This is a genomic window from Mesorhizobium sp. WSM4310 (assembly GCF_007003935.1).
In the GTDB taxonomy this organism is placed as follows: domain Bacteria; phylum Pseudomonadota; class Alphaproteobacteria; order Rhizobiales; family Rhizobiaceae; genus Mesorhizobium.
In genome coordinates, this window is the sequence record NZ_VFTA01000039.1 from 1 (window position 1) to 47535 (window position 47535).

Annotated in this window: 47 protein-coding genes; 27 read left to right on the top strand and 20 right to left on the bottom strand. The window is 62.3% G+C overall.

Annotated features, from left to right (window positions below; translation table 11 throughout):
• Positions 1 to 58 precede the first annotated feature (58 nt).
• The 3 genes from FJV80_RS29045 to FJV80_RS29055 form a co-directional block, all read right to left on the bottom strand.
• Complete coding sequence (locus FJV80_RS29045) at positions 59 to 667, bottom strand: transglutaminase-like cysteine peptidase (protein WP_142878067.1); 609 nt, start codon at positions 665 to 667, stop codon at positions 59 to 61.
• Between the two features lie 287 nt (positions 668 to 954).
• Positions 955 to 1572 (bottom strand): PilZ domain-containing protein, encoded by a 618-nt coding sequence (locus FJV80_RS29050; protein WP_010909193.1) that lies wholly within the window; start codon positions 1570 to 1572, stop codon positions 955 to 957.
• Positions 1573 to 1691: 119 nt separating this feature from the next.
• A complete protein-coding gene (locus FJV80_RS29055) occupies positions 1692 to 2324 on the bottom strand; it encodes a PAS domain-containing protein (protein WP_095791827.1) in 633 nt (210 codons plus the stop codon).
• Between the two features lie 389 nt (positions 2325 to 2713).
• Here FJV80_RS29055 and FJV80_RS29060 point away from each other — a divergent pair, with 389 nt between their 5' ends.
• On the top strand, positions 2714 to 3472 hold the full coding sequence (locus FJV80_RS29060; protein WP_142878068.1) for a rhomboid family intramembrane serine protease: 759 nt from the start codon (positions 2714 to 2716) through the stop codon (positions 3470 to 3472).
• Positions 3473 to 3560: 88 nt separating this feature from the next.
• Entirely contained in the window at positions 3561 to 3992 is a 432-nt protein-coding gene (locus FJV80_RS29065; protein ID WP_010909196.1) for a CBS domain-containing protein, read from the top strand.
• A gap of 68 nt (positions 3993 to 4060) precedes the next feature.
• On the opposite strand, the gene FJV80_RS29070 is transcribed toward FJV80_RS29065, so the two are convergent.
• Positions 4061 to 4318, bottom strand: a complete 258-nt coding sequence (locus tag FJV80_RS29070) for a YjhX family toxin (protein ID WP_142878069.1) — start codon at positions 4316 to 4318, stop codon at positions 4061 to 4063.
• A 290-nt stretch (positions 4319 to 4608) separates the two neighbouring features.
• Here FJV80_RS29070 and gatB point away from each other — a divergent pair, with 290 nt between their 5' ends.
• From gatB to FJV80_RS29090, 3 genes are all read left to right on the top strand, one after another.
• Positions 4609 to 6108 (top strand): Asp-tRNA(Asn)/Glu-tRNA(Gln) amidotransferase subunit GatB, encoded by a 1500-nt coding sequence (gatB, locus tag FJV80_RS29080; protein ID WP_142878070.1) that lies wholly within the window; start codon positions 4609 to 4611, stop codon positions 6106 to 6108.
• Positions 6109 to 6112: 4 nt separating this feature from the next.
• Positions 6113 to 6604: a GNAT family N-acetyltransferase gene (locus FJV80_RS29085; protein WP_142878071.1), complete on the top strand. Its 492-nt coding sequence runs from the start codon at positions 6113 to 6115 to the stop codon at positions 6602 to 6604.
• A 158-nt stretch (positions 6605 to 6762) separates the two neighbouring features.
• Positions 6763 to 7461, top strand: coding sequence for an AIM24 family protein (locus tag FJV80_RS29090; RefSeq protein ID WP_142878072.1), 699 nt, complete (start codon positions 6763 to 6765; stop codon positions 7459 to 7461).
• 65 nt (positions 7462 to 7526) lie between these two features.
• Here FJV80_RS29090 and panC read toward each other — a convergent pair whose 3' ends face one another.
• Together panC and panB are read right to left on the bottom strand one after the other, a co-directional pair.
• Positions 7527 to 8378, bottom strand: coding sequence for a pantoate--beta-alanine ligase (gene panC, locus FJV80_RS29095; RefSeq protein WP_095770284.1), 852 nt, complete (start codon positions 8376 to 8378; stop codon positions 7527 to 7529).
• Positions 8375 to 9235, bottom strand: coding sequence for a 3-methyl-2-oxobutanoate hydroxymethyltransferase (gene panB, locus FJV80_RS29100; protein ID WP_142878073.1), 861 nt, complete (start codon positions 9233 to 9235; stop codon positions 8375 to 8377). Before panB ends, panC begins: the two co-directional genes overlap by 4 nt.
• A 230-nt stretch (positions 9236 to 9465) precedes the next feature.
• Here panB and FJV80_RS29105 point away from each other — a divergent pair, with 230 nt between their 5' ends.
• From FJV80_RS29105 to FJV80_RS29115, 3 genes are all read left to right on the top strand, one after another.
• Positions 9466 to 9864 carry an NADH:ubiquinone oxidoreductase subunit NDUFA12 gene (locus FJV80_RS29105; protein ID WP_095770282.1) on the top strand — a complete coding sequence of 133 codons (399 nt, stop codon included), beginning with the start codon at positions 9466 to 9468 and terminating at the stop codon, positions 9862 to 9864.
• A 140-nt stretch (positions 9865 to 10004) separates the two neighbouring features.
• Positions 10005 to 10598: a DUF2155 domain-containing protein gene (locus tag FJV80_RS29110; protein WP_095770281.1), complete on the top strand. Its 594-nt coding sequence runs from the start codon at positions 10005 to 10007 to the stop codon at positions 10596 to 10598.
• Positions 10599 to 10673: 75 nt separating this feature from the next.
• Entirely contained in the window at positions 10674 to 11060 is a 387-nt protein-coding gene (locus FJV80_RS29115) for a hypothetical protein (RefSeq protein WP_142878074.1), read from the top strand.
• An 8-nt stretch (positions 11061 to 11068) separates the two neighbouring features.
• Here the strand turns inward: FJV80_RS29115 and aat are convergent, their stop codons facing one another.
• From aat to FJV80_RS29145, 6 genes are all read right to left on the bottom strand, one after another.
• Positions 11069 to 11686 (bottom strand): leucyl/phenylalanyl-tRNA--protein transferase, encoded by a 618-nt coding sequence (gene aat / locus FJV80_RS29120; RefSeq protein ID WP_095791502.1) that lies wholly within the window; start codon positions 11684 to 11686, stop codon positions 11069 to 11071.
• Positions 11687 to 11698: 12 nt separating this feature from the next.
• On the bottom strand, positions 11699 to 13042 hold the full coding sequence (gene accC / locus FJV80_RS29125) for an acetyl-CoA carboxylase biotin carboxylase subunit (protein WP_095791501.1): 1344 nt from the start codon (positions 13040 to 13042) through the stop codon (positions 11699 to 11701).
• A gap of 10 nt (positions 13043 to 13052) precedes the next feature.
• Positions 13053 to 13511 carry an acetyl-CoA carboxylase biotin carboxyl carrier protein gene (gene accB, locus FJV80_RS29130; protein WP_095770859.1) on the bottom strand — a complete coding sequence of 153 codons (459 nt, stop codon included), beginning with the start codon at positions 13509 to 13511 and terminating at the stop codon, positions 13053 to 13055.
• A gap of 26 nt (positions 13512 to 13537) precedes the next feature.
• Entirely contained in the window at positions 13538 to 13972 is a 435-nt protein-coding gene (gene aroQ, locus FJV80_RS29135; protein ID WP_095770278.1) for a type II 3-dehydroquinate dehydratase, read from the bottom strand.
• Positions 13973 to 14117: 145 nt separating this feature from the next.
• Complete coding sequence (locus tag FJV80_RS29140) at positions 14118 to 14918, bottom strand: DsbA family protein (protein ID WP_142878075.1); 801 nt, start codon at positions 14916 to 14918, stop codon at positions 14118 to 14120.
• 64 nt (positions 14919 to 14982) lie between these two features.
• Positions 14983 to 16374, bottom strand: a complete 1392-nt coding sequence (locus FJV80_RS29145) for a M48 family metallopeptidase (RefSeq protein ID WP_142878076.1) — start codon at positions 16372 to 16374, stop codon at positions 14983 to 14985.
• Positions 16375 to 16520: 146 nt separating this feature from the next.
• Here FJV80_RS29145 and FJV80_RS29150 point away from each other — a divergent pair, with 146 nt between their 5' ends.
• Together FJV80_RS29150 and FJV80_RS29155 are read left to right on the top strand one after the other, a co-directional pair.
• Positions 16521 to 17669 carry an aminotransferase class I/II-fold pyridoxal phosphate-dependent enzyme gene (locus FJV80_RS29150; RefSeq protein ID WP_142878077.1) on the top strand — a complete coding sequence of 383 codons (1149 nt, stop codon included), beginning with the start codon at positions 16521 to 16523 and terminating at the stop codon, positions 17667 to 17669.
• Positions 17670 to 17673: 4 nt separating this feature from the next.
• Positions 17674 to 18639 (top strand): glutaminase, encoded by a 966-nt coding sequence (locus tag FJV80_RS29155; protein ID WP_142878078.1) that lies wholly within the window; start codon positions 17674 to 17676, stop codon positions 18637 to 18639.
• A gap of 107 nt (positions 18640 to 18746) precedes the next feature.
• On the opposite strand, the gene FJV80_RS29160 is transcribed toward FJV80_RS29155, so the two are convergent.
• Positions 18747 to 21689, bottom strand: coding sequence for a ribonuclease E/G (locus tag FJV80_RS29160; protein WP_142878079.1), 2943 nt, complete (start codon positions 21687 to 21689; stop codon positions 18747 to 18749).
• Positions 21690 to 22339: 650 nt separating this feature from the next.
• On the opposite strand from FJV80_RS29160, the gene FJV80_RS29165 reads away from it, so the two are divergent.
• From FJV80_RS29165 to FJV80_RS29195, 7 genes are all read left to right on the top strand, one after another.
• Positions 22340 to 23602: an N-acetylmuramoyl-L-alanine amidase gene (locus FJV80_RS29165; RefSeq protein WP_095791495.1), complete on the top strand. Its 1263-nt coding sequence runs from the start codon at positions 22340 to 22342 to the stop codon at positions 23600 to 23602.
• Between the two features lie 214 nt (positions 23603 to 23816).
• Entirely contained in the window at positions 23817 to 26273 is a 2457-nt protein-coding gene (locus FJV80_RS29170; RefSeq protein WP_142878080.1) for a penicillin-binding protein 1A, read from the top strand.
• A 126-nt stretch (positions 26274 to 26399) separates the two neighbouring features.
• A protein-coding gene (gene prfB, locus FJV80_RS29175) for a peptide chain release factor 2 (protein ID WP_140892126.1) occupies positions 26400 to 27531 on the top strand; the annotation gives its coding sequence in 2 pieces (ribosomal slippage) (positions 26400 to 26465 and positions 26467 to 27531; 1131 coding nt in all).
• A gap of 305 nt (positions 27532 to 27836) precedes the next feature.
• Entirely contained in the window at positions 27837 to 28208 is a 372-nt protein-coding gene (locus FJV80_RS29180) for a hypothetical protein (RefSeq protein WP_095788275.1), read from the top strand.
• 104 nt (positions 28209 to 28312) lie between these two features.
• Positions 28313 to 28681 (top strand): GFA family protein, encoded by a 369-nt coding sequence (locus FJV80_RS29185; RefSeq protein WP_032933394.1) that lies wholly within the window; start codon positions 28313 to 28315, stop codon positions 28679 to 28681.
• 127 nt (positions 28682 to 28808) lie between these two features.
• Positions 28809 to 29459, top strand: a complete 651-nt coding sequence (locus FJV80_RS29190; RefSeq protein WP_095204385.1) for an OmpA family protein — start codon at positions 28809 to 28811, stop codon at positions 29457 to 29459.
• Between the two features lie 252 nt (positions 29460 to 29711).
• Entirely contained in the window at positions 29712 to 30320 is a 609-nt protein-coding gene (locus FJV80_RS29195; RefSeq protein WP_142878081.1) for a hypothetical protein, read from the top strand.
• Between the two features lie 229 nt (positions 30321 to 30549).
• Here the strand turns inward: FJV80_RS29195 and FJV80_RS29205 are convergent, their stop codons facing one another.
• Positions 30550 to 31677, bottom strand: coding sequence for a DegT/DnrJ/EryC1/StrS family aminotransferase (locus tag FJV80_RS29205; RefSeq protein WP_142878082.1), 1128 nt, complete (start codon positions 31675 to 31677; stop codon positions 30550 to 30552).
• Positions 31674 to 33347, bottom strand: a complete 1674-nt coding sequence (locus FJV80_RS29210; protein WP_142878083.1) for a radical SAM protein — start codon at positions 33345 to 33347, stop codon at positions 31674 to 31676. The genes FJV80_RS29205 and FJV80_RS29210 overlap by 4 nt, the downstream gene beginning before the upstream one ends.
• 110 nt (positions 33348 to 33457) lie before the next feature.
• On the opposite strand from FJV80_RS29210, the gene FJV80_RS29215 reads away from it, so the two are divergent.
• From FJV80_RS29215 to FJV80_RS29235, 5 genes are read left to right on the top strand one after another with little or no spacing between them, the layout of a single operon-like run.
• Complete coding sequence (locus tag FJV80_RS29215; RefSeq protein ID WP_210251495.1) at positions 33458 to 34090, top strand: class I SAM-dependent methyltransferase; 633 nt, start codon at positions 33458 to 33460, stop codon at positions 34088 to 34090.
• 59 nt (positions 34091 to 34149) lie between these two features.
• Complete coding sequence (locus FJV80_RS29220) at positions 34150 to 34818, top strand: acetyltransferase (RefSeq protein WP_142878084.1); 669 nt, start codon at positions 34150 to 34152, stop codon at positions 34816 to 34818.
• The gene (locus FJV80_RS29225) at positions 34818 to 35768 is read left to right on the top strand and encodes a hypothetical protein (RefSeq protein WP_142878085.1); all 951 of its coding nucleotides are present in this window, start codon (positions 34818 to 34820) and stop codon (positions 35766 to 35768) included. The genes FJV80_RS29220 and FJV80_RS29225 overlap by 1 nt, the downstream gene beginning before the upstream one ends.
• A gap of 10 nt (positions 35769 to 35778) precedes the next feature.
• A complete protein-coding gene (locus FJV80_RS29230; RefSeq protein WP_142878086.1) occupies positions 35779 to 36720 on the top strand; it encodes a hypothetical protein in 942 nt (313 codons plus the stop codon).
• Complete coding sequence (locus tag FJV80_RS29235) at positions 36717 to 37388, top strand: WbqC family protein (RefSeq protein ID WP_142878087.1); 672 nt, start codon at positions 36717 to 36719, stop codon at positions 37386 to 37388. The genes FJV80_RS29230 and FJV80_RS29235 overlap by 4 nt, the downstream gene beginning before the upstream one ends.
• A 42-nt stretch (positions 37389 to 37430) precedes the next feature.
• Here FJV80_RS29235 and FJV80_RS29240 read toward each other — a convergent pair whose 3' ends face one another.
• Both FJV80_RS29240 and FJV80_RS29245 read right to left on the bottom strand, forming a co-directional pair.
• Positions 37431 to 39023, bottom strand: coding sequence for a DEAD/DEAH box helicase (locus FJV80_RS29240; RefSeq protein ID WP_179296303.1), 1593 nt, complete (start codon positions 39021 to 39023; stop codon positions 37431 to 37433).
• A 192-nt stretch (positions 39024 to 39215) separates the two neighbouring features.
• Complete coding sequence (locus FJV80_RS29245; protein WP_095770259.1) at positions 39216 to 39989, bottom strand: NAD kinase; 774 nt, start codon at positions 39987 to 39989, stop codon at positions 39216 to 39218.
• Positions 39990 to 40341: 352 nt separating this feature from the next.
• Here FJV80_RS29245 and FJV80_RS29250 point away from each other — a divergent pair, with 352 nt between their 5' ends.
• From FJV80_RS29250 to FJV80_RS29270, 5 genes are all read left to right on the top strand, one after another.
• Positions 40342 to 40506, top strand: coding sequence for a hypothetical protein (locus FJV80_RS29250; protein WP_245317932.1), 165 nt, complete (start codon positions 40342 to 40344; stop codon positions 40504 to 40506).
• A gap of 236 nt (positions 40507 to 40742) precedes the next feature.
• Positions 40743 to 41714, top strand: coding sequence for an NAD-dependent epimerase/dehydratase family protein (locus FJV80_RS29255; RefSeq protein ID WP_142878088.1), 972 nt, complete (start codon positions 40743 to 40745; stop codon positions 41712 to 41714).
• 331 nt (positions 41715 to 42045) lie between these two features.
• Positions 42046 to 43080: an extracellular solute-binding protein gene (locus FJV80_RS29260; protein WP_142878089.1), complete on the top strand. Its 1035-nt coding sequence runs from the start codon at positions 42046 to 42048 to the stop codon at positions 43078 to 43080.
• A 97-nt stretch (positions 43081 to 43177) separates the two neighbouring features.
• Complete coding sequence (locus FJV80_RS29265; protein ID WP_142878090.1) at positions 43178 to 44605, top strand: amidase; 1428 nt, start codon at positions 43178 to 43180, stop codon at positions 44603 to 44605.
• 64 nt (positions 44606 to 44669) lie between these two features.
• Positions 44670 to 45395 (top strand): TetR/AcrR family transcriptional regulator, encoded by a 726-nt coding sequence (locus FJV80_RS29270; RefSeq protein WP_245437688.1) that lies wholly within the window; start codon positions 44670 to 44672, stop codon positions 45393 to 45395.
• A 6-nt stretch (positions 45396 to 45401) separates the two neighbouring features.
• Here the strand turns inward: FJV80_RS29270 and FJV80_RS29275 are convergent, their stop codons facing one another.
• The 3 genes from FJV80_RS29275 to FJV80_RS29285 all read right to left on the bottom strand — a co-directional run.
• A complete protein-coding gene (locus FJV80_RS29275; RefSeq protein WP_142878091.1) occupies positions 45402 to 46163 on the bottom strand; it encodes an MBL fold metallo-hydrolase in 762 nt (253 codons plus the stop codon).
• 1 nt (position 46164) lies between these two features.
• Positions 46165 to 47229, bottom strand: coding sequence for an ABC transporter ATP-binding protein (locus tag FJV80_RS29280; RefSeq protein WP_095770253.1), 1065 nt, complete (start codon positions 47227 to 47229; stop codon positions 46165 to 46167).
• Positions 47226 to 47535, bottom strand: a 310-nt coding sequence (locus FJV80_RS29285; protein WP_142878092.1) for an ABC transporter permease subunit, incomplete at its 5' end; no start/stop codon positions are given. The genes FJV80_RS29285 and FJV80_RS29280, both read right to left, overlap by 4 nt.

Here is a 47535-nt window from a genome sequence, read left to right on the forward strand (position 1 = left end):
TTGACCCGGGCGTGGGGGAGGGGGAGGGTGGGGACTCGACCGGGTTTCTCGTTACGTCCTAGCGGACGCTGGCGACCGCGTCGGAGCGGCCGTCATTGATCGTCACCCAAACGCCGGAATTCTCCGCCGATTGACGTTTGAGATAGGTGTAGTCGGTGTCCGTCCAGGACAGCACCCTGGTTTCCAGATTGTCGAGGATGAACTCGCCGAGGCTGGTGCGCACGGTCAGCACGGCGTGGCCGTCGCCATTGGGCTGGCGCGCGACCGTCATCAGGAGATCGCCAGCCGGCACGCCCGCCTCCATCAGTTCGCGGCGCTTCTCCAGCGCATAGTCCTCGCAATCGCCATAGCCATTGTCGGGATAGGCCCAGTACTCCTCGACACCGTCGTTTTCCATGTCGGTGCGCGGCTTGATGCGGGTGTTGACCGAATTGTTGATGCTGACGATCGTCGCCCAGAGCTTGCGGCTCAGGTCGACCGGCGCGCCCTTGGGCGTCTTCTCGTTGCATTCGCCAGGGATGCGCTGGCAGAATTCATAGTGGCCAACAGGCTGTGTGGTACGGCCGCCAGTGTGCATATAGGCCGGTCCCGCGGCATATGCTGATCCCCAAGCGGAAAGCTGCATCGCCATTGCCATAAGCAACAGCTTGCCCCTCGTTTTTTTCATTTTCTAGTCTCCCCGTTCGAAGGAGACATTGCCACGGCTGGATTTATTTGACGCAAAAGCGCGAAGCAGACTTTAAGTAAAACGCCAATAGAATAAACATAAAATTTGAATCATTTGAGTATTGAATTGTTTGGATTGCCCGGGCGGGCATCGGAGCGCATGCCCCGAAAGGCAGCCTGCCTGCTGGAAGCCAGCCCGGCCACTCGCGAAGGGACAAATCGCCGCCGGCCGGAAACAAAAAACCGGCCACGCAGGGCCGGTTAGCTTGCGACGTCCGTTTGATCCGGTCAGGCGCGTGGCGTGTTGAATTCGGAATCGAGCGTCTCGGGGCGCTGGATGACGGCGAATTCGATGGCGACGCCATCCTCGAAATGACGAACGATCTGGCCGCGCATGGTGCCGAGCATGACCTGGACACCGATCGCCGGCTTGACGTCGATCTCGATCGCGGCGCCCGACAGCGACAGGTCGATGATCCGGCACTGGTATTGGCGGCCGTCGGTGAGCTGCAGCACGCTGGTCGGGTTGCGCGGCGCGACGCGCTCGTGGCGGCGGTCTTCCGGCAGGTCGAGTTCGTGCTTGTTGGCGAGCCAGGTCAGTTGCGCCGCCAGCTTGTCCTTCTTGCGGTCGGACGCAATCACCGTCATGGCGAAGCCATCCTGCAGCGTGCGCGTGACGACGCCTTCGATGCGGCCGATATGGTCGATATAGGCGATCACCTTTTCGCCGGGCATGCCGATGCGATCGGTGCGGAACGCGACATTGCCAGGCGACATGTCGACAACCTGGCAAGGGTGCTCGGTGCGGTCTTCCAGCATGAATCGCCCGTATATCTTGACCCGGACGCGCTGAAAGTTACGCCTTTCAGCTTGGGACGGTGCGTAGTCGACCGCCGCTGACCTCATGACTGCCTAGACCCCGTTTGGCATTCCCGCGCGTCAATGCGAGGAACTTCATCACAGAAGTACAACAAAGCGGGTTAACAAAGGGGAAAAACGAGCCTGCGAGACCGTACGATCATCAACTATTCGTCGCGTCCACCGTCGAAGACGACGAGATGGCGGATGCGGCGCGCCCGGCCAAGCGCCGAGATCGTATCGGGCGCCTCGAGTTCGGCTGGAACAAGCGAGGGAACGTCGATCGCCGGACGGTTGTTGAGCATCTCTTTCTCCGGATCGATGACACGGATCGAATCGATCATTGCGTCCGTGATCGGGTCGGCCCCCAGCCAGAACGGCTTCTCCGCGGCACTGATCACGCCAAGGCAGCGCGGGTTCTCGATGCCGCCGTCGAGCGGCAAGGCAAGCAATTCGAACTTGTTGGAGCGGCCATTGCGGCTGAAGCCCTCGAAATTGATCAGCACCACGGATTTCTGGTCGAAAACCCCGTGAATCAGCCGTGAGACCAGACGCTGATCCTTCTCGCGCCACAGCGACGGGAAGGAGAACCCCTTGAGTTCGCGGCCATAACAGGCGCAGAGCCTGGTGCCGGCGAGGCGGAAGACCGGTTGGCCGCGCGTGTCTCTTTCCAGGATGAACGTGTCGGCCAAAAGCGACTTGATATCGGCTGGCTCGACTTCCGATCGCTTCGGAGCAGGGCGTCCGTCACGCAGGCGGTTCCAATAATGGAACAGCGTGATCGATCCGTTTTGGTTCATGGTATGCTGCTCCGCGCATTCTGTCGTCTGATGTCCCATCGGTGAACAGAAGGGCGCCCTCCGATGACCTACATGCGTTGCGGAGCAGGAAGCGTGCCAGCGTCGTTAACACTTGTTCACGGGTCGGGGACGTTAAGGTTAACAACTGGTTTACGTTGCCCCCGAGCAGGCCCTGTGGCACACCAAAACCACTCCAGAAGCGGTCGTTTCGCGACGATCGGCAGCACTTCAGTCAAGAGTTTTAGGGGAGCAGGGGGCTCGACCGGCCGTTCAAGGGAAACCTTGGACGGCTTCTTTTTTGATTCGCACTGGGGCGATTCGCCGTTTGCGGTTCCAATGGCCGTGATCTAGATGCTCGCCAGGTCGAACAGCACCGAGTGCGATTGCAGATGAGCGAACAGCAAAATCCAACCGAGGCCGAGCCGGCCGAAAGCCTGCCGCCGCCTGTGCGCGAACCGGTGTTCAACCTGCCGCCGATCGTGCTGGCGGTGATCGGCATTTGCGCGGCCGTCTTCCTGTTGCAGCAATATGTGCTGAACGACGCGCAGCAGATGACGCTGCTCTACGATGGAGCCTTCATTCCCGTCCTCTATACCGGGCAATACGGCTTCGACTGGTTTCTGTTCACGCGCCCCTTCACCTATGCGTTCATGCACGGCGGTTTTGCCCATATCGCCGTCAACATGGTCTGGCTCGCCGCTTTTGGTTCGCCGCTGGCCAATCGCCTCGGCGGGATCTGGTTTGCTATGTTCTTCGCCATTACCGGGCTGGCCGCCGTGGCCCTCTTCTGGGCCATGCACCCCTATGGCGAGGCACCGCTGGTCGGCGCCTCCGGCGCCATATCGGGCATGATGGGTGCGGCGGCGCGTTTCGGTTTCCGCACCGACCGCTCTGCAGGCAAGGCGGCCTTCGCCGGCCCTGTGCTGCCGATCGCGCTTGTCTTGCGTTCGCGCGGTGTCGTGATCTTCCTTGCCGTGTGGATGATCATCAACCTCGCCACCGGCCTGCTCGGATTTGCGCCTGGAGTAGATGGTCAGATCGCCTGGGAGGCTCATATTGGCGGCTTCGTCGCCGGCTTTTTCGGCCTGCGCTGGTTTGATCGGCGACGGCAGCCGCCGGATTGGGAGACCACCGACCCCCGCACTTGAAATGCAGCCGATCACGGCGCACGATGTTCACTCTTACGTGAAAGCCGGTCTGGGCAGGGAACCGGCAGGCGAAGCAGAGGAGGACGCCATGACGGTCAAGGCAATTCTGGAAAAAAAGGGCCACGACGTGTTGACGCTCGGGCCGAATGAAAAGCTCAGCGAAGCCATCCGCATCCTGGCCGAACACAAGATCGGCGCGCTGGTCATCACCAATGGCGATCACAAGATTGTCGGCATCCTGTCGGAGCGCGACATCGTGCGGGTTGTCGCCAAGGAAGGTGCCGCCGCGCTCGATATCGCCGTGCGTTCGGCAATGACGCCGAAGGTTAAGATCTGCAACGAGAACCACACCGTCAACGAGGTGATGGAGATCATGACGAGGGGCCGTTTCCGCCATCTGCCGGTGGAAAAGGACGGCCTGCTCGATGGCATCGTCTCCATCGGCGACGTGGTCAAGCGCCGCATCGAGGATGTCGAGCGCGAGGCGGATGAGATCAGGGCCTACATCGCCACCGCCTGAGCGGTGAAAGGAACCGCCCGGCCGGCACCCCGCCCGCGGGCCGGAAACCCGGCCGCCGGAACGGTAGTCTATCGGTTGTCGAGTTCGGAGCGGACGAGTTCGAGCCCGCGCCTGGTGATGCGGTAAAGACCGCCGCCCGACGACGAAACCGCCTTTTTGCGTTTCAGCTTTCGAAACAGCTTGAGATCGACGCCCGGATAGTGCCAGCCATCGCGGGTCAGGCATTTGACGGAGGCGATCCGTTTCTTCTGGTTCTTTTCGATTTCAATGCGTCCGCCCTGCGCAAGCAGATGCAGGATGCGCTGTTCAGTGCGCGAAATATCCATGTGGAGCATTCCGGGAAAACAAAAAATGCCGCCGCCGCGAAGCTTCGCGGCACGGGGTTTCAGGTTTTCTGCCCTGCCTCGCTATGAGGTGAGGGCCTTACCGGGACTGAGCGTAAGTGGACATCCACTCTCCATTGGAATGGGAGTCCTATAGGCGAAAGCGGCTGAAAAGGCCAGCCGGCGGCTTTGCGCTTGTCTCTTCTGGCGGTTTGCACTAGCGAATGACTTTCACTTCAGACGTGAAAGTCACGTTCAAACGTGAGTTCACTCATCGTAATTTGCAGGCCGCCATGACCCTCATCGATACCCGCACGCCCGATGCAAAACGCTTGATCCCCGGCGCCACCGGTGACTGGGAAATCATCATCGGTCTCGAGGTGCACGCGCAGGTCATCTCGGAAGCAAAATTGTTTTCCGGCGCTTCGACCGCCTTCGGTGCGGCCCCCAACGCCAATGTCAGCCTGGTCGATGCGGCAATGCCGGGCATGCTGCCTGTCATCAACGAGGAGTGCGTCAAACAGGCGATCCGCACCGGTCTCGGGCTGAAGGCGCAGATCAACCACAAGTCGGTTTTCGACCGGAAGAACTACTTTTATCCCGACCTGCCGCAGGGCTACCAGATTTCGCAGTTCAAGCAGCCGATCGTCGGCGAGGGCACGGTAATCGTTTCGGTCGGACCGGACCGGCAGGGCGAGTTCGAGGACATCGAGGTCGGCATCGAGAGGCTGCATCTGGAACAGGACGCCGGCAAGTCGATGCACGACCAGCATCCGACCATGTCCTATGTCGACCTCAACCGTTCCGGCGTGGCGCTGATGGAAATCGTCTCCAAGCCTGACCTGCGTTCCGGCGATGAGGCCAAGGCCTATGTCACCAAGCTGCGCACCATCATGCGCTATCTCGGCACCTGCGACGGCAACATGGATGAAGGCTCGCTGCGCGCCGACGTCAACGTCTCGGTACGCCGGCCTGGTGGTGAGTTCGGCACCCGCTGCGAGATCAAGAACATGAACTCGATCCGCTTCATCGGCCAGGCCATCGACTTCGAGGCACGCCGCCAGATCGCCATTATCGAGGACGGCGGCAAGATCGATCAGGAAACGCGGCTGTATGATGCGGTCAAGGGCGAGACGCGCTCGATGCGCTCGAAGGAAGAAGCGCACGATTACCGCTATTTCCCCGATCCCGACCTGCTGCCGCTGGAATTCGATCAGGCCTATGTCGATGCTTTGGCCAAAGAGCTGCCGGAATTGCCCGACGACAAGAAGGCGCGGCTCATCTCCTCGCTGGGTCTCTCGACTTACGACGCTTCGATCCTGGTGTCGGAAAAGCCGGTCGCCGATTATTTCGAGAAGGTGGCCGCCGGCCGCGACGGCAAGCTCGCCGCCAACTGGGTCATCAACGATCTGCTCGGCCAGTTGAACAAGGTGGGCAAGGACATTGAAAATGCGCCGGTTTCGCCCGACCAGCTCGGCGCGGTCATCGACCTGATCAAGGACGGCACCATCTCCGGCAAGATCGCCAAGGACCTGTTCGAGATCGTCTGGAACGAAGGCGGCGATCCGCGTGCGCTGGTCGAAAGCCGTGGCATGAAACAGGTCACGGACACCGGCGCCATCGAGAAGGCGGTCGACGAGGTGATCGCGGCCAATCCCGACAAGGTCGAACAGGCGCGCGCCAAGCCGACCATGGCCGGCTGGTTCGTCGGCCAGGTGATGAAGGCGACCGGCGGCAAGGCCAATCCGCAGGCGGTCAACGACCTCGTCAAGGCCAAGCTCGGCATCGAGTAAGGCCATGTTCGTCCGCACCGCCGGCGAACGCGATCTCGCTGCCATCCGCGCGCTGCTGGTTGAAACCTGGCACGCCACCTACGACGCGATCTATGGCGCCGGGCGGGTTACCGAAATCACCGACGAATGGCACTCGATTGCGTCTCTGAAAACGAGACTGACCAAGCCGAACAGCGAGTTCCTCGTCGCCGATGACGGCAAGCGCATTGGCGGCGCGGCTTTTGCCGAGGGCATTGGTGGCGGAGAAGAGGTTGTCCTGAAACAGCTCTACGTGCTTCCGGGCCTGCAGGGCAGGGGCATCGGCGGCATGCTGCTCGACGAGATCATCGAGAGTTTTCCGGAAGCCCGCGGCATCCGCCTGGAAGTGGGGGCGCGGAACACCCGCGCCATCGCCTTCTATGAAGCGAACGGCTTCGTGCGATCCGGCGATGTCGGCGGGCACGCGGGTGCCCCGGGCGAGCCGACACTGGTCTACCGCCGGTCTCTTGCCGGCTGATTCCTTCGAAGTGAACCTCGCTTGATCACCTTCGCGCGAGCGGCGCTGGATGCGCCCGTTTTCGTTTGACGGCCTGAGGGCTCCGCACCAAAGCTGCCGGTGCTGACCGCGCGGAAGCCGGAATGGACCGGCACGCCGGGTAGCGCTGGGGGGGAACCATGCCAAGCCTGCCGGAACTGATGCCGACACAGGTGTCGGACGAGACCTTTGGTGGCGTCACCTATCACATAGCCGGCGAACTGGTGCCCGTGCTTTCGGTCGATGTGACGCGGATGCCTGTCTATTTCGAGCACCACATCCTGTTGTGGAAGAACTCGACCATCACAATCGGTTTGAAATCGCTGAAGGGCGCGCTGAAGCGCATGATGGCCGGCATGCAGATCTTCGTCACCGAGGCGTCGGGAGCGGGCATCATCGCCTTCAGCCGCGATGGACCAGGCCACATCGTGCCGATCCATCTCAGGCGTGGCGAGGAGATCCAGGTGCGCGAACACCAGTTTCTCGCCGCAACCGGCAATGTCGAATACACATTCGAGCGTGTGCGCGGCCTGGCGACGATGCTGTTCGGCCAGAGCGGCTTCTTCATCGACCGTTTTCGCGGCGATAGCGGCGACGGCATAGTCTGGCTGCACGGCTACGGCAACGTCTTTGAAAAGACGCTTGCCGCCGGCGAGACCATCGACATCGAGCCGGGCGGCTGGCTGTTCAAGGATGCCTCCGTCAGGATGGAAACCAAGATCGATCGCCTGTCGAGCGGCTTCTTCGGCGCCAATATGAATTTCATCGTCAACCGCTTCACCGGTCCGGGCCGTGTCGGCATCCAGTCGATGTATCTGCATATGCCGACGGAAGAGTGAGCGCGTGCCGGAAATTTCGGACGGGTGACATGCCAGGGCACAAGGCGTGGCGTAGCCCGATCCGATCAGGCAACGGGAACTTCCACATTGTCGATCAGCCGCGTCTTGCCCAGCCAGGCCGCGGCAAGCAGGCGCCCAGCTCGGTCGCGGCGCCAGGGCGCAAGCGTCAGGCTTTCGCGGGCCTCGACATAGTCGACCTTCTGGAAGCCGGCGGCAATGAGCGCGCGGCTGGCTTCCCCAGTTGCGTCATCTCCGAGCGCGCCTGCCGCCAGTGCGGCAGCCGTCTTGTGCAGGATGACGTTGAGCTGGCGGGCGACAGCGAGTTCGGTCTCGTCGAGATAGGCGTTGCGTGACGACATGGCCAGGCCATGCCCGTCGCGTATGGTCGGGGCGCCGATAATCTCGACAGGCAGGTCGAGGTCGCGGCAGAGCTGCCTGACGACGCAAAGCTGCTGGTAATCCTTCTCGCCAAAGACCGCACAGTCAGGTGTCGCCTGCAGAAAAAGCTTGGCGACAATGGTGGCGACGCCCTCGAAAAAAGTGGGGCGGAAGTCCGATTCGAGCCCGGCGGACGGGCCGCCGACCGAGATCCTGGTGGCAAAGCCGGCGGGATACATCGCGCCGACCGTCGGCGTGAAGGCAAGATCGGCGTTGACCGTCGCCAACAGGTCGAGGTCGCGGGCCAGATGGCGCGGGTACTTGTCGAGATCCTCGCTCGGCGCGAACTGCGTCGGATTGACGAAGATCGACACCACGCAGCGCTCGGCCTTTTCCCTGGCGATCCTGATCAGGGAGAGGTGCCCCTCATGCAACGCGCCCATGGTCGGCACCATGGCGACGCGCAGGCCATCGCGCCGCCAGTCACTGACCTGCGCGCGAAGTGCGGCGACGCTGTCGACGACCTCGGGACAGCTCATGTTTCATCTCCGCCGCTTTTGCCCGAAAAGGCTTTTGAACTTGAAAAGACATGGGCAGCACCGGGGAAAGTCCGGCCTCGCACCTCTGCTGCGTAGCGCTCGGCGGCGTGCGCGATTACGCGGCGCAGATCGGCATATTCCTTGACGAATTTCGGCACGCGGTCGACGGTCAGCCCGACCATGTCGTCGATGACTAGGATTTGGCCATCGCAGTCGCTGCTGGCGCCGATGCCGATGGTTGGAATCGCAATGCGGCGTGTGATGTCGGCGGCGACCGCCTCGATGGTGCCTTCGATGACCACGGAGAACGCGCCGGCCTTTTCGACAGCGAAGGCGTCGGCTATCAGCGCCGCGACAGTCTCGTCCGTGCGGCCCTTGATCTTGTAGCCGCCGTCCTTCTCCACCGATTGCGGCAGCAGGCCGATATGACCCATGACCGGAATGCCGGCGGCGACGATTGCCGCGATCTGCCCGGCCATGTCGACGCCGCCTTCAAGCTTCACCGCCTGGCAGCCGGTCTCGTCAACGATGCGCCGCGCCGAGGCCACGGCCTGCTCCGTCGTATCCTCGTAGCTGCGGGCTGGCATGTCGACGACCACGCAGGCCCTGGCCGAGCCGCGCATCACGGCTTGCCCATGCGCGATCATCATCTCCAGCGAGGCGCCGAGCGTTGTCTCGTGGCCATGCAGGACCATGGCGACGCTGTCGCCGACCAGAAGCAGGTCGACATGCGGGTCGAGCAGGCGGGCGACAGGATAGGTGTAGGCGGTCAGGCAGACCAACGGGATGCCGCCCTTGCAGCGGCGAATCAGCTCTGCGCCGATGCGAATGTCGGTGGTCGGCAGTTTCGTGGCCAATCGTCACCTCCTTCGGCCCATGGCCGGATTGGATATCCGCATGGGCGCGCTGAGCTTTAGAAAGAGCGGAAAGGCTTGGCAAGCGTGCATCCTGCCGCCTCTTGGGGGCACAGGCATGTGTCGGCACCCCAGCGCGCCATTTGCGCGCTCTCCATGGCAAAACCCTTGCCTTCCCGAAGGCCTGACGCCATAAGCAGGAAACAGGCGCCGCCAGCGCAAAGGGCTCTGAGATGAAGACTTTCCTGACGCAGTTTTTCACTTGGTGGAACAGCCAGACGCTGGGAACACGCTTGCACACCTGGCGGTACGGCAAGAGGGTCGGCCAGGACGAGGTCGGCAATGTCTACTACGAAGGCGGCATCGATTCGGAAGGCCGCACCCGCCGTTGGGTCATCTACCGCAACTATTCGGAAGCTTCGGCCATTCCGCCCGGCTGGCATGGCTGGATCCACCACCGCGTCGATCTCGCTCCGGCCAGCGAAGACTATAAGCCGCGCGATTGGCAGAAGCCGCACAAACCCAATCTGACCGGCACGCCAGCGGCCTACCGCCCGAAGGGCTCGGTGCTGACCAATCAGCATCGCCCGCAGGTTACGGGTGACTATGACGCCTGGACGCCAGGGTCGTAACGGCCCCGGCTTGTACGGCACAAAGTGCGGGCCGGTCCTTTATCGCCACAATTGGTGTTTAGCTGCTTGCTGATCAGAAAACGGCGACTAGCCTTGGCGATCGACGGAATCACCCGGGCGCGAACCACCGGTACCCCTATATGAGCTTTTTCAATCGGATATCGACGGGCGGTTTGACGCTAGCCGCCGGCCTCGCCGTCAGCGCCGCGGCCTTTGCAGCGTCGCCCGCACCGGCACCGGCGGCCCCCGCGCCGGCACCGCCAGCGGGATCGGATCGCATCGCCAACCCGGTTGCCGAGTTCGCCGGCATCGACAAGATCACTGGCCGCATCATCACCTTCGATGTCTATATCGACGAGACGGTGCAGTTCGGCGCTTTGCAGGTGACGCCCCGCGTCTGTTATTCCCGGCCGCAGAACGAGGAGCCGAAGACCGATTCCTTCGTCGAGGTCGACGAGATCACGCTCGACCGCAAGATCCGCCGCATCTTCACCGGCTGGATGTTCGCCGAAAGCCCTGGTCTCAACGCCGTCGAGCATGCCGTCTATGATGTCTGGCTGAAGGAATGCAAACAGAAGTCCGATGTGCCGGCGCCAGATGCCACCAAGGCCGACGCCACCAAGGCTGACGCTTCGAAGCCGGCCGCGACCAAACCAGCCGCCGCCAAGCCTGCGGCCAGCCCGGACGCGGAACAGTCCGATCCCACGCAACCGGACACATCAGACGCCAACTGATCCCTGGGAACCGTCGTGGCCACCATGCGTTGGATCACGGACGACCGCGCATCGACGCGCCCGGAGGATATTTCGATGTCGGACACCAAGCAAATCACCGCCAGCAAGAAAGAACTGCTGGAACTCGAAAAAGGCTTCTGGACCGGCGATGCGGCCTATTACGCGGCCAATGCCGACACGGAATGCCTGGTGGCCTTTCCGCGAATGGCAAAGGCGATGGACAATGCCGATCTTGCCAAGACCGCGACCAAGCCTAATCGCTGGCGCGATCTCGATATCGAGCTCAAGGGAATAATCGAGCCGGGCAGCGACATCGTCATGCTGACCTACGAGGCGCATGCGACGCGCGAGAACGGCGAACCTTACGCCGCGCTGGTCAGCACCGGCTATGTCCATCGCGTCAACGGCTGGAAGATGATGTTCCACTCGCAGACGCCGATCGAGGCAGCGGCCGCGAAGTAGCCCAATCGCTACGGAAAAAAGATCGCCTCGCCCTTCAGCGCGTCAGCCAGCATCTTCTCATACTTGCCGCGCGGGACGTCGACCGCGCCGAAGCGCTTGAGATGCTCGGTGGTGAATTGCGTATCGAGCAGCGCGAAGCCGCGTGCCTTCAAGCGCTCGACGAGATGCACGAGGCAGATTTTCGACGCATCCGTTTCCTTGGAAAACATGCTTTCGCCGAAGAACACTCGTCCGAGCGACACGCCATAGAGGCCGCCGACCAACTTGTCCTCATGCCACGCCTCGACCGAATGGCAGTGGCCCATGCGATGCAACTGCACATAGGCCTCGCGGATCGGCGCGTTGATCCAGGTCGAGCGCCTTTCCTCCCGCTTTTCCGCGCAGCCGTCGATCGTCGCCTCGAAATCGAAATCGAAACGGATGTCGAACGGGTTTTTGCGGATCGTCTTCCTCAGGCTTTTGGGCGTGTGGAACCCTTCGAGCGGGATGATGCCGCGTGTCTCCGGCCGCACCCAGAACACCTCTGGGTCGCTGGCGCTTTCGGCCATCGGGAAGACGCCCGAAGCGTAGGCCTTGAGAAGAAGGTCGGTGGGGATGCGATAGCCGGGCGCGTAAGGACGGGTCATCGCGTCCCCGAACTACTCTTCCTTGGCCAGGTATTTTTCCAGCCAGTGGATGTCATAGTCGCCATTGGCGATGTCGGCATTGCCGACCAGATCGCGAAACAGCGGCAACGTCGTCTTGATACCGTCGACGACGAATTCATCCAGCGCCCGCCGCAGCCGCATCATGCATTCGACGCGGTTGCGCCCATGCACGATCAGCTTGCCGATCAGGCTATCGTAGTAGGGCGGGATCTTGTAGCCGGAATAGACGCCGGAATCGACGCGGATGCCGAGACCGCCTGGCGTGTGGAAATGCGTGATGGTACCAGGCGAGGGGGTGAAGGTGCGCGGATCCTCGGCATTGATGCGGCATTCGATGGCGTGGCCATTGAACTTGATGTCTTCCTGCCTGACGGAAAGCCCGCCGCCGGAAGCGACACGGATCTGCTCATGCACGAGATCGATGCCGGTGATTGCTTCCGTCACCGGATGCTCGACCTGCAGGCGTGTGTTCATCTCGATGAAATAGAACTCGCCATTCTCGTAGAGGAACTCGATCGTGCCGGCGCCGGAATAGCCGAGGTCGGCAATGGCCTTGGCGCAGATGCCGCCGATGCGGGCCCGTTCCTCGGCGTTGAGCGCCGGCGAATTGGCCTCTTCCCAGACTTTCTGGTGGCGCCGTTGCAGCGAACAGTCGCGCTCGCCGAAATGCACGCCGCGGCCAAAGCCGTCGCCGAACACCTGCACTTCGATATGGCGCGGCTTCTGCAGATACTTCTCGATGTAGACAGCATCGTCGCCGAAAGCGGCGCCTGCTTCCGAGCGCGCCGTCTGCAGAGCGACCTCGAGGTCGGCCTCGGTGTGCGCGACCTTCATGCCGCGTCCGCCGCCGCCGGCGGAGGCCTTGATGATCACAGGATAGCCGATTTCGGCGGCAATGCGCTTGGCTTCCTTCTCCTCGGTCACCGCGCCGTCGGACCCGGGCACCACCGGGATGCCGAGGCGCTTGGCGGTGCGCTTGGCCTCGATCTTGTCGCCCATGACGCGGATATGATCGCCGGTCGGGCCGATAAAGGTGATGTTGTGCGCGGCCAGTATGTCGGCGAACTTGGCGTTCTCGGACAGGAAGCCATAACCCGGATGCACCGCATCGGCGCCGGTGATCTCGCAGGCCGCGACGATCTGATGGATGTTGAGATAGCTGTCGCGCGATGGCGGCGGGCCAATGCAGACGCTCTCGTCGGCAAGCCGCACATGCATGGCGTCGGCGTCGGCGGTCGAATGCACCACCACCGTCTGGATGCCGAGTTCCTTGCAGGCACGAAGCACCCGAAGCGCGATTTCGCCGCGATTGGCGATGAGGATCTTCTGGAACATCCGGCCCGCTCTACTCGATCACGACGAGCGGCATGCCGTATTCGACCGGCGTCGCATCCTCGAACAGGATCGCCGTTACGGTGCCGGCGCGCGGCGAGGGGATCTGGTTCATCGTCTTCATCGCCTCGATGATCAGCAGCGTCTGGCCTTCCTTGACCGTCTGGCCGACCTCGATGAACGGCTTGGCATCGGGCGACGGCGCCAGATAGGCGGTGCCGACCATTGGCGAGGCCACCGCGTTCTTCGACACGTCGACCGTGGCCGGGGCGGCAGCGACCGCGGGCTGGGCTGCTGCCGGCGCATAGTTGGGCTGGGGTGCCGCGATCGCATGGACGGCAGGGGCCTGCCGCGACACGCGCACCTTCAGGTCGCCCAGTTCGACCTCGATCTCGGTCAGGTTGGTGTCGTTCAGTATGCCCGCCAGATCGCGGATCAGTTGCTGGTCAACACCGGTCTTCTTTATCGACATTTTCGAGCCTTCTGTTTGTTGGCCGGTCATAGGCGTGCGGCCAGCGCCTGTAGCGCCAGCGTATAGCCGAGCGGCCCAAAGCCACAGATCATGCCGACGGCGACCGGCGCGACCATGGAGACGTGGCGGAATGATTCCCGCGCATGGATGTTGGAAAGGTGAACTTCGGCGACCGGCAGCGGTGCGACCGAACGGATGGCGTCATGGATGGCGATCGAGGTGTGGCTGTAGGCGCCTGGATTGATGACGATGCCGGCAGCCTTGTCGCCGGCTTCCTGGATCCAGTCGACAAGGTCACCCTCGTGGTTCGACTGGCGGAAATCGATCTCGAGCCCGAGCGCCGTGCCCAACTGCTTGCAGTCGTCGGCGATCGCGGCAAGCGTCTTGCCGCCATAGATGCCCGGCTCGCGCTTGCCGAGCGCGTTGAGATTGGGACCGTTCAGGACGAAAACCGTTTTCAAAAAAACCGACCTTTTCCGGCGCCGGTATCAAACCGGCGCGCTGGGCCTCTATACCGGGCATAGTCGTCCGCGAAAAGAGCGCAAGTGCGTTCTTTCACTGTCCACAACAGGCCGAAATGCGCCCGTGAAGAAAACTCCGGGCTGATCAAAGTGCGGCTTTCACCGCCTTGATCTTTTCCGCCAACACCTCCTGGCCGAGAGCCCCGAACACGACCTCGTTGCCGACGACGTAGGACGGCGTTCCGGTGATCGCCAGCTTGTTGGCAAGATCGTAGGTCTTGGAGAAGGCCTCGGGGATCGAAGCATCCTTCATCTTCTCGCGCAGCGTCGCCTCGTCGGCGCCGAGCGAAAGCGCGATCTTGATCGCGGCCGCCTCGGTGGCGCGCCCCTGGCCGCCGAGCAGCGCATTGTGGAACTCGCCGTACTTTTCCGGCATCATCAAGTGGAACGCCATCGAAACGACGCTGGCTTTCTGCGAATCCGGACCGAGGATCGGGAACTCCTTGAGCACGAAGCGCAGATCCGGATCTGATTTGGTCAGCGCCCGCATGTCCTCGATGGCGCGTTTGCAGAAGCCGCAATTGTAGTCGTAGAACTCGACGATCGTCACCTTGCCGTTCGGATTGCCGACGACGCCATCGAAGGCGGAGTTGAAGATCTGGTCCTTGGCGTCCTTGATGACGCCGAGCGCGGCGATGCGCTGCTCTTCCTTCTGCTTGGCTTCGAGCGCGTCCTGCACTTCGAGCAGCACTTCCGGGTTCTTCAGGAGATAGTCGCGGATGATCCCTTCGACCTCGGCGCGGTCGATCTTGGTATCGGCCGCCGTCTGGACGGGCTGTGCCGTACCGGCCTTGGCGATCTGTGGGCTGCCGGCCACGAAACCGAAAGCCAGCATGGCAAGGACTACAGCGACCCCCGTGGTGCCCAGCAGTAGTGCCTTTTTCATCGTTCTCGTTCCTTTTGCCTGTTTCCTGGTCCGGCTGTGTTGCAGTGCGTGACCGGAAGGTTCACTAGATCTTGTTTGACGATTTGTAGTTTATGATGTCCTGGGCGCGTATCCAGCGCGGCTCGCCGCGCTTCATCTGCTGCTGCGCCCGCATGGCGAAGATCTTCGCATCCTTGTAGTTACCGGAATAGAAATGACCTTCTGCCGTGGCAAGCTCGGCGCCCGGTATGTCACCCAGCTCGCCGTAAGCCTGCGCCAGGTAGCGATAGCCTTCGGAATTTTCCTTGTCGCGTCCCAGGCCATTGTTGATCTGCACGACGGCCTTCTTCAGCGAGTCAGGCGTGCCGACCGCCATCAGCGCCTGGCCGAGCGAGACAGGCAGCAAGCCCGACCGCGCCGGATCGAGGCTGACCGCCTTGGCGTAGGCTTCCGCCGCGTCCTTGGGCTTGTTGGCTTTCATCAGGATGTCGCCGCGCAACTCCTGGAAATAGGCATTCTTCGGCTGCGCCTTGATCAGGGCATTGGTCTTGGCGAGCGCGCCGGCGATGTCGCCGTAAAGGTAGGTCGATTGGGCGTCGCCATACTGCCCGGCGAGGCTGCCTCTCATTTTTTGCATCAGCCGCGCTGCGGTGGCCTGGCCTTCCATGTAGACGGCGATCTTAACCCGCATCATGTCATGGCGCTGCTGCAGCGCCGGCGGGTCGACCTTGTCGACATTGGGGCTCTGCTTCACCAGCACTTCGAGATTGGCGATGCGCTCCTGCGGCATCGGGTGGCTGATCCGATAGGGGTCGACTTGCGCACCCGAAAGCGACAGCGCGGTCTGGAAGCGGCGGAACGTCTTCAGCATGCCCATGCCGGACTGGCCGGTGGCGTTGAGATAGGTGATGGCGGAGCGGTCGGCCGTTATCTCCTCCGTGCGCTGGTAGGCGAGGATGCTGCGCTGTGCCATCTCGCCGCCGCCGGCGGCCACGCCCATGCCGGCGCCGGCAAGGCCGCGGCTGTTGGTGGTCGCGCCCGCGACCATCGCACCCGCGCCAAGCAAGGTCGCAATGATGGCCATCGTCTTGGCGCGCTCGAGCTGGTCACGCAGTTTCTGCTGGTGGCCGCCGGCGATATGGCCGGCCTCGTGCGCGATGACGCCGATGATCTCGTTGGGCGTTTCAGCCGTCATCAGCGCGCCGGTGTTGATGAACAGCCGTCGCCCGGTGACGAAAGCGTTGAAGCTGGAATCATTGACCAGGACGATGTCGATGCCGTCATTCGCCAGCCCTGCCGCCTTGAAGATCGGCCGCGCATAGTCGCGCACCAAAGCCTCGATCTCGGCATCGCGGACCACCGGAACGCTCTGGGCGAAGGCGGTGACCGAACTTGCCACGCCAACGGCAAGGCCAAGCGAAAGCGTCGTGAAAACACGCGCAATCCTGGCAATCGTCGATCTGGGTCGGCTCAACATGACGTGTCCACTGGTAGACGAGCGGGCGAAAGATGAAAAGTCGGCACCGGAAACTTCCTCAACTTGTGATCCTCACATCAATCGGGCATTTGTGCGGCGCATGTATTCGGGGGCGCGGCGCGCCAAACCGTCGGGATAGGGATAAAATGGTCGTTTCGCTCTCACGTCGCGGCAATGTCGAGCCATTCCACGCCATGGATGTGCTGGCCGAAGCGAACCGGCTGAAGGCGCAAGGAGTGCCGGTGATCTCCATGGCGGTCGGCCAGCCGTCCGACCCGGCGCCCGCGCGGGTTCGCGCCGCCGCGGCCAAGGTCTTGCAGGTCGGCCGCATCGGCTACACCGACACACTGGGGCTGGCTGGCCTGCGCGAGGCGATCGCCGCGCATTACGCGGATCACTATAGGCTCGAAGTCGAGCCCGCGCGGATCGCGGTGACCACGGGTTCGTCGGCGGCCTTCAATCTCGCCTTCCTGGCGATGTTCGATCCGGGCGATCGCGTTGCCGTCGCGGCACCCGGCTATCCCGCCTATCGCAACATCATGGCGGCACTCGGCATCGATGTGGTCGAGATTGAGCTTGGCGACGCAGCCTATCTGCATGCCGGTCACCTGGAGGCCGCGCATCGCGAGAAGCCGTTGAAGGGTGTGCTTTTCGCGAGTCCCGCCAACCCGACCGGAGCCGTCATACCGGCCGACGAACTGTCGGCGCTGGTCGAGACGGCGGAGGCACTGGGCATCGCCGTCATTTCCGACGAGATCTACCACCGGTTGGCCTATGGTGCGCCCGACACCACCGCACTTGCCTTCGGCAATAGCGTCACGGTGATCAATTCCTTCTCGAAATACTATTGCATGACCGGCTGGCGCATCGGCTGGATGGTGTTGCCGGAAGCGCTGGTGCGGCCGGTCGAACGCATCGCCCAGAGCCTCTACATTTCGCCACCGGAACTGTCGCAGATCGCCGCGATCGAAGCCTTTGCCGCGACCGAAGAGCTGGAAGCGGTCAAGGGCCGCTATGCCTGGAACCGTGAACTGCTGATGAAACGCCTGCCGGAACTCGGCTTCCCGCTGGCCGCGCCCATGGACGGCGCCTTCTATGCGTTCTGCGATGTCACCCGCCACACCAATGACAGCATGGCCTTCGCGCGCAAGATGCTGGCCGATGCGCATGTGGCGGCGACGCCCGGCCGCGACTTCGACACCCAGGCCGGACATCGCACGATGCGGTTTTCCTATGCCGGCAGCCACGATGACATGGTCGAGGCGATGGCGCGCATCGAACGCTGGTTGAGGTAGCGCCATGCCGGAACTCGAACAGGCCACCAAACTCGAACAGGCCCCCAAACTTGATCAGGCATTGGCTGAGGTCGCCGCCGAAATGGCCGAACGCACCGATCGTGGCGATGTCGCCACCTACATTCCGCAATTGGGCAAGGTCGATCCAAGGAAATTCGGCATTGCCGCCGTCACCAATGACGGCCGCGTGCTGATGGCGGGCGATGCCGACCAGGCATTTTCGATCCAGAGCATCTCCAAGGTGTTCACCTTGACGCTGGCGCTCGGCAATGTCGGCGACGCGCTGTGGAAGCGGGTAGGGCGCGAGCCTTCGGGCAACCCGTTCAACTCGATCGTCCAGCTCGAGCACGAGAACGGCATTCCGCGCAATCCGTTCATCAATGCCGGCGCCATCGTCATTTCCGACATACTGCTTGCCGGTCACCAGCCGCGCGAGGCGATCGGCGAGATCCTGCGCTTCATCCAGTTTCTTGCCGACGACGAGAGCATCATCATCGACCACGAGGTCGCGGCGTCCGAACGTGCCACCGGCTATCGCAACTTCGCGCTCGCCAACTACATGAAATCCTTCGGCAATCTTCATCATGCGCCGGAACTGGCGTTGGGCGTCTATTTCCACCATTGCGCCATAGCCATGAGTTGCCGGCAGCTGGCGATGGCCGGCCGCTTCCTCGCCAATGGCGGCAGGAACCCGGCGACCGGCCATTCCGTGGTGTCGGCCGAACGGGCGCGCCGGATCGGCGCCATGATGCTGACCTGCGGCCACTATGACGGCTCCGGCGATTTCGCCTTCCGTGTCGGCATTCCGGGAAAAAGCGGCGTCGGCGGCGGCATATTGGGCATTGTGCCGGGTGTGGCATCGCTTGCGGTGTGGTCGCCCGGTCTCAACGCCAACGGCAATTCCAAGCTGGGTTCGATCGCGCTGGAAAAGCTGGCCAGGATGATGAACTGGTCGATCTTCGCGCCTTAGCCAGCGTTTCGCCAACGGTTGGAACGCCCGATGTGAAAAATCCCGCGCCGTCTTTCGATCGGCGCGGGATTTTCTTATTAAAAAGCCACTTCAACCAGTTGAAAGGCCTAGAAAAAGCCCTTCCGCTGCCACCAGCCGGCGCGCTTCGGCTTTTCTTCGGTCTTGGCTTCCGGCTCATCGGCGACGGTCGAGGACACCACCGGCACCACCGGTGCATCGATTGCCGCGGGCTTGCGCCTGGACGGACGGGCCTTGGAAGGCTCTTCCGCAACGGGTGCAACCGCTGTCTCTTCAACAACCGCCACCGGTGTTTCGACCGGCGTTTCCGCGGCCGCTTCGGCGACGGTCGTTTCGGCCACGGCTTCGGCGGCTGCCTTCTTCGGCTTGGCTGCACGACGCGGCTTCTTGGGCTTCTCGGTGCTCGCCACCTCTTCGCTCACCGCGGCCACCGGCTCTTCCGTCGCGGCAGCAACAGCCACCGGCTCGATCGAGGCAGGCTCGCTTTCGGAAGCATCGGCTTCGGAAGCCTCGGTCGCCTCATTGGCGCTTGCCTCGGTCTCGCCTTCACCGTCTTCGCGACGGTTGCGCTTGCCGCCGCGCTTGCCGCGCCGGCGCTTCTTGCCCTGGCTGTCATCGGCGGCCTGCACCGCCTCGTCGGACGCGCTGGCAACGATCGGGGCGTCGTCGTCCTGTTCGCCGTCGTCATCGCCTGCCACGTCTGCCGCGCCGGCGAAATCGCCGGCCGGAGTGGAGGTGGATGCCCCGTCCGTCGGGGCGCCATGCTCGCGGTCGCGATCTCGCCCACCGCGCCGTCTGCGGCGCTTGCGACGCTTGCGGTCGCGGCCTTCGCCATCTTCGCTGCCGGCAGGCCGCGGCTGCTGCTGCGGCTGCTGGCGCGGCTGCTCGGCCTGGACCACGACCTCATCGTCTTCCTCGACGACGGCAATATCGTCCTCGGGCTCTTCCGGCTCGACATAGGCCGGCAGGCTGCGCACCTCGACGAAGCCCTCGGGCTTCTCGGCCAGCGCGCCGCGGAAGATCGCGTAATGCTGCGCGCCAACCGTATCGTCGGCCTCGATGGTGATGGTCAGGCCGAAACGGCTTTCGAGTTCCACCAGCGTGCCGCGCTTGTGGTTGAGCACGTAGAGCGCGGTCGCCGCCGGCGTGCGCACGGTGATGTGGCTGCGCGAATCCTTAAGCAGGAATTCCTCGATCGCCCGCACCACCATCAGCGCGACGGACGAATCGGACCTGACATGGCCGGTGCCGCCGCAATGCGGGCAGGGCTTCATGGTCGATTCCAGCACGCTGGCGCGGATGCGCTGGCGTGACATCTCCATCAGACCGAAATGCGAGATTCGGCCGACCTGGATGCGGGCCCGGTCGTTCTTGAGGTGATCCTTCAACCGCTTCTCGACGGAGCGGTTGTTGCGGTTCTCCTCCATGTCGATGAAGTCGATGACGATCAGGCCGGCAAGATCGCGCAGCCTGAGCTGGCGGGCGACTTCCTCGGCCGCTTCCAGATTGGTGTGGAGGGCGGTGTCCTCGATCGAGTGCTCCTTGGTGGAGCGGCCCGAATTGACGTCGATGGCAACCAGGGCCTCGGTCTGGTTGATGATGATGTAGCCGCCGCTCTTCAACGTCACCTGCGGCTGCAGCATGCGGTCGAGCTGCGCCTCGATGCCGTTGCGCACGAAAATCGGCGTCGTATCGCGGAACGGCTGAACCACCTTGGCGTGGCTCGGCATCAGCATGCGCATGAAGTCCTTGGCTTCGCGGTAGCCTTCCTCGCCGGAGACAAGGATCTCGTCGATATCCTTGTTGTAGAGGTCGCGCACCGAGCGCTTGATCAGGCTGCCTTCCTCATAGACCAGGGCAGGGGCCGTCGATTGTAAGGTGAGGCTGCGGACGTTTTCCCAAAGCCGCATCAGATATTCGTAGTCGCGCTTGATCTCGGCCTTGGTGCGGCTCTCGCCGGCGGTGCGCAGGATGACGCCCATGCCTTGCGGCACTTCGAGATCGGCAACGACCTCCTTCAGGCGCTTGCGGTCGACCGCACTGGTGATCTTGCGCGAAATGCCGCCGCCGCGCGCCGTGTTCGGCATCAGCACCGAATAGCGGCCGGCAAGCGACAGATAGGTGGTGAGTGCGGCGCCCTTGTTGCCGCGCTCTTCCTTGACGACCTGAACCAGCAGGATCTGCCGGCGCTTGATCACTTCCTGGATCTTGTACTGGCGGCGCACCGGCTTGCGACGGTTGCGCACTTCTTCCAGAGCATCCTCGGCGCCGACCGATTCGACCTCGTGATCGTCGGGATGCGAGGACTGTACTTCCTCCAGCATGCCGCGATCATTGTCGCTGGATGTGGTTTCAGAGGCCTGTTCCGTCTGCGAGACAGGTTCGGAAATCACATCGCCTTCGACCGCGGCGGCGATCGATGTCGGACCACCCTCGCGGGTTTCGGTTTCGTCCTGCTCGGCGGAACCTTCATCATGGCCTGATGTATCGGCATGCCCCGAGGGATCTGAATGTTCCGATGTATCGGCTGCGTGTTCGATGATCTCGGGTGAAATCTCCTCGACAGCGATGTCGCCGATGTCGTTGCCTTCGCTTGGCTCGCCGGAGCCTTCGCCTGCCTCGCCGGTATCGCGCTTGTGCTCACCGCGCTCGCGGCTCTTGCCGCCGCGCCGGCGTCCGCGCCGTCCGCGATCGCGGCTCTGGCGGTCATCGCCGTCACCATCCTCGTCCTCTTCGTCCTCGGCTTCCTGCGCTTCGGCGCGCAGCAATGCCTGACGGTCGGCGACCGGGATCTGGTAGTAGTCGGGGTGTATTTCACTGAAGGCGAGAAAACCGTGACGGTTGCCGCCATATTCGACAAAGGCTGCCTGAAGGGAGGGTTCGACGCGCGTTACGCGGGCGAGGTAGATATTTCCTTTGAGCTGCTTCTTGTCCTGGGATTCAAAGTCGAATTCTTCGATACGGCTACCGCGTACGACGACAACGCGTGTTTCCTCCGGGTGGGAGGCGTCTATCAGCATTTTGTTGGGCATTATTTCGTTTCCCCCCGGCAGCCGTCAGCCGCAGCTGGCGGGGCAAAGCCCGCTGCTGTGTGTCTGGAGAGTGGGTGCCGGATAATTGAATGTCCGCCGGACGGTGCCCGCGTGTCATGGCGGTGCCGCCCGCTGCCATACTGGCGCGGTTTGATGCGGACCTTTCCATGATTGCGCTTGAAGCCATCGTCACCAGCGGAACCTTTTGAACCAAAGCCCGGAAACCGGACCAGCTTGTTTGCTCATACAGAGCCGGCACGGGAACAAACCCGGCCGTTTTCCTCACGCAGGTGATTCCCCCGCCACGGGAGCACACCTGCGAAATTCGTCGCAATCACCTGAAGCCTTTTCGCGTGAAGCGAAAGGAGCCGCCTTTCATCTGACCCTGTAGCAGGAAGCTGCGGAGGAGGGCGGTTCCAGGATTGCAGTGATCCACTATCGCTTTTATGATTTGGCGGGGTGGAAGGCAACCCCGATTTCCGATGCCGGCAAAAAGCAGTTCCGTAACGTAAGCTTGGGTCCGAACCCTGCGTGAAAAGGCTTGGTTAACCTTCTCTGGATACCAATCGTTAATCGAGTTCGCGGCCTAACCGGCACTTCGACGAAACGAGCGGGCGCCTGGCGCCAAACCGGGAGCGACTGGAAGAGAGATGGGACTGGCAGACTTCACAGACAAGGGATGTCGTGTTGGCAGCCGGATTCTTGCCGCTCTATGCCTGTCGCTGCTGGTGGTGATTTCCCAAGCCTTTTTCTCCGTTGCCGACGCCGCCGATGCGCCGCTGGTGGCAAAAGGCTACAAGATGGCGGGCGATGCCACCAAGATGCGCATCGTCATGGATTTCGATCGCGAGCCTGATATCAAATGGTTTCTGCTGCGCGGACCCAATCGTCTGGTCATCGATCTGGCGAACACCAGGCTGGCCATCGACGCCAAGGATTTGAAGCCGCGGGGCCTGGTCAAGGGTGTGCGGCTGGGCGCGCTCGGCGAGGGCGTTTCCCGGCTGATCGTCACCGGCAAGGGGCCGTTCGCCGTCGACAAGCTGGATGTGCTCAAGAATGAGGACGGAACCGGCTACCGCATTGCCATCGACATGTCGGCCGCCTCCGAACGGGAGTTCGACGCCGCCCTTGCCAACCAGGCGCTGACCACCGGCTCGACGGTTTCGACCGACAAGGGCGGGCGGGTTGGCACCGGACCGGTCTCCAATCCCGGCCACCGCTTCACCGTCGTCATCGATCCCGGCCATGGTGGCGTCGACGGCGGCGCCGAGGGTCTGAACGGCACCATCGAGAAGAACGTCACGCTGGCCTTCGCCACGGAGCTGCGCGACAAGCTCGCGGCCATCGGCAAATACGATGTCTTCATGACCCGTGACACCGATGAATATCTGCGTCTGGACGACCGCGTGCGCATCGCCCGCCAGCATGAGGCCGACCTGCTGATTTCGATCCATGCCGATACGATCAGCGTCAAGGGCATCCGCGGCGCCACCGTCTACACCGTCTCCGACAAGGCGTCGGATCCCGAGGCGCAGGCGCTCGCCGACCGCGAAAATCTCTCCGATCAGTTCGCCGGCATGGTCATCAAGGACGACAATAAGGAAGTGACCGATATCCTGATCGACCTGATCCGCCGTGAGACGCACACCTTCTCGATGAGTTTCGCCCACACGCTGGTCGGCCAGCTGTCGACCAGCGTCGGTCTCATCAACAATCCGCAGCGTTCCGCGGGCTTCAAGGTGCTGAAGGCGCCGGACGTGCCATCGGTTCTGGTCGAACTCGGCTATCTCTCGAATGCCAAGGACGAGGCGCAGCTGCTTAACGCGGAATGGCGCGGCAAGGCGGCACAAAGCATCACCAATGCCGTTGCACTGTTCGCATCCGCCAGGGCCGGGGTCGGAACCGGAGGTTGACATGTCTTGCGGCGCCTGCAACCAGAGGCGGCGTTGCTGTATGACAACACCCGGTGCCTTTATTTTGCGGCGGGCGGTCACGAAGTCGGGCCTTGCCGTATTTTGTCCACATGGTGGCGACATGGGTTTTCGAATACGGATTGGGACCGGCTCGAAAGCTTGCGTGGAAGGCGGCTTCGTTTAGGAAATTCCCGAACCAAGGACTGGAGCGGGTATGATTCGTCTCATTGGCTATTTTTTCGGCATCGGCACGACGCTGGCCCTTCTGGTCGCGGCGGGCGTTGCGATTTACATCAGCCATCTGTCGAAGGATCTGCCCGACTACGAGGTGCTGGCCAAATACGAGCCGCCGGTGACCACGCGCATCCATGCCTCGGATGGATCGCTGATGGCCGAATATGCGCGCGAGCGGCGCCTGTATCTGCCGATCCAGGCTATCCCGGATCGCGTCAAGGCGGCCTTCCTGTCTGCGGAAGACAAGAACTTCTACAACCACCCCGGCATCGACGTGACCGGCCTTGGCCGCGCCATCATCGTCAACCTGCAGAATTTCGGCTCGGGCAGGCGCCAGGTCGGCGCCTCGACGATCACCCAGCAGGTGGCCAAGAACTTCCTGTTGACCGCGGACCAGACCTACGAGCGCAAGATCAAGGAAATGATCCTGGCCTTCCGCATCGAGCAGGCCTATCCCAAGGATCGTATCCTCGAGCTCTACCTCAACGAAATCTTCTTCGGTTTCGGCGCCTACGGTGTCGCCGGCGCGGCGCTCACCTACTTCGACAAGTCGGTGAACGAGCTGACCGTGGCCGAGGCCGCCTACCTGGCGTCGCTGCCGAAAGGTCCCAACAACTACCATCCTTTCAAGCATGCCGATCGCGCGATCGAGCGCCGCAACTGGGTCATCGACCAGATGGTCGAGAATGGCTACGTCACGCGCGAGGAAGGCATCAAGGCCAAGGCCGAGCCGCTCGGCGTGACGCCGCGCCGGACCGGCACCTATCTGTTCGCCGGTGAATACTTCACCGAGGAGGTGCGTCGCCAGATCATCGGCCGCTACGGCGAGAACGCGCTCTACGAAGGCGGCTTGTCCGTTCGCACCACGCTTGATCCGAAAGTTCAGCTCATCGCCCGCAAGGCGATGCAGAACGGCTTGATCAAATACGATACGCTGCGCGGCTATCGCGGCCCGGTGACGTCAATCGACGTGTCCGGCGACTGGGGCGTCCCGCTGGGCGCCGTGAAGGGATTGGAGGACGTCCCTGAATGGTCGCTCGCCGTCGTGCTCGACTCCTCGGCATCAGGCCTCTCGATAGGCCTGCAGCCCGCGCGCCAGGCATCGGGCGACATCGTCAAGGAACGGGTCGAAGGCACCGTCAGCAAGGACGACATGGGCTTTGCCATGCGCCATATGGTCGACGGCAAGACGGTCAAGGCCAAGTCGCCGGCCGATGTGCTGAAACCCGGCGACGTCATCTTCGTGCAGAAGAACGAAGGCTCCGACAATGCCTACAGCCTGCGCCAGGTTCCCGAGGTGGAAGGCGGCCTGATCGCCATGGATCCGCACACCGGGCGCGTGCTGGCCATGGTTGGCGGTTTCTCCTACGCGCAGTCCGAATTCAACCGCGCCACCCAGGCGATGCGTCAGCCGGGCTCCTCGTTCAAGCCGATCGTCTATTCGGCGGCGCTCGACAATGGCTATACGCCCGCCTCGGTGATCATGGACGGACCGATCACCATACAGAGCGGCAACACGACCTGGACGCCGAAGAACTATGACGGCACCGTCGCCGGGCCGGCAACCCTGCGCTCCGGCATCGAGAAGTCGCGAAACCTGATGACGGTGCGGCTTGCCAACGACATGGGCATGAAGCTGGTCGTCGAATATGCCGAGCGCTTCGGCGTCTATGACCATCTGGCGCCGTATCTGCCGATGGCGCTGGGCTCCGGCGAGACGACCGTCATGCGCATGGTTTCGGCCTATTCGATCATGGCCAATGGCGGCAAGTCGATCAAACCGTCGCTGATCGACCGCATCCAGGACCGCTACGGCAAGACCGTGTTCAAGCAGGATGAGCGTGGCTGCGAAGGCTGCAACGCGCCTGAATGGAAGAACCAGCCGGAGCCGGAACTGGTCGACAATTCCGAGCAGGTGCTCGATCCGATGACCGCCTATCAGATCACCTCGATGATGGAAGGCGTGGTCCAGCGCGGCACCGGCGCCACCATCGGCGAACTCGGCCGCCACATTGCCGGCAAGACCGGCACCACCAACGACGAAAAGGACGCCTGGTTCATCGGTTTCACGCCGAACCTCGTGGTCGGCCTCTACATGGGCTACGACACGCCGCGCGGCCTTGGTCATGGCGCCACCGGTGGCGGTCTCGCCGCTCCGATCTTCAAGGATTTCATGCGCGTGGCGCTGGACGGCACGCCCAATGTCGACTTCAAGGTTCCGGACGGCATGAACCTGATCGCCATCAATCGCAAGACGGGTATGCGTGCCGCGTCGGGCGATCCGGGCACCATCATCGAGGCCTTCAAGCCGGGCACCGGTCCCGCCGACAGCTATTGGGTGATCGGCATGGGCGCCGACGGCTCCAACGCGTCGGGCGGCGCACTGTCGCCGCAGGCCAACCAGGCCATCCAGGACGGCAGCGGTGGGCTTTACTGACGGGTCGGATGCGGATCGCTGGGCTGGCCTTGGGGCCGGCCCATTTCGCTTTACACATGGCGGCGCCGTCCCTATGTATCCCGCCGACCGAGGCGTCACTTCAGCAACAGGACAAAATACCAGGCCATGCGCGCGGAAACGCAGAATATTGTCGACGAGATCAGGCAGGCGATAACCCTGCTGAGGAGGCATCTTTGACTGGGATCAGGCCATAAAGCGGCTTGAATACCTGAATGTGCGGGCCGAGGACGCCAGCCTCTGGAACGAACCGCTGGAAGCCCAGAAGCTGATGCGCGAGCGCCAGGGCCTCGAGGAGGGCATCGCGGCGGTCAAGGGCCTGACCCAGGCGCTGGAAGACAATATCGGCCTGATCGAGCTCGGCGAGGAAGAGGGCGACGAGGGCGTCATCGCCGAGGCCGAGGCGGCAATCCGTTCGATGCAGGGCGAGGCCAAGGCCCGACAGGTCGAAACGCTGCTGTCGGGTGAAGCCGACGCCAACGACACCTATCTCGAAATCCATGCCGGCGCCGGCGGCACCGAAAGCCAGGACTGGGCCTCGATGCTTTTGCGCATGTACACGCGCTGGGCCGAACGCCGCCGCTTCAAGGTCGAGGTGCTGGAAGTGCATGACGGTGAAGAAGCCGGCATCAAGTCCGCGACGCTGATGATCAAGGGCCACAATGCCTATGGCTGGCTGAAGACCGAATCCGGCGTCCACCGCCTGGTCCGCATTTCGCCCTATGACAGCAATGCTCGCCGGCACACCTCCTTCGCCAGCGTCTGGGTCTATCCCGTCATCGATGACACGATCGAGATCGATGTTTCCGAATCGGACGTGCGCATCGACACGTATCGCTCGTCGGGTTCGGGCGGCCAGCACGTCAACACCACCGATTCGGCCGTGCGCATCACCCATATCGCCACCGGCATCGCGGTCGCCTGCCAGGCCGAGCGTTCGCAGCACAAGAACCGGGCGAAGGCCTGGGAGATGTTGCGCTCGCGCCTCTACGAGGAAGAGCTGAAGAAGCGTGAGGCCATCGCCAACGCCACCGAAGCCTCGAAGAGCGACATCGGCTGGGGCCACCAGATCCGTTCCTACGTGCTGCAGCCCTACCAGTTGGTCAAGGATCTGCGCACCGGCGTCGAAAGCACCAGCCCGTCGAGCGTGCTCGATGGCGACCTGGACGATTTCATGGAAGCCTCGCTGTCGCAACGCATCGAAGGCGGCGCGGGCGAGGCCGTGGCGGATCTGGACTAGCACCGTCCGCCACTAGGCCACAGCACCCGCTCTCACTTTCGTGGACCAAGCGGGTCCATCACTCCTGACGACTTGGCGTGGTCATGAAGGGCACGTTTGCGGCCTTGGGCGGCCGCCAACGGGCGCAGCCTCCACGCAGCAATTTCTTGCGCCGACTCACTTTTCGGCTCACCATTTGCGGCAGGAGGAGACAAAAGCATTTATGGCCGGTCGCGGCATATCTGCTGACCATTGGCCGCTGGGAAGACACGTTCCGGGAACGGGCAAGCGAAACGCTTGAAACCTCGTTTAAAAGGAGCGTTGCCATGTTTGCTGCCAGTTCCAGATCGGCCATCGCCGTTCCGTCGGTTGGCCAGCTTGTCCTTCCCTTTTGCGCGGTGGTCGCGCTCCTGTCGGCGCCGGCGATGGCGCACGACGCCAAGCCGACCGCGGCCAAGCCGCAAGGCTGGAGTTATCCGTTCGCCTGCTGCGCGAATTACGACTGCCGCGAGGTGTCGCAGACCTCGATCAGCGAGCGTCCGGAAGGCTATGTCATCAAGGACACCGGGGAGGTGCTGGCCTACAGCGACAGGCGCATCAAGGATTCGCCGGACGGCGAATACCATTGGTGCGCGCATGAGGCCGGGTTGGATGCCGGCAAGACCATCTGCCTGTTCGTGCCGCCCCCGTCCTACTGAGTTCGCTGCCTGCTGTTCAGGGGCGGAGCCTGCAGGCAGTTGTCAGGATCGCTTCTTTATGGTGCCCTGCCGCGTGGGCGGCCGACAATGGAGAGGTGATGTTGATGACCATCAAGGGAAGCTGCCACTGCAAGGCGACGACATTCGAGGTTTCAGAGGCACCGGAAACGGTGACGCAATGCACCTGCTCGTTCTGCTCGAAACGCGGCTCGCTCTGGGCCTATTATACTCCGTCGCAGTTCAAGCTCATCACGCCACTGAAAAACGTCTCCTTCTATGAGTGGGGCTCGAAAACCGTGAAACATGGGTTTTGCGCCAACTGCGGCTGCGGCACGTTCACCGAGACGCCGGATTGGTCGACCGGCGAGCCGGATTTCGACAATCCGAAGATCAGCGTCAACTCGCGGCTGTTCGACGACTTCAATCTCGACAAGGTGGAAGTGGTGGTCATTGACGGCAAGAATCTCTGGTAACTGATCCTGGGAAAAGCCGTCGCGGGCGCTTTTCCCATTCCGTTTTTCGCCGCAATTCATGGTACAAGTCGCGGCAAGGGCTGATTTGGCGCCGTCGAAAAAGGCGCGACTTGGAGAGGGACCATCTATGAAGAAGACTGTGCTCGTCGTCGTGGCGACGGCTTTGCTGGTGAGCGCCTGCACCACTACCGATCCGTATACCGGCGACCAGAAGATTTCCAACACGGCCGCGGGTGCCGGTCTCGGTGCCCTTGCAGGTGCCAGCCTTGGTCTGCTTGCCGGGGGCAATGACCGCCGCAACGCGCTGATCGGCGCCGGCATCGGTGCGCTGGCCGGCGGCGCCATCGGCGCCACCATGGATCAGAACGAAGCTGAACTGCGCCGGCAGCTCGAGGGCACCGGTGTCAGCGTCACCCGCAGCGGCGACCAGATCATCCTCAACATGCCGTCGGACATCACCTTCAATGTCGATCAGGATGCGGTGAAGCCCGGCTTCTATCCGGTGCTGAACTCGGTTGCGCTGGTGCTGAAGAAATTCAAGCAGACCACGGTCGATGTTTTCGGTCACACCGATTCGACCGGCGGCGACCAGCACAATTTCGACCTGTCGCAGCGCCGCGCACTCGCGGTTGCCAACTATCTGTCCGGTCAGGGCGTCGATCAGCGCCGCTTCGCCGTCACCGGTTTCGGCAAGACGCGGCCGATCGCTTCCAATGCGACCGCCGCCGGCCGCGAGCAGAACCGTCGCGTCGAGATCCAATTGTCGCCGCTCACCTGACGATCTGTTCGGCAAGCGAATGCGAAACGGCCCCCACGTGGGGGCCGTTTCTGTTTAAGCGGAAGTCCTGCGCTCTTTCGGATTGGCTCGCTGGCGTATTAGTTAGTTCTAAATAACAAGTTCCCCGCAGCCGTGGAAAGGAATAGTATTGTCGCTGTTCCGGAGGGGATGAGGCGGTACTACTGGCCGGGCGATCAGCATTTTTTCCCGCCTCGGTCTTGCACGGCCAGATCAGAAATCTGGGAGGAATGCATGACAAGAACAGCCAGCCTTGGGCGCTGCGGCGTCCTCGCTTTGACAGGTCTCCTTGGCGCATGGTTGGGCGTCACTACGGCTTGGGCCGAGGACGCCAACAAGGCCGACATCGAAGCCTTGAAGAAATCTTTGGCCAAGTATGAAGACTACACCGCAGCTGTCCGCGACCTCTATCTGTCGACGGTCGGCTGCGTCTTCTACAGTGGCGAAAAGATACCGGGCTCGATGGATTACCCAAAAGGCGCCATGGGCGTCCATTTCGTCAACGTCCCAAGCGTCGGCCAGAAGCTCGACCCGATGAAGCCCAACGTGCTGATCTACGAGCCGACCAAGAAAGGCCTGAAGTTGGTCGGCGTGGAATGGCTGGTGCCGTTGACACCGGACACCAAGGAGGCTCCCACACTGTTTGGCCAGAAATTCATGGGCCCGATGGAGGGACACTACCCGCTCATCCCGAGGGAGTTCGTCCACTACGATCTTCACGCCTGGCTGTTCAGGGACAATCCGAACGGCATGTTCAGTCCGACGAATCCGAACGTGAAATGCAACAAGGCCGATTTTCCGATGCTGGAGAAGCCGACCAAGATGATGCCTGGGCCGATGTAGCGGCCGGCCAGGCCAATGCATGTCGGCGCTGAATTCGGTTGCGGTTGGTCCTGAAGAAGTTCCGCCAGACGACCGTCGACGTGTTCGGCCATACCGATTCGACGGCGGCGACCAGCACAATTTCAATCGGTCGCAGGGCCGGGTGCTTGCGGTCGCCAACTGTCTGTCCGGCCACAAAACGGCCCTTCGCGTGGGCCGTTTTTGTTGTAAGCCCACTTAAGATATTGCGTCAGCCCGCTGTCAGCGCGTCGATGAGAATGGAGCAGATACGCGAGATTGCTTCATCCGGAAGATCTGTCCAGCAAGGCAGGCCCAGTTGAGTCGCAACAAGCGCCTCGGTGACCGGCAGTGGTACTCTGGGAAAATGTTCGAAGGCTGTGTGCCGATGCAGGCCGCCGCCCCACCATCGACGGACACCGATACCGGCTTGCGTCAGCACCATGAGCGCCCTTTCCATCGAACCCGACGGCAGGCCAACGGTAACGGTGGAGGATATCCAGCGTTCGCCGAATCCATCCTGCACGTTCAACCCGGAAGCCGAATCGAACGAGCGGCAATAGCCTCTGGCAACACGCTGGTAGGCGGCACGCGTAAGTGCCCAACCGTCCAGTGCGGCGAGGCCGACGGCCGCGCTGTACTCATTGAGCTTGCCATTCAACCCCGGCGATGCCGCCTCGCGCGAATTTGCAAAACCAAAATTGGCCCTCTTCACAATTTCGTCGATCAGAGCGCCGTCATCGGACGCGATGAAGCAACCTTCGCCAACGCCGAGTGCCTTGGTGGCATGCAGGCTGACGACTGCCGGAACCCGCGATGGCGTCAGTGAATCGAAGGCCGCGGCCGCGTCGATTGCCACGGCAAGACCGGTATCGCTCTTGAACCGATCCCACTTCGCGGCATCCATCGGGCCACCGAATGGCATGACCGGCATGACGGCACCGACCTTGCCAGGAGCCTGACTGAGGAGTTGCATCGCCGCCTCTGGCAACAATTGCTGGGTGTCGAGGTCGACGTCGACAAGCCAGGGAACGAGCCCTGCGAGGACCGCCGCATGCGCGCTGGCGGCGAAGGTCCAGGACGGCATCATGCAGAGACTGCCGTTCGCCGGTTTCTGCGCCATCAGCGCCAGCGCCAACCCCAGCGTTGCGTTTGCCAGGCACACGACATGACCCACGGCGATCCGTGCCCTGAGAGCTTCCTGGAAGCGCTGATTTAGCGGACCGTTGTTGCTGTACCAGCGGTTCGCGTCGATCTCGCGCAGATAGGGCAGGATGTCGTCCGTCGTTGGCAGGCGCGGGCGCGCGACCGGGACATCAGGCGCTGGATCGGGATCGGCATCCCATAGTCTGCCCGTCATGAAGCTTTGCGACCGTCGGCAATCTTGGGCAGGTAAAGATCTTCATTGGCGGGCAATGGCCGCATCGTTTCGGGCCGGCTGCTGCCGATCTGGAACCAGATGCTGGTCTGCGAGATAACGTAGCAATGCCAATGTTCGATGCAAAGAAACACGAAGCTGCCGAATGGTATCGCCTCGCGGCCACATAGGCGACGATTGCGGCGCCAATGCCTGACATAGGCGCTGCCAAGCGATATGGCCTGTCGCTTGGCAATCAGGGTTCCAAGAAGACGGGTGGCCGTCAGAGCGGCCGCAGCCAGTTCTGCGAGCCGGCCCAAGCCGGAACGCTCTCTTCCAACCAACATCGCCTGGGCGGCCCGGCTGCGACGGAAGCCCGGCGATCCGGCATACCCGTCCACCAGGCGATCGAAATAGGCATCCGGCTCATACAGACGCCGCACCAACTTGTCGTAGCCGGCCTTGAGGACTTCGCGCGTCATGTTCTTGGGATGAAAACTGACATGAGGGTCACTGAGATCCAGCCGGCCTTCGGTCCTCAGCCGGTCGTAAAGTGGAGTCGTCGGGATCGGGCACAGGATGCTTACGGTAACCGGTGCGATGCCGCTTTGCTGAATGAACGCGAACTGCTCGTCGAAGATCGCTTCGTCATCGGCATCGAATCCAACGATGAAGCCGGCCTGAATCACCAGTCCCGCGCCGCGAATGCGTTGCAACTTCTCGATCATGGAGTCGCCGCGGACGTTTTGAACCTTCCTGGTTTCTGCCAATGACGAGGCGCGGGGCGATTCGATCCCGACAAAGACCTGGCGGAAGTTGGCCAGCCGCATCAGATCGAGCATTTCCTCATCGTCGGCCAGATTGATGCTGGCCTCGGTGGAGAAGACCAGCGGATAGTTGTTTGCCTGCTGCCAATCGATCAGGACGCGCAGCAACTCCTTGGCCTTGGCCTTGTTGCCGATAAAATTGTCGTCGACCAGGAAGCAGGTGCTGAATCCGGCTTTCACGATCGCCTCGCATTCGAGGATCATTTGCGCGGGCAACTTGAGGCGTGGGCGGCGACCGAAGATGGTTATGATGTCGCAGAATTCGCACAGGAAGGGACACCCTCGCGAGAACTGCAGCGATGCCACCATGTAGCGTCCGGATTTCAGCAGGTCGTATCGCGGCGTCGGCATGGTCTCCATGTTCGTTTTCGCGTCTTGCTCGTAACGCCGATGCACTGACTCGCCCAGGGCGAAAGCCGTCAGGAAGCGTGGCCATGTCTCCTCGGCTTCGCCGACGAAGCGCACGTCACAACGATCGACAAATTCCGGTTCCGATACCGAGACATAGGGACCGCCCACCACTGCGGTAACCGGAAGATCGCGGAGCCGATCGAGGATTTCGAACATGCGGTCACGCTGCACGATCATGCCGGTCACGCCAACGATGTCGAAGTCGCCGAGGTGCTCGAAATCGATGTCCTCGACGTTCTCGTCGACCAGGACGACATCGCAATGCTCTGGAGCAAGGGCCGCCAGTGCCGGCAAGGAGCCCGTCACGATCCAACTGCGCTTGCCGCCGGGTAGAATGGCGAGAACCTCATCGCGGGTCCAGATGGAGGGATGGAAGCGCGGATTGATGAGACAAATCCGAAGCCGGCGCGGCGAAGGGAGGTGCGAACTGCGCATCGTGTTGAGCCGATCTGACCGGAGTTACTGGGGGCAGCGTTTCACGTCGTTGATGGCGTGGTATACAGGGCCATGTCGAACGTATACGGCAATTCCATGAGATATTACAATTGACTGATATTGGTCCGTACAGCGCGCTTGTTGCGCACTATGAGGCGTGTTTGGCGCGGCACGGAGACACATGTAAAGGAGTCGACTGGCCCGATGCCGAAGGGGCGGCGACGCGTTATCGCGTCATGGCAGAGGCGGTGCGCGAGCGCGACCCGATCGACCTGCTCGACTTCGGCTGCGGCGCTGGTCATTTCCTCGACTATTTGCGCCAGACTGATCGCAAGGTGCACTACCGGGGGCTCGATCTGTCGGCGCGGTTCGTTGACCTGTGCCGGCGCAAGTATCCCGGCGTGGCCTTTGATTGCCTGGACGTGATGCAGGACGGAGCGTCTGTGCCCGAGGCCGACTACATCATCATGAACGGTGTCTTCACCGAGCGTTGCGGCATCGCCTACGAGACGATGTTCGATGCCATGACTGGATTGCTGGCAAAAATGTTCCCGCATGCTCGCAAGGGAATGGCCTTCAACCTGATGTCGAAACACGTCGACTGGGAGCGCGAGGATCTCTTTCACGTGCCCTATGACCGGATTGGCCGCTTCATCGTCAGTCAATTGTCGCGCCATCACCTTATCCGCGCCGACTACGGACTCTACGAATACACTGTTTACGTCTACAAAGCTGCCGAATAGCCGGACATCCACGGTGATGACGAGTAGACCAGGGATGCAAGGTAGGGCGCGGGGGCGGCATGGCGGACGTGGTGATTTTTGGGGCAGGGCAGCTCGCCGAAGTTGCCAAGGCCTATCTCGACAGATTCGGCGAGGATCGTGTCGTTGGGTTCACCGTCGACGAAGCCTTCCTCACGCAAGCCGAGTTCAAGGGCCTTCCCGTGGTCGCCTGGGAAAGGCTTGAGGAGCGCTTCCCGCCTGATGCCGTCAAGCTGCTCGGTCCGCTCAGCTACCAGAATCTCAACGAGTTCCGCAAGAACAGGCACAGGGAGGGCAGGGCGCGCGGATACGCCTTTGCGCGGTTTATCCATCCCTCGACCCACAATATGGCGGAGACGGTTGGCGACAACTGCTTCATTCTGGAAAACTGCACGCTGCAGCCGTTTGTTCGCCTCGGCGAGGGCATCATCATCTGGAGCGGCAGCCATGTGGGTCATCACTCCATCATCGAAGACTTCTGCTTCGTGTCGTCGCTGGTGGGATTAGCGAGTGGTGTCCGCATCGGTACGTGCAGCCTGATCGGTGGCCAGGTCGGCGTCGACAACGGCATCACGATCGGCGCGGGAAGCTACATCGAGTCCCGTTGCATGATCCGGCGCGATGTGCCGCCCAACAGTGTGGTTCGTCATCCCGCGGATCTGCCGAAGCCTTATTCCAGCGCCCGTATCAAGTCGATGAAGTTCCGCTGATGCCCGACCATCAGAGGAAATGGACCCGGCGGGGATTGCTGTCGGTAAAGGCGGGACAAGGGTGGTGGGCCAGTCACGCACAGTCCCCAACGGTCCTTGCCCTTTCGCCCCGGCTTTGGCGCATCTATTTCGCAGGACGCAACAGCGACAACCGGTCATCCATTCTGGCCGTCGATGTCGACCCGGAAGACGGCATGGGTGTGTTGGACGAGCATCTCGAACCACTCCTGGAGTGGGGACCCCCAGGGAGTTTCGACTGCACCGGGCTGGGGCCGTCTTGTGCGCTGATGATCGGCGGGCGCGTGCATCTCTACTATTCCGGTATCTATCCCCGTCTCGACGTCCGCTCCCAGACAGCGATCGGGCTCGCTGTCAGTGATGATGGGCTGAGTTTCGAGAGAGCATTTGCCGGGCCGATCCGTAGCATCAGCCCGGCTGATCCCTATTTCGTTTCGACGCCCTTTGTCAGTGCGGTCGAGGGCGGCTATCGCATGTGGTACACCAGCGGTGTCGGCTGGACCGAGACCAAGGGTATGCTGGAGCCGGACTACGTCCTTCGCACCTGTTTTTCACCAGATGGCATGCTGTGGGAAACGGGCTCGAGCGTCGTCCTGTGCGACGATCTTGATGACGGTATCAGCCAGACGCGTCCCTGGATCACACATGAGGCTGATGGCATGCGCCTGTGGTACAGCAGGCGCGGGCGGGACTTTCGCGCCAGCGGCAAAGAAGCTTACCGACTGTTTTCCCGTGGCATGGACGCCCGGAACGGAACCGTCGGTGGAGCCGAGCCTGTGATCTTCAGCAATCCGCCGGCCGCCGGCGAATTCGACAGCTCGATGCAGGCCTATTGCTGCATCATGCAGCGCCCCTCCGGCGACGTGATGTTCTACAATGGCGACAGGTTTGGCGAGGCCGGAATCGGCTGGGCAACCCGCGATTTGACCTGAGCAGGCCCGAATGACTTTCGAATTTCGAATCCCGATCCTGCCCGAACAGGAGTTTTTTTCGAACGTCAAGCTGGCCGCCTTGTCGCTAGCCAGTCTCGGCGGCGCCTATGCCGCCGCTCCCATTGTGGTCTCCGTCGGGGGGCATGCCGACTTCAGCGAAATCAGTGCCGTCAATCGATGGTCATCGACCTACCCGGTGACGTGGCGTCCCGTGCCTCACGCTGTCAGCGATCGGGGCTTTTCCTCGGGCTTCGACCGTTATGCCGAACCGCCACGCGGCGACGTCATCATCCTTGTGGACGCTGACGCCTGCCTGATGCGGCCTATCGACGGCCTTCTGCAAAGCATGCGCGACGCCGACCGTCCTAGCGTGGCCGGGCTGCCGGCGCATTTCTCGCCATTCTCGAGAAATGGCGCGGAAAATGACGCGGCGTGGCGCCGACTTCTCGGGGCATTCGGCTTCGCAGACACGCCCCTGACCTTCCGATATTCCCAGTCGCCGGATGAAGCGTTCGGTGGCTGCCCGCCGTATTTCAACTATGGTTTCGTCGTCTTCAACAAGATGGCATTCACCGCAATTCAGCCGTTGATCCGCCCGCTGACGGCGCGTGTATTGGACTATTTGAAGGATACACCCTCCATCTTCTTTTCTGCCCAGATCGCGCTGTCATTGGCGATCCTGACGGTTGGAGCCGATCCTTTGCCGCTTGGGCCGGAGTACAACTGCCCGAACTCGGACGAGATGCTGGCGCACGGGCTGCATGACGCGGCTGACATCAGGGTGCTGCATTATCTTCGCCGTGAGCAGTTCGACCGTCACAGCTTCCTGTGCGACCGCGCTGAATTCGACGCCTTCTGCAACACGTCATTCGCATCTCCGGTTCTGCAAGCCTTCCAGCGGCACGTTCGAAGCCTGCCTCATCTCTTCTATGGCGAAGGGGAAACACAGTGACGGACAAGCTCACCATTGCTGTCATGCAGCCATACTTCTTCCCCTATGCGGGTTATTTCCGCCTGATGGCCACGAGCGACATCTTCGTTGTTTTCGACGATGTCCAGTTTGCGCGCCGGGGAAGGGTGCACCGCTGCGAAATGACGCCGGGACACTGGCTGACATTGCCGGTTGCGCCGATGCCTTTCGACGCGCTGATAAAGGACCTGCGCTGGGCGAACGATGCCCGAACCACCTTGGACAAGCGGCTGGCTTTCTTCGGCCTGCCATGCCAAGCGCGGACGCTAGCGGCAGAGCAGATCAACGGCCACCTGACCGGGTCCCTTGGTGACGTGACAGATTTTCTCGAGGAAGGTCTTCGGCTAACGGCCGATGCGCTTCAGTTCAGACCGGACGTCGTACGCAGCTCCCGCCTCGGCATCGATCCTGCCTTGCGTGCACAAGCCCGCGTGATCGCCATCGTTCAGGCACTTGGCGGCCAGCGCTACATCAATGCTCCGGGCGGACGCAGCCTCTATTCACGCGATGCCTTTCAGCAAGCAGGTATAGATCTTCGATTTCTCGTGCCCTATGCAGGAAGGTTCCCGCACATCTTGCCTGCCTTGCTAGGCAACGGCCTTGCCGACCTTCGCGATGATATCCGAAAGACGTGCCAATTTGCCAAGTGATCGTTTGCCGATCGCTTGGCGGCTATTTCAGGCTTGGCCCAGTCAGACCTTGGCGACGATGCGCATGAAGGCAGGCATGTCGTCGCCGAAGCCAACGGTGGTGTCGTTGTCTTCCTGGTGGCGATGGCGGGCAGGACGGCTGTTGTCTCGCTGCGGCCTGGTGTCACCGCGTTCCGGTGCGCGCTGTTCGTTGCGATCGGAGGATTTGCGTTCGGTGTTTTCCGAACGGATCGCGTCCTTGCGTGCGCGCCGCTCGCTGATATCGGCGACGCCCGTCCCAGTCACATCGGGCTGTTCTTGCTGTGCGACCACGGTCGAGGCGTCTTCCTCGCTGTGTCTGGCACGGCGTTCGCCGCCCTTCTTGCGCTCGCCTCTGTCCTTGCGATCGTCGTCCTTGCGGCCGGCGCGGCGCGGCGCGCCTTTGCCACGGCGCGGAGCGTCGTCCTCACCGCCTTCGCTGGCCACAACCGTCGACAGGTCACCGTCATGCCATTCGATCTTGTTGCCGATCAGCCGTTCGATGGCGTCGATATATTTGGTGTCGGACTTCGTCGCGATGGTGAAGGACTTGCCGGAGCGACCGGCGCGGCCGGTACGGCCGATGCGGTGGACATAGTCCTCGGCATGGATCGGCACATCGTAATTGAAGACATGGCTGACATCGGGGATGTCGAGGCCGCGCGCGGCGACGTCCGATGCCACGAGGTAGCGCAGCTTGCCGTCACGGAAATTGGCCAGCATCTGCATGCGCGCGCGCTGGTCCATGTCGCCATGCAGGGCGCCGGCATCGAAATCATGCTTCAGCAGCGAGCGGAACAGCTCCGACACTTCGACCTTGCGGTTGCAGAAGATGATGGCGTTCTTCAACTCAGCGTCTTCGGCCTTGATGAGGTTGCGCAACGTCTCGCGCTTGTCCCAGGGCTTCGAGCCTGATTTGACCAGCCGCTGGGTGATGTTGGTGGCGGCCGACGCGGCCTTCGAAACTTCGACACGCACCGGCGCGTGCAGAAACTTTTCCGTCAGCTTGGTGATTTCCGGCGGCATGGTCGCCGAGAAGAACAGCGTCTGCCGGGTGAACGGGATCATCTCGCAGATGCGTTCGATATCGGGAATGAAGCCCATGTCGAGCATCCGGTCGGCCTCGTCGATGACGAGGATCTCGACGCCGTTGAGCAGAAGCTTGCCGCGTTCGCGATGGTCGAGCAGACGGCCAGGCGTCGCGATCAGCACGTCGGCGCCGCGCTCCAGCTTCTTGTCCTGCTCGTCGAACGACACGCCGCCGATCAGAAGCGCGATGTTGAGCTTGTGATTCTTGCCGTATTTGACGAAGTTTTCCTCGACCTGCGCGGCAAGCTCGCGCGTCGGTTCGAGAATCAGCGTGCGCGGCATACGGGCGCGGGCGCGGCCCTTTTCCAGCCGGGTCAGCATCGGCAGCACGAAGGAGGCCGTCTTGCCGGTGCCGGTCTGGGCTATGCCCAGCACGTCCTTGCCGAGCAAGGCGTGCGGGATGGCACCGGCCTGGATCGGTGTCGGCTGCGTGTAGCCGGCATCGGTAACTGCGGAAAGCACCTTCGGCGACAGGCCGAGGTCTGAAAAGGTCAACGCTTCTTGAGCGATCGTGGTGTCTGAGGACAAGTGTTGTTGTCTTTGGCTGGTTCGGGGAGGCGCAACGTTATTCGTCGCGGCAAGCGCCACGCGCTTGCAAGATTGGCATTGCGATTAGGCGCAAGTCCGCGATTTGTCAACAGAAACGGGCGGGATTGGCGCGATTGTGAAGCTGTAACCTTAATCGCGATGCTTAATCCGGCCGCTTGTCTCTGTGTCGGCTCAGTAACGGAACTGCTCGGCAAGGATGCGCTCGTTCCAGGAGTGATTGGGGTCGAACAGCAAGGTTGCGGTCGCCGCCGGCGACTCCCGCACCGTTACCGAGGTCACCGCCTTGACCTCCGTGTGGTCCGCCGCTGCGTTTACCGGCCGCTTTTCCGGCTCCAGAATATCGAAGCGCACGGTCGCCTTGTTGGAGAGCAATGCGCCCCGCCAGCGGCGCGGGCGAAACGGGCTGACCGGCGTCAGTGCCAGGAGCGGCGCGTCGAGCGGCAGGATCGGGCCATGCGCTGAAAGATTGTAGGCGGTGGATCCCGCCGGCGTCGCGATCATGACGCCATCGCAGCTGAGTTCCTCGAGCCGTATCTGGTCATCGACGCTGATGCGGATCTTGGCCGTCTGGTAGGATTGGCGCCACAGCGCAACCTCGTTGATCGCCAGCGCCGAGACGGTTTCGCCTTCCGAGGTGACGGCCAGCATTTCCAGCGGCCGGATGGTTTCGGCGACCGCGGCCGCGATACGCTCGGTGAGCCCTCCGGAACGGTACTCATTCATCAGGAACCCGATGGTGCCACGGTTCATGCCGTAGACCTTCTTTCCCGTTCCCATCGTGTCGCGCAAGGTCTGCAGCAGGAAGCCGTCGCCGCCCAGGGCCACCACGACCGCGGCCTCGGCGACCGGACACTGGCCATAGCGTGCCGACAGACTTTCCAGCGCCGCCTTGGCGTCTGCTGTGTCGGACGAGACGAAGGCGATGCTGTTGGCGGCTGTGCTCATGGCTCCCCGATCGCGACCGATTGGCGCCGGCAGGTCTGGCCGCGCCCGGGCCGGGGTAGCACGGGGCGGGCAGGTCTGCAAAGAGAGCCGTTGCGCCGGCACGCTAGGCATGCCGCGCGAGCATCGACCGAACCTGCGGATCGCGCTTCATGACAGGGCGCGAGCGATTGTGATGGTTAAGGCGGGGCTTAAAGTCTCGTAAAGGCGGAACGATCATGTTAGCCGGCATGAATGGCGTGGGGGCGCCCGCAGCACCGCTCTATCCTTCGGATGCCAAAAGGACGCTGCGGCAGTTTTGATTTGTGCGCATGCCTCCTCCGGGGACACGCACCAGCCAGACGAGGCCGACATATTGCCGGTAGCACGCCTGATCATCGTCTTTCTCATGCTGGGTAGCTTCGCGCTGGTCTTCGCCGAGCTTGTGCGCCAGTCGGAAAATATGAGCATGAGACCGCTGCCGACAGCGTCGCGCTGCGGCGATGCTGCCGGAATGCCTTGCCCGCAACGGGCACTGTAGGTCGCCGGAATACGCCACTCGTCCGTAGATGCCGCCGACGCTCGGCCCATCCCTAGCGACAGTTTCATGCCTGGGCGACCGGAGCCCTGGCTGGCGCAAGTTTGATCGTTGCAATTGCGGCATCGACGAAAGCACTGGTAGAAGACGTGTCGTATCCGGATAGGACCCTGTTCCCGTCGTTCTGGAAAACAAGCGTTGCGGGGGTTGACGGGCCGTGTTTCTGAAGGGGAGCGCGCATGCCGCGCAGCGTGTTGGTTTCTGGTGGCTGCGGCTTTCTTGGCTCCCATCTTGTCGATCGTCTGCTGCGGCGTGAGGATGTGGAAACGCTTGTCGTCGTCGACAATCTGTGGACCGGATCGCGCGACAACATTGCCCATGTCTCGGACCCGCGGCTCAGCCTGCGGATTGCCGATGCCGAAAGCTTCACGACCAGCCAGCATTTCGATGAGATCATCCATCTGGCGTCACCGGCTTCACCCGTATGGTACATGCGCGAGCCGGCGCGCACGATCAAAGCCAATATAGGCGGCGCGCTCAATCTTCTGTCGCTGCTCAGGCTCGGCGGTCGCTTCTGCTTCGCCTCGACCTCGGAGGTCTATGGCGATCCCCTGATGTCGCCGCAACCGGAGAGCTACCGGGGATCCGTGGACTGCACCGGGCCAAGGTCCTCCTATGACGAGAGCAAGCGCTGCACGGAGGCGCTGCTTTTCGAGGAGCAACGTGTCAGCGGGCTCGATGTGCGCGTCGTCAGGCTGTTCAACACCTATGGGCCGCGAACGCGCATCGATGACGGCCGCGCGGTTTCGAATTTTGTCTGCCAGGCCCTGACCACGGGAATCCTGACTGTCCATGGCGACGGCTCCCAATCGCGCAGTTGGGGGTATGTGGACGATATCGTCGACGGCCTGGAGCGTTTCTTTTGGCGCGACAGCATCACATACCGGGGACCCCTGAACATCGGCAACAATCGCGAGGTCTCGGTTCTCGGTATCGCGAAATTCGTCTGCTCGCTTGTTCCGGGCAGCCGCATCGAACACCATGCGCCAATTCCGCAGGATCCGACAAACCGCTGCCCGGACTTGACCCTGGCAAGGCAGGTTCTTCCTGGATGGGAGGCGACGACCAGCTACGAGGAAGGGATCCGGCGCACCTTCGAGTGGTACCGGCGACGGATTGTGACTGGGGACAGATCGGCGGCAAGCGCCTGAAAAGCCGAAGTTCCGGGTGCCCGTACCGAGCGCGAAAGAGATACCCATGCCGCCTGCCATCGGCTCGCAGCTTGCTGCGTTATCAGGACAACTGGGACAGCCGCGGCGATCTCTGCGAAAAGATATTGACTGTATAGTTAGTTATAATTAATCCTGACGCAGACCACCAAGTCGGCCAGCTGGCATCCGCCGGTGAATGGCCGCGAAAAAAGGGGAATATTTTGACAGCCAGCCAGCCCGCCTTGGGCCGAAGGGCACAGCCAGGCTTGTTCATCAGCAGGAGACGGACCGAGGCGTCGACGCAGCCGGTCCCAAAAATGGGAGCACTAGCATGAACTGGAAACTGACCGCGGCGGCCGTCGGGCTTTCGCTGCTCGCCGCAGCCGGCGTTGCCCGCGCCGATGGCGAACTCAACATCTACAATTGGGGCAACTACACCAGCCCGGACCTGATCAAGAAGTTCGAGGAGACCTACAAGGTCAAGGTCACCGTCACCGACTATGATTCCAACGACACCGCATTGGCAAAGGTCCGCCAGGGCGCGTCCGGCTATGACATCGTCGTGCCGTCGGCCAGCGTCGTGCCGGTCTGGATCAGCGAAGGTCTGCTCCTGGAGACCGACCCCAACAAGATGGAGAATTTCAAGAATGTCGATCCGCGATGGGTCGATGTTCCCTTCGATCCGGGCCGCAAATACACTGTTCCGTGGCAGTGGGGCACGACAGGCATTTCGGTGAACAAGTCGGTCTATTCCGGCGATCCGAACACCTCGGCGATCTTCCTCGACCCGCCGCCGGAGCTTGTCGGCAAGATCAATGTCGTGCCCGAAATGGGGGACATCTTGTTCCTCGCCATCGCCTATGAGGGCGGCAAATATTGCACCAACGACATGCAGGTGCTGAAGAAGGTGCACGACAAGCTGGTCGAGGCGAAGGCGAAATGGCTTTCGCTCGACTACGCGGCCGTCGACGGCCTGGGCCGGGGCGACATCGCCGCAGGCGTCAACTGGAACGGCATATCGCTGCGCGAACGACTGCAGAACGACAAGATCGTTTACGGCTATCCCAAGGAAGGTTTTCCGATCTGGATGGACAATGTCGCCGTCCTCAAGGACGCCAAGAATGTCGAGAACGCCAAGCTGTTCCAGAATTTCATCATGGATCCCAAGAACGCCGCGATGATCTCGGCTTTCGCCCGCTACGCCAACGCCATCAAGGGCTCCGAGGCTTTCATGCCGGACGACATGAAGACGGCGCCGGAAGTGGACGTTCCGGCTGAATTTGCCGCCAAGGGCCAGTTCATGCCGGCCTGTCCATCGGATGTGCAGGCGCTCTACACGAAGATCTGGACCGACCTTCAGAAATAGCGTCGCCGGACCAACCCAACCACAGTCACCGGGCCGCAGCGTGCGGTCCGGCAACCCTCCACGCCAGATGCGGTCTCGCGATCGCGGGAGATTTCCGATGTCCGATCTCGACCTCTGCTACATGCCGGCCCACGAGGCGCTGCGGCTGTTCAAGGCAAAGAAACTCTCGCCCGTCGAACTGATGCAGGCTACCATTCGCCGCGCCGAAGCCACCAGATCGGCGATCAACTGCTTCACCTTCACGCATTTCGAGGAAGCGATGAAGCTGGCCGCCCGGGCCGAGGCGAAATACGCCAGGGGCGCCAGGACCGGCGCGCTGGAAGGCCTGCCGATCGGCATCAAGGATGAGAGCTACATCAAGGGCAAGCCGACCTCGCATGGCTCGCTGCTGTCCAGGGACGCCATAGGCGGCCACACCTCGACGATGAACGAGCGCATCATGAAGGCCGGCGGCATCCTGCATGCGCGCACGGCGACGCCGGAATTCAGTTGTGCCGGATACACCTGGTCGAAGCGGTGGGGGGTGACTCGCAATCCGTGGAATCGCGATTTCACGCCGGGCGGCTCTTCGGGCGGCGCTGCGGCAACGCTCGCTTCCGGAACATCATCGATCGCCACCGGTTCGGACATTGCCGGATCGATCCGCATTCCGGCCTCGGCCTGCGGTCTCGTCGGCTACAAGCCGCCTTACGGCCGCAATCCCGACGAGCCGCCCTTCAACCTCGATTTCTACTGCCACACCGGGCCGCTGGCGCGAAACGTCAGGGATGCCATTCTGCTGCAGAACGTCATGGCCGGACCGAGCCCGCTCGACATCGCCACGCTGCGCCCCAAGCTGCGCCTGCCGCTCGACTACAAGCCGATCAAAGGCTGGAGAATAGCCTTTTCCATGGATCTCGGTTCCTTCGAGGTCGACCCCGACGTGCGCAAGAATACGCTCGCCGCCTGCGATGTGTTCCGTTCGCTCGGCGCGACGGTCGAGGAAGTCGATCTTGGCTGGGACGACGGGGTGCTCAAGGCCGGGATGGCCTATCTCGAGCACCTGTTCGGCGCGTCGCTGTCGCAACTGCTTGCCGAGCACGCCAGCGACATGACCAGCTATGCCCGGCGGTTTGCCGAGGACGGGCAAAAGTCCAAGGCCACCGACTTCGTCGCGACGCTGGACGTGGCGGCCAGGATGTACCAGACGCTCGGCCCGCTGCTGGAGACCCACGATGTGCTGATCTGCCCGACAAACGCGCTGCCCGCGGTGCCGGCGGAGTTCGACCAGACCAGGGACACGGTCGAAATCAACGGCAGGGAGGTGAACCCCTCGCTGGGCTGGGTGATGACGACGCCGTTCAACATGCTGAGCCGTTGCCCTGTTCTGTCCATACCGTCGGGCCACGCCGCAAGCGGCGTGCCGACAGGCATCCAGATCGTCGGCCGCACCTATAGCGATGCCGATGTCTTCCGGGCCGGACTGGCCTATGAAACGGCCCGGGGGCAATGGTATGGGAGCACCGGGACGCGCCCATCGCTCTGAGCGATTTCGCGATGAGCCGGCGTGCCATATGGCAAGGCAGTCTATGTGGCGGGATATCTCCGCCATGGGTCCGAAAGGCCTGACGAAAATGGCGCAACGCAAGGCAACCGCAAAGCCGGAGAAACGCAAGCTCGCGACGACCAAGGGCGCGGCAAACGATGCCGCGCCGCCCAAGGACCGCCGGCGCGAGCGCGGCGAAGCGAGCGTGCAGCGCATCATCGACGCCACCATCGAGCTCATCGCGGAGGAGGGCCTTGCGAGCCTCACCATGCAGCGCATCGCCGAACATGTCGGCTCGTCCAATGCGCTGGTCGTCTTTCATTTTCGCAGCAAGGAAAACCTGTTCCGGGCCGTGCTTCAGTATCTCAGCGACCAGTATGATGCGCTGTGGATCAGCCTGGTGCGGGCGCCCGGCCTGTCGCCGGTCGAAAGGCTGCTGGGCGCCGTCGATTGTGCGCAGCGTTTCGCCCGGCAGCATCCGAAATGGGTCTCGGTCTTTGTCGTGTTCTCAAGCGACCGCAAGAGCATGCAGATCTACAATGAGATCGGCCTGCCGAGCGATCTCGCCTACACCGCCGAAGCGCGCGAGCTGCTCATCGAGATTTCGCGCAGCGGCGGCTACACTGGCGTCGACATCGACACCTTGTCGGAGAGCCTGAATTATCTGGTTCACGGCGCATGGTACTGGGATCATCTGAACCCTTCGAGCCGCGACACCAATGTGCTGCGCAAGACCATGCTGCTCCTGTTGCATCAGGCATTTCCGCGGCATTTCGAATTGATGCCATAGCTGTTCTCAGGGCCGCGGCCGCAGATGGCAGCCGGCTTGGCGTTTCTGCGCCAGATACTCGTCGATCAGCTGGCGGTAGCGCACCTTGCCGAAGCTCGGGAAATGGCCGCCATGCACGACCGAGACGTCGAGCTCGCGCATGGCGAGCAGCGTCGCCATGTAGTCTGGAATATCCGAGTGATAGACGTCGTCGATCAGCGGGCCGTCATAGATGATGTCACCAGACAGCAGTATGCCGGTCTTCTTCTCGTAGAGCGCGATGCCTCCGGGTGAATGGCCCGGTGTGTGGATCACCTCGAAGGCGCGGTCGCCGAGATCGACGATGTCGCCATGTTCGAGCAGACGGTCGGCCGGGGCAGGCTGGATCCGGTAGCGGGACGACTCCCAGCCCTGCGGCAATCCATCGAACATATCGTCGGTCGCATAGCGGTCAGCCACCGTCCATTCGTTGCGTGGATCGGCGAGGATTTTTGCTTCGGCCCGGTGCACACAGCGGTCGGTAAATTCGTGATGGCAGCCAATATGATCGAAATGCGTATGGCTGGCGACGCAGGTCAGCTTGCGTTCCGTGACCAGCGGCACATGTGTGCGCAGGCTGAAATGGCCGAGGCCGGTGTCGAACAGAAGGTCACGGTCACGGCCGCGCACATGCCAGATGTTGCAGCGGAAGAACGGCTTGATCCATGGCTCGTGGATCAGCGTGACGCCGTCGGCCATGCGGATGGTCTCGTACCAGTCTGGTGCGTCGATGACCGGAAGAGATCCCATTTCAGTCCGCCAAGACGATGATCTGGTCGGTGTCGCACGAAACGGCAACCGTGTCGCCGGATTGGACGGTGGCGGTCGCCGGCAGCTTGGCGATGAATTGCAGCGAGGGGTCTTCGACGGAGGCGGCAAGCACGCGCTTGAAACTGCCCTGGAAGACGACATCGCTCACTTTCGCCATGCCGAGGCTTGCGGTGCCGGCGGCTCCGCCGAGCATGAGATGCTCCGGCCGGATGGCCAATGCAACGGCTGAGCCCACGGGCAAGGCGCTGCGCACCAAAACCGGGCCGGCCGGCGTCGAGACGGTGCTTGTCCTGTCCCCGGCTTCCGTGACCTTGCCGGCAAGGATCGTGCTTTCGCCCATGAAGGTCGCCGAAAAACGCGTCGCCGGCCTGGCATAGACGCGCTCGGGCGGCCCTTCGTCCTCGATGCGGCCGTCATTCATTACCACGCAATGGTCGGCCAGTGCCATCGCTTCTTCCTGGTCGTGCGTGACATGGATGAAGGCGGTGCCGACGCGCTTCTGGATCGCCTTCAACTCGTCCTGCATCTGCCGGCGCAATTTCAGATCAAGCGCGCCGAGCGGCTCGTCGAGCAGCAGCACCGCCGGCTCGATGACCAGCGCCCGCGCCAGCGCCACGCGCTGCCGCTGGCCGCCGGAGAGCTGGTGCGGCTTCTTGTCGAAGGCGGAGGCCAGTCCAACCAGCGCCAGCGCCTCGCGCGCCTTTGCGGCCCGCGTCGTGCCGTCGACGCCCTGCATGCGCAGCCCAAAGCCGACATTGCCGCCGACGCTCATATGCGGGAACAGCGCATAGTCCTGGAACACGGTCGTCGTCGGGCGCCTGGCCGGCGGCACCGCGGTGCAATCCTCGCCGCGAATGAACACCTTGCCTTCGCTGGGCATGACGAAGCCGCCCAGAATGGACAACAGCGTCGTCTTGCCCGAGCCCGATGGCCCAAGCAGGATGGTGTAGCTGCCGGGCTCGATCCGCAGCGACACGTTCTTCAGCACGGCCAGCTGCCCGAAACGGTGCGAGACGGCGCGGATGTCGACCAGAGGCGCGGTCATGCTTTTCTCCGGCGCAGCAATGTCAGTTCGAACAGCACGACCAGCACGATGGAAACGGCGAAGACCAGCGACCCGACGGCGTTGGTTTTCGGGTTGAGGCCCGAGCGCAACAGGTTCCAGATTTCCACCGGCAGCGTGGTGTCGAAGCGGGTCAGCAGGAAGGAGATCACGAATTCGTCCCAGGAGAAGGTCATCGACAGGAAGAAGCCGGCGAAGATGGCCGGGGCCATCACCGGCACGGTAATGAGCAGCAGCACCTTCCATTCCGGCGCGCCGAGATCGCGCGCTGCCCGCTCGGTGTTGATC

Coding starts and splice junctions, on each gene's coding strand:
- FJV80_RS29155 (WP_142878078.1), top strand. CDS start 17,674: ATGCCGGAACTCGAACAGGCCACCAAACTCGAACAGGCCCCCAAACTT.
- FJV80_RS29195 (WP_142878081.1), top strand. CDS start 29,712: ATGACAAGAACAGCCAGCCTTGGGCGCTGCGGCGTCCTCGCTTTGACA.
- FJV80_RS29055 (WP_095791827.1), bottom strand. CDS start 2,324: ATGAACCAAAACGGATCGATCACGCTGTTCCATTATTGGAACCGCCTG.
- FJV80_RS29140 (WP_142878075.1), bottom strand. CDS start 14,918: ATGAAAAAGGCACTACTGCTGGGCACCACGGGGGTCGCTGTAGTCCTT.
- FJV80_RS29165 (WP_095791495.1), top strand. CDS start 22,340: ATGGGACTGGCAGACTTCACAGACAAGGGATGTCGTGTTGGCAGCCGG.
- FJV80_RS29060 (WP_142878068.1), top strand. CDS start 2,714: ATGAGCGAACAGCAAAATCCAACCGAGGCCGAGCCGGCCGAAAGCCTG.
- FJV80_RS29050 (WP_010909193.1), bottom strand. CDS start 1,572: ATGAGGTCAGCGGCGGTCGACTACGCACCGTCCCAAGCTGAAAGGCGT.
- FJV80_RS29090 (WP_142878072.1), top strand. CDS start 6,763: ATGCCAAGCCTGCCGGAACTGATGCCGACACAGGTGTCGGACGAGACC.
- FJV80_RS29270 (WP_245437688.1), top strand. CDS start 44,670: ATGGGTCCGAAAGGCCTGACGAAAATGGCGCAACGCAAGGCAACCGCA.
- FJV80_RS29150 (WP_142878077.1), top strand. CDS start 16,521: ATGGTCGTTTCGCTCTCACGTCGCGGCAATGTCGAGCCATTCCACGCC.
- FJV80_RS29145 (WP_142878076.1), bottom strand. CDS start 16,374: ATGTTGAGCCGACCCAGATCGACGATTGCCAGGATTGCGCGTGTTTTC.
- FJV80_RS29190 (WP_095204385.1), top strand. CDS start 28,809: ATGAAGAAGACTGTGCTCGTCGTCGTGGCGACGGCTTTGCTGGTGAGC.
- FJV80_RS29225 (WP_142878085.1), top strand. CDS start 34,818: ATGCCCGACCATCAGAGGAAATGGACCCGGCGGGGATTGCTGTCGGTA.
- FJV80_RS29275 (WP_142878091.1), bottom strand. CDS start 46,163: ATGGGATCTCTTCCGGTCATCGACGCACCAGACTGGTACGAGACCATC.
- FJV80_RS29085 (WP_142878071.1), top strand. CDS start 6,113: ATGTTCGTCCGCACCGCCGGCGAACGCGATCTCGCTGCCATCCGCGCG.
- FJV80_RS29230 (WP_142878086.1), top strand. CDS start 35,779: ATGACTTTCGAATTTCGAATCCCGATCCTGCCCGAACAGGAGTTTTTT.
- FJV80_RS29210 (WP_142878083.1), bottom strand. CDS start 33,347: ATGCGCAGTTCGCACCTCCCTTCGCCGCGCCGGCTTCGGATTTGTCTC.
- FJV80_RS29205 (WP_142878082.1), bottom strand. CDS start 31,677: ATGACGGGCAGACTATGGGATGCCGATCCCGATCCAGCGCCTGATGTC.
- FJV80_RS29070 (WP_142878069.1), bottom strand. CDS start 4,318: ATGGATATTTCGCGCACTGAACAGCGCATCCTGCATCTGCTTGCGCAG.
- FJV80_RS29110 (WP_095770281.1), top strand. CDS start 10,005: ATGAGCTTTTTCAATCGGATATCGACGGGCGGTTTGACGCTAGCCGCC.
- FJV80_RS29045 (WP_142878067.1), bottom strand. CDS start 667: ATGAAAAAAACGAGGGGCAAGCTGTTGCTTATGGCAATGGCGATGCAG.
- FJV80_RS29160 (WP_142878079.1), bottom strand. CDS start 21,689: ATGCCCAACAAAATGCTGATAGACGCCTCCCACCCGGAGGAAACACGC.
- panC (WP_095770284.1), bottom strand. CDS start 8,378: ATGAGCTGTCCCGAGGTCGTCGACAGCGTCGCCGCACTTCGCGCGCAG.
- accB (WP_095770859.1), bottom strand. CDS start 13,511: ATGTCGATAAAGAAGACCGGTGTTGACCAGCAACTGATCCGCGATCTG.
- accC (WP_095791501.1), bottom strand. CDS start 13,042: ATGTTCCAGAAGATCCTCATCGCCAATCGCGGCGAAATCGCGCTTCGG.
- FJV80_RS29105 (WP_095770282.1), top strand. CDS start 9,466: ATGAAGACTTTCCTGACGCAGTTTTTCACTTGGTGGAACAGCCAGACG.
- FJV80_RS29265 (WP_142878090.1), top strand. CDS start 43,178: ATGTCCGATCTCGACCTCTGCTACATGCCGGCCCACGAGGCGCTGCGG.
- FJV80_RS29260 (WP_142878089.1), top strand. CDS start 42,046: ATGAACTGGAAACTGACCGCGGCGGCCGTCGGGCTTTCGCTGCTCGCC.
- FJV80_RS29220 (WP_142878084.1), top strand. CDS start 34,150: ATGGCGGACGTGGTGATTTTTGGGGCAGGGCAGCTCGCCGAAGTTGCC.
- FJV80_RS29280 (WP_095770253.1), bottom strand. CDS start 47,229: ATGACCGCGCCTCTGGTCGACATCCGCGCCGTCTCGCACCGTTTCGGG.
- FJV80_RS29255 (WP_142878088.1), top strand. CDS start 40,743: ATGCCGCGCAGCGTGTTGGTTTCTGGTGGCTGCGGCTTTCTTGGCTCC.
- FJV80_RS29115 (WP_142878074.1), top strand. CDS start 10,674: ATGTCGGACACCAAGCAAATCACCGCCAGCAAGAAAGAACTGCTGGAA.
- FJV80_RS29065 (WP_010909196.1), top strand. CDS start 3,561: ATGACGGTCAAGGCAATTCTGGAAAAAAAGGGCCACGACGTGTTGACG.
- aat (WP_095791502.1), bottom strand. CDS start 11,686: ATGACCCGTCCTTACGCGCCCGGCTATCGCATCCCCACCGACCTTCTT.
- FJV80_RS29180 (WP_095788275.1), top strand. CDS start 27,837: ATGTTTGCTGCCAGTTCCAGATCGGCCATCGCCGTTCCGTCGGTTGGC.
- FJV80_RS29170 (WP_142878080.1), top strand. CDS start 23,817: ATGATTCGTCTCATTGGCTATTTTTTCGGCATCGGCACGACGCTGGCC.
- gatB (WP_142878070.1), top strand. CDS start 4,609: ATGACCCTCATCGATACCCGCACGCCCGATGCAAAACGCTTGATCCCC.
- FJV80_RS29245 (WP_095770259.1), bottom strand. CDS start 39,989: ATGAGCACAGCCGCCAACAGCATCGCCTTCGTCTCGTCCGACACAGCA.
- FJV80_RS29185 (WP_032933394.1), top strand. CDS start 28,313: ATGACCATCAAGGGAAGCTGCCACTGCAAGGCGACGACATTCGAGGTT.